Source organism: Kitasatospora sp. NPDC088548 (assembly GCF_044753005.1).
Classification (GTDB): Bacteria; Actinomycetota; Actinomycetes; order Streptomycetales; family Streptomycetaceae; genus Kitasatospora.
The window spans coordinates 192,957-242,494 of the sequence record NZ_JBIVMI010000008.1 but is presented as its reverse complement, the minus strand read 5'-3'; the positions used below and the strand labels follow the sequence as shown (position 1 = coordinate 242,494).

General features: G+C 71.4%; 46 protein-coding genes and 3 pseudogenes (1 of these 49 only partly in view). 23 read left to right on the top strand and 26 right to left on the bottom strand.

The window, feature by feature from the left end; translation table 11 throughout:
- Nucleotides 1–235: 235 nt before the first annotated feature.
- A complete protein-coding gene (locus ACIP82_RS13740) occupies nt 236–1,099 on the top strand; it encodes a helix-turn-helix domain-containing protein (protein WP_400653557.1) in 864 nt (287 codons plus the stop codon).
- A complete protein-coding gene (locus ACIP82_RS13735) occupies nt 1,092–1,295 on the top strand; it encodes a DUF397 domain-containing protein (RefSeq protein WP_400653556.1) in 204 nt (67 codons plus the stop codon). Before ACIP82_RS13740 ends, ACIP82_RS13735 begins: the two co-directional genes overlap by 8 nt.
- Nucleotides 1,296–1,714: 419 nt before the next feature.
- Here the strand turns inward: ACIP82_RS13735 and ACIP82_RS13730 are convergent, their stop codons facing one another.
- Entirely contained in the window at nt 1,715–2,272 is a 558-nt protein-coding gene (locus tag ACIP82_RS13730) for a hypothetical protein (RefSeq protein ID WP_400653555.1), read from the bottom strand.
- Between ACIP82_RS13730 and ACIP82_RS13725 the strand changes: the two genes are divergently transcribed.
- Nucleotides 2,214–2,903 (top strand): hypothetical protein, encoded by a 690-nt coding sequence (locus ACIP82_RS13725; protein WP_400653560.1) that lies wholly within the window; start codon nt 2,214–2,216, stop codon nt 2,901–2,903. The two genes, ACIP82_RS13730 and ACIP82_RS13725, sit on opposite strands and share 59 nt — an antisense overlap.
- Before the next feature lie 321 nt (nt 2,904–3,224).
- Here the strand turns inward: ACIP82_RS13725 and ACIP82_RS13720 are convergent, their stop codons facing one another.
- The 3 genes from ACIP82_RS13720 to ACIP82_RS13710 form a co-directional block, all read right to left on the bottom strand.
- On the bottom strand, nt 3,225–3,800 hold the full coding sequence (locus ACIP82_RS13720; protein WP_400653554.1) for an HD family hydrolase: 576 nt from the start codon (nt 3,798–3,800) through the stop codon (nt 3,225–3,227).
- Entirely contained in the window at nt 3,797–4,912 is a 1,116-nt protein-coding gene (locus ACIP82_RS13715; protein WP_400653553.1) for a helix-turn-helix domain-containing protein, read from the bottom strand. The genes ACIP82_RS13720 and ACIP82_RS13715 overlap by 4 nt, the downstream gene beginning before the upstream one ends.
- A gap of 346 nt (nt 4,913–5,258) precedes the next feature.
- Nucleotides 5,259–5,549, bottom strand: coding sequence for a hypothetical protein (locus ACIP82_RS13710; protein ID WP_400653551.1), 291 nt, complete (start codon nt 5,547–5,549; stop codon nt 5,259–5,261).
- Between ACIP82_RS13710 and ACIP82_RS13705 the strand changes: the two genes are divergently transcribed.
- The 4 genes from ACIP82_RS13705 (at nt 5,548) to ACIP82_RS13690 (ending at nt 9,693) form a co-directional block, all read left to right on the top strand.
- Nucleotides 5,548–6,687, top strand: a complete 1,140-nt coding sequence (locus tag ACIP82_RS13705) for a sugar-transfer associated ATP-grasp domain-containing protein (RefSeq protein WP_400653550.1) — start codon at nt 5,548–5,550, stop codon at nt 6,685–6,687. The genes ACIP82_RS13710 and ACIP82_RS13705 overlap by 2 nt on opposite strands.
- Before the next feature lie 2 nt (nt 6,688–6,689).
- Nucleotides 6,690–7,592 (top strand): hypothetical protein, encoded by a 903-nt coding sequence (locus tag ACIP82_RS13700; protein WP_363614613.1) that lies wholly within the window; start codon nt 6,690–6,692, stop codon nt 7,590–7,592.
- A 125-nt stretch (nt 7,593–7,717) separates the two neighbouring features.
- A complete protein-coding gene (gene cysS, locus ACIP82_RS13695; RefSeq protein WP_363614615.1) occupies nt 7,718–9,103 on the top strand; it encodes a cysteine--tRNA ligase in 1,386 nt (461 codons plus the stop codon).
- On the top strand, nt 9,100–9,693 hold the full coding sequence (locus tag ACIP82_RS13690; protein WP_363614616.1) for a 2OG-Fe(II) oxygenase: 594 nt from the start codon (nt 9,100–9,102) through the stop codon (nt 9,691–9,693). The genes cysS and ACIP82_RS13690 overlap by 4 nt, the downstream gene beginning before the upstream one ends.
- A gap of 23 nt (nt 9,694–9,716) precedes the next feature.
- Here the strand turns inward: ACIP82_RS13690 and ACIP82_RS13685 are convergent.
- The 7 genes and pseudogenes from ACIP82_RS13685 to ACIP82_RS13655 form a co-directional block, all read right to left on the bottom strand.
- Nucleotides 9,717–9,956, bottom strand: a pseudogene (locus tag ACIP82_RS13685) (transposase); the annotation flags it as partial.
- 42 nt (nt 9,957–9,998) lie between these two features.
- The gene (locus ACIP82_RS13680) at nt 9,999–11,282 is read right to left on the bottom strand and encodes a hypothetical protein (protein WP_400653547.1); all 1,284 of its coding nucleotides are present in this window, start codon (nt 11,280–11,282) and stop codon (nt 9,999–10,001) included.
- A gap of 379 nt (nt 11,283–11,661) precedes the next feature.
- Nucleotides 11,662–12,174 (bottom strand): DUF6879 family protein, encoded by a 513-nt coding sequence (locus ACIP82_RS13675; RefSeq protein WP_400653545.1) that lies wholly within the window; start codon nt 12,172–12,174, stop codon nt 11,662–11,664.
- Nucleotides 12,158–12,367 (bottom strand): hypothetical protein, encoded by a 210-nt coding sequence (locus ACIP82_RS13670; protein WP_363614622.1) that lies wholly within the window; start codon nt 12,365–12,367, stop codon nt 12,158–12,160. The genes ACIP82_RS13675 and ACIP82_RS13670 overlap by 17 nt, the downstream gene beginning before the upstream one ends.
- A gap of 529 nt (nt 12,368–12,896) precedes the next feature.
- Nucleotides 12,897–13,431 (bottom strand): annotated as a pseudogene (locus ACIP82_RS13665) (NUDIX domain-containing protein).
- 147 nt (nt 13,432–13,578) lie between these two features.
- Entirely contained in the window at nt 13,579–14,139 is a 561-nt protein-coding gene (locus tag ACIP82_RS13660; protein ID WP_400653542.1) for a helix-turn-helix domain-containing protein, read from the bottom strand.
- Nucleotides 14,140–14,195: 56 nt separating this feature from the next.
- A complete protein-coding gene (locus ACIP82_RS13655; protein WP_400653540.1) occupies nt 14,196–14,969 on the bottom strand; it encodes an aminotransferase class IV family protein in 774 nt (257 codons plus the stop codon).
- On the opposite strand from ACIP82_RS13655, the pseudogene ACIP82_RS13650 reads away from it, so the two are divergent.
- The 3 genes and pseudogenes from ACIP82_RS13650 to ACIP82_RS13640 form a co-directional block, all read left to right on the top strand.
- A pseudogene (locus tag ACIP82_RS13650) lies at nt 14,968–15,351 on the top strand (hypothetical protein); the annotation flags it as partial. The gene ACIP82_RS13655 and the pseudogene ACIP82_RS13650 overlap by 2 nt on opposite strands.
- 168 nt (nt 15,352–15,519) lie before the next feature.
- Complete coding sequence (locus tag ACIP82_RS13645; RefSeq protein ID WP_363604185.1) at nt 15,520–15,789, top strand: hypothetical protein; 270 nt, start codon at nt 15,520–15,522, stop codon at nt 15,787–15,789.
- Between the two features lie 302 nt (nt 15,790–16,091).
- Nucleotides 16,092–16,751, top strand: a complete 660-nt coding sequence (locus tag ACIP82_RS13640) for an HAD family hydrolase (protein WP_400653538.1) — start codon at nt 16,092–16,094, stop codon at nt 16,749–16,751.
- 481 nt (nt 16,752–17,232) lie between these two features.
- On the opposite strand, the gene ACIP82_RS13635 is transcribed toward ACIP82_RS13640, so the two are convergent.
- Complete coding sequence (locus ACIP82_RS13635) at nt 17,233–17,706, bottom strand: NUDIX domain-containing protein (protein ID WP_400653536.1); 474 nt, start codon at nt 17,704–17,706, stop codon at nt 17,233–17,235.
- A gap of 316 nt (nt 17,707–18,022) precedes the next feature.
- On the opposite strand from ACIP82_RS13635, the gene ACIP82_RS13630 reads away from it, so the two are divergent.
- Together ACIP82_RS13630 and ACIP82_RS13625 are read left to right on the top strand one after the other, a co-directional pair.
- A complete protein-coding gene (locus ACIP82_RS13630) occupies nt 18,023–18,472 on the top strand; it encodes a hypothetical protein (RefSeq protein ID WP_363604172.1) in 450 nt (149 codons plus the stop codon).
- Between the two features lie 116 nt (nt 18,473–18,588).
- Nucleotides 18,589–18,957 (top strand): hypothetical protein, encoded by a 369-nt coding sequence (locus tag ACIP82_RS13625; RefSeq protein ID WP_363604171.1) that lies wholly within the window; start codon nt 18,589–18,591, stop codon nt 18,955–18,957.
- 244 nt (nt 18,958–19,201) lie between these two features.
- Here ACIP82_RS13625 and ACIP82_RS13620 read toward each other — a convergent pair whose 3' ends face one another.
- The 3 genes from ACIP82_RS13620 to ACIP82_RS13610 all read right to left on the bottom strand — a co-directional run bounded on the left by ACIP82_RS13620 (nt 19,202) and on the right by ACIP82_RS13610 (nt 23,265).
- Nucleotides 19,202–20,821 (bottom strand): protein kinase domain-containing protein, encoded by a 1,620-nt coding sequence (locus ACIP82_RS13620; RefSeq protein ID WP_363604170.1) that lies wholly within the window; start codon nt 20,819–20,821, stop codon nt 19,202–19,204.
- A 399-nt stretch (nt 20,822–21,220) separates the two neighbouring features.
- Nucleotides 21,221–22,426, bottom strand: a complete 1,206-nt coding sequence (locus ACIP82_RS13615) for a hypothetical protein (RefSeq protein WP_400653534.1) — start codon at nt 22,424–22,426, stop codon at nt 21,221–21,223.
- Nucleotides 22,423–23,265 carry an RNA polymerase sigma factor gene (locus ACIP82_RS13610; protein ID WP_363604206.1) on the bottom strand — a complete coding sequence of 281 codons (843 nt, stop codon included), beginning with the start codon at nt 23,263–23,265 and terminating at the stop codon, nt 22,423–22,425. Before ACIP82_RS13610 ends, ACIP82_RS13615 begins: the two co-directional genes overlap by 4 nt.
- A 392-nt stretch (nt 23,266–23,657) precedes the next feature.
- Here ACIP82_RS13610 and ACIP82_RS13605 point away from each other — a divergent pair, with 392 nt between their 5' ends.
- From ACIP82_RS13605 to ACIP82_RS13595, 3 genes are all read left to right on the top strand, one after another.
- Nucleotides 23,658–24,341, top strand: coding sequence for a DUF4304 domain-containing protein (locus ACIP82_RS13605; RefSeq protein ID WP_400653533.1), 684 nt, complete (start codon nt 23,658–23,660; stop codon nt 24,339–24,341).
- 161 nt (nt 24,342–24,502) lie between these two features.
- Nucleotides 24,503–25,264, top strand: a complete 762-nt coding sequence (locus tag ACIP82_RS13600) for a VC0807 family protein (protein WP_400653531.1) — start codon at nt 24,503–24,505, stop codon at nt 25,262–25,264.
- Between the two features lie 113 nt (nt 25,265–25,377).
- The gene (locus ACIP82_RS13595) at nt 25,378–26,118 is read left to right on the top strand and encodes a tyrosine-protein phosphatase (RefSeq protein ID WP_400653530.1); all 741 of its coding nucleotides are present in this window, start codon (nt 25,378–25,380) and stop codon (nt 26,116–26,118) included.
- 21 nt (nt 26,119–26,139) lie between these two features.
- Here the strand turns inward: ACIP82_RS13595 and ACIP82_RS13590 are convergent, their stop codons facing one another.
- Complete coding sequence (locus ACIP82_RS13590) at nt 26,140–26,712, bottom strand: GNAT family N-acetyltransferase (protein ID WP_363604163.1); 573 nt, start codon at nt 26,710–26,712, stop codon at nt 26,140–26,142.
- A 30-nt stretch (nt 26,713–26,742) separates the two neighbouring features.
- On the opposite strand from ACIP82_RS13590, the gene ACIP82_RS13585 reads away from it, so the two are divergent.
- The 3 genes from ACIP82_RS13585 (at nt 26,743) to ACIP82_RS13575 (ending at nt 28,790) form a co-directional block, all read left to right on the top strand.
- Entirely contained in the window at nt 26,743–27,189 is a 447-nt protein-coding gene (locus ACIP82_RS13585) for a GNAT family N-acetyltransferase (RefSeq protein ID WP_400653527.1), read from the top strand.
- Nucleotides 27,190–27,252: 63 nt separating this feature from the next.
- Nucleotides 27,253–27,960, top strand: a complete 708-nt coding sequence (locus ACIP82_RS13580; protein ID WP_400653525.1) for a class I SAM-dependent DNA methyltransferase — start codon at nt 27,253–27,255, stop codon at nt 27,958–27,960.
- A gap of 80 nt (nt 27,961–28,040) precedes the next feature.
- Entirely contained in the window at nt 28,041–28,790 is a 750-nt protein-coding gene (locus tag ACIP82_RS13575) for a Clp protease N-terminal domain-containing protein (RefSeq protein ID WP_363604159.1), read from the top strand.
- A gap of 78 nt (nt 28,791–28,868) precedes the next feature.
- Here the strand turns inward: ACIP82_RS13575 and ACIP82_RS13570 are convergent, their stop codons facing one another.
- The 5 genes from ACIP82_RS13570 to ACIP82_RS13550 form a co-directional block, all read right to left on the bottom strand.
- Complete coding sequence (locus tag ACIP82_RS13570) at nt 28,869–29,345, bottom strand: NUDIX domain-containing protein (protein WP_400653523.1); 477 nt, start codon at nt 29,343–29,345, stop codon at nt 28,869–28,871.
- A gap of 99 nt (nt 29,346–29,444) precedes the next feature.
- A complete protein-coding gene (locus tag ACIP82_RS13565; protein ID WP_363604156.1) occupies nt 29,445–29,876 on the bottom strand; it encodes an SRPBCC domain-containing protein in 432 nt (143 codons plus the stop codon).
- A gap of 69 nt (nt 29,877–29,945) precedes the next feature.
- Entirely contained in the window at nt 29,946–30,959 is a 1,014-nt protein-coding gene (locus ACIP82_RS13560; RefSeq protein WP_400653520.1) for a sigma-70 family RNA polymerase sigma factor, read from the bottom strand.
- 147 nt (nt 30,960–31,106) lie between these two features.
- Entirely contained in the window at nt 31,107–31,379 is a 273-nt protein-coding gene (locus ACIP82_RS13555; RefSeq protein WP_363604154.1) for a hypothetical protein, read from the bottom strand.
- A gap of 127 nt (nt 31,380–31,506) precedes the next feature.
- Complete coding sequence (locus ACIP82_RS13550; protein WP_363604152.1) at nt 31,507–31,773, bottom strand: UBP-type zinc finger domain-containing protein; 267 nt, start codon at nt 31,771–31,773, stop codon at nt 31,507–31,509.
- A 248-nt stretch (nt 31,774–32,021) separates the two neighbouring features.
- Here ACIP82_RS13550 and ACIP82_RS13545 point away from each other — a divergent pair, with 248 nt between their 5' ends.
- Entirely contained in the window at nt 32,022–32,783 is a 762-nt protein-coding gene (locus tag ACIP82_RS13545; RefSeq protein ID WP_400653518.1) for an SDR family oxidoreductase, read from the top strand.
- Nucleotides 32,784–32,866: 83 nt separating this feature from the next.
- On the top strand, nt 32,867–35,410 hold the full coding sequence (locus ACIP82_RS13540) for a lysylphosphatidylglycerol synthase domain-containing protein (protein ID WP_400653516.1): 2,544 nt from the start codon (nt 32,867–32,869) through the stop codon (nt 35,408–35,410).
- A 60-nt stretch (nt 35,411–35,470) separates the two neighbouring features.
- On the opposite strand, the gene ACIP82_RS13535 is transcribed toward ACIP82_RS13540, so the two are convergent.
- Nucleotides 35,471–35,665, bottom strand: coding sequence for a hypothetical protein (locus tag ACIP82_RS13535; RefSeq protein WP_363604148.1), 195 nt, complete (start codon nt 35,663–35,665; stop codon nt 35,471–35,473).
- A 198-nt stretch (nt 35,666–35,863) separates the two neighbouring features.
- Here ACIP82_RS13535 and ACIP82_RS13530 point away from each other — a divergent pair, with 198 nt between their 5' ends.
- The 3 genes from ACIP82_RS13530 (at nt 35,864) to ACIP82_RS13520 (ending at nt 37,678) form a co-directional block, all read left to right on the top strand.
- Nucleotides 35,864–36,331 carry a carboxymuconolactone decarboxylase family protein gene (locus tag ACIP82_RS13530; RefSeq protein ID WP_400653513.1) on the top strand — a complete coding sequence of 156 codons (468 nt, stop codon included), beginning with the start codon at nt 35,864–35,866 and terminating at the stop codon, nt 36,329–36,331.
- A gap of 124 nt (nt 36,332–36,455) precedes the next feature.
- The gene (locus ACIP82_RS13525) at nt 36,456–37,097 is read left to right on the top strand and encodes a methyltransferase (RefSeq protein WP_363604146.1); all 642 of its coding nucleotides are present in this window, start codon (nt 36,456–36,458) and stop codon (nt 37,095–37,097) included.
- Nucleotides 37,094–37,678, top strand: a complete 585-nt coding sequence (locus ACIP82_RS13520) for a TrmH family RNA methyltransferase (RefSeq protein ID WP_363604145.1) — start codon at nt 37,094–37,096, stop codon at nt 37,676–37,678. The genes ACIP82_RS13525 and ACIP82_RS13520 overlap by 4 nt, the downstream gene beginning before the upstream one ends.
- A 68-nt stretch (nt 37,679–37,746) precedes the next feature.
- On the opposite strand, the gene ACIP82_RS13515 is transcribed toward ACIP82_RS13520, so the two are convergent.
- The 4 genes from ACIP82_RS13515 to ACIP82_RS13500 form a co-directional block, all read right to left on the bottom strand.
- Complete coding sequence (locus tag ACIP82_RS13515; protein ID WP_363604143.1) at nt 37,747–38,805, bottom strand: NADP-dependent oxidoreductase; 1,059 nt, start codon at nt 38,803–38,805, stop codon at nt 37,747–37,749.
- On the bottom strand, nt 38,802–40,559 hold the full coding sequence (locus ACIP82_RS13510) for a phytoene desaturase family protein (protein ID WP_400653511.1): 1,758 nt from the start codon (nt 40,557–40,559) through the stop codon (nt 38,802–38,804). Before ACIP82_RS13510 ends, ACIP82_RS13515 begins: the two co-directional genes overlap by 4 nt.
- Before the next feature lie 76 nt (nt 40,560–40,635).
- Complete coding sequence (locus ACIP82_RS13505; protein WP_363604141.1) at nt 40,636–41,826, bottom strand: cytochrome P450; 1,191 nt, start codon at nt 41,824–41,826, stop codon at nt 40,636–40,638.
- A gap of 109 nt (nt 41,827–41,935) precedes the next feature.
- On the bottom strand, nt 41,936–49,538 hold the 3' portion of the coding sequence (locus ACIP82_RS13500; RefSeq protein WP_400653510.1) for an amino acid adenylation domain-containing protein. It continues 2,033 nt past the right edge of the window; 7,603 of the gene's 9,636 nt are visible here — the last part of the coding sequence; its start codon lies beyond the right edge, outside the window; the stop codon is at nt 41,936–41,938.

The following is a 49,538-nucleotide window of genomic DNA, read 5'->3' as shown; positions in this document are numbered from 1 at the left end:
GACTGGTGACGCCACGCATGGCTGCTCTGCGGTGCGGGGGCAGCAGGCGCCTACTGCCCGGGAAACAGGCGTTACTGACGATCCGTCGGACCGACTGTGAGATAGACCATAATGCACCATCGCCTGAGTTTTTAGGTCCGCAGCAGAAAGTTCCCCCTTCCGTGTGACCGAGCCCAGATGGACCTACGTGCTGCCAGCCCGGCACACTGACCCCAACACCGACAGAGAGGACGTCATGGCTCTTCGCCCCAACCCGACTCTCCGTCAACGTCGACTCGGCACCGAGCTGCGACGGATGCGGGAACAAGCCGACCTCGGGGGAAGCCAGCTCGCCCGCATGCTCGGCATCAGCCCCGGTCAGATGACGCAGATGGAGACGGCGAAGATCGGTGTCAGCCCCGAACGCCTACGCACGGTCGCTTCGGCCTGCAACTGTGCCAACGGGCCGCTCATCGATGCCCTCGCCCGCGTGGCCGCAGAGCGTGGAAAGGGTTGGTGGGAGGAGTATCGCGGCATCTTGACGACTGACTTTCTTGAGGTGGCAGAGCTTGAAGCCCACGCCACCCGGCTGACGTTCTGCAACACCACGTACATGCCCGGCCTGTTCCAGACCAGCGCCTACGCAGCTGCCGTGTTCGCTCGGATCTTCCCACCCCTGTCCCCGCAAGAAGTCGACACCAGGACAGCCTTTCGAATCAGGCGACAGGAGATCGTCCGCTCCGGTTCTACACCGGTACGAGCATTCATCCACGAGGCCGCGCTGCGGATGCAATTCGGCGGACCCACGGTGCTCGTGAATCAGCTTGGCGCTCTCCTTGGCGACTCCGAGCGGCCCGGAATCTCCGTTCGAGCTGTGCCATTCGCTGTTGACACCTTCCCCGGCGCTGGCGAGAACCTCTGCTTCGCCGAGGGCTCAGTCCCCGAACTGGATACCATCGAGATGGACGTATCCCAGGGCGCACTCTTCTTTGACTCCCCGGCGGACCTGGCCAAGCATCGGGCCATCTTCTCGCGCCTGGACTCCACCGCGCTCTCCGGAGAAGAATCGCGCGAGTTCATCCGATCCATCATGAAAGAAATGGAAGCCGCGAATGCCTAACCCAGAGTGGCAGAAGTCGAGCTTCAGCGCCTCAAGCAACGAGTGCGTCGAGGTGCGTACCGTCGACGGGCTGGTCGAGCTCCGCGAGTCCGACACCGGCGACATCATCGTCCGCACCACCCCCGCCAAGTTCGCCACGTTCCTCCAAGGCGCCAAGGCCGGCGAGTTCGACCACCACGCCAACCACATCGCCTGACCCCACAACCACCAGCCGCCCCTCGCTCACCCGAGCGAGGGGCGGCCGCAGAACAGGTCAGCACAGCCCGCCGATCCAGGCCCGAAACGGCAGGGCTGGAACCTAAGGTGTGCTGTCTCGGGACGCAGCGCGACCGCGTCCCGCTTGAACTCCCCCGAGCACCTCGCAGCACCCATGAGGACATCCTGTTCACGGACCCGAAGATCCGCTTCTCAGAAGTGTCCACAAACAGGGGTAAAGCCCCACGTTCACCGACCCCCGGCTCTGCGCGGCCATCGCGGACCGGCTGACCTTCCGGTTCACCCTGATCGAGACCGGCATCGAGTCCTACCGCCTGGCCGCCACCGAAGCCGAGCACCAGCCGAGCCGCTGACCAGCCGAGCCGGGAGCGGAGGACCGGCGGTCGAGGTGACGCGATGTCACGGCTGCCCGCCGAGCCCGAGCTTCTTCACCCCGAACGGGGAGAAGATCATGTGGGCAGCCCAGCCGTGGTGGATGAGAGCGATCTGGGAAGGCACCGGCGTCACCGGATAGATGGCCTTGCCCCGCGACCAGTTCGCGAGCAGGCCCTCGGTAGTGTCGACCGCGGAGACGACCATCGTCACCTGGAGCTTCCCGTCGCCCCACGTGTTCCAAAGGGCCCACCCCTCGGGCCGGGCCTCGACTCCGAGGCGGGCGCACGCCTGCTCATAGGTCTCCCCCATGCCATCCGGCATCGCCCCGGGCCGCAGAATCACCACGCCCGCGAGTTTCAGCTCGGGGCGTTCCGCCTCATCGTCGAGGCAGCCGTCCCCGGGGAAATGGTAGTGGCGAAGCTCCCGGGCCAGCGCGTTCACCGCCCGCTGCAAGCGCGTCGCGTCCTCTGCTTCGGGCTGATACGAGAGCCAGCCCTCGGCCGAGGCGGCGCCCGCGACCACGCTGGCGAGCCGTTCTATCTCTCGCAGGTGGTCGAGTTCGGAGAGTTCAGGTCGTGTCACGGCTGCCAGTCTCGCAGCGGCGCACGGCCGGGGCATCCCAGTTTCCACGCGCCTCGGAGACGAAACCGGGCCCTCGCCGGCCGGGCCTGTCAGGGGCCGAGAAATCCGCGAGGCCCTGCGGACGCCCCCCGGCACGGACGACGCCCGGACGCGGGTCCTGGCCCGGTGGGTCGGCATCGGTCTGGTGAGCCTGGGCGACTACCACGACGCACACGCGTTCCTGTGCCAGGCGCTCGACCTGGCCACAGCCAGTGGCAACATCCGGGCCGTCATCGCCACCGAACTCAACCTCGGCGACGCCTACCGCTACGCCGGTGAAGCAGAGACCGCTGACGTGCTCTACCGCAAGGCCCTGGACACTGCCCGGAGCCGGCACCCGGAACTCGTCGACTTCGCCCTCCAGCACTTCGGCAAACACCTCATGGAACAAGGCGACCTTGTACCTGCGCGCGCCCACCTGCGGGAAGCGTGGCGGCTGCGGATCGCCAAGGGTGACACCGGGCTGATCGAATCCACCCAGGCCGCACTCGACCGCGTCGAGCTACTGATCGGACAGGCAGCCACCGGCACGGCCGCTCCGGCGACTGGTGACGCAGAAGCGACACAGTGGAGCAAGCGATGGACCTCATGACTCCGATCCCGCACCACGGCCCGAACCCCGGCCCGGTGGGCTGAGCTTGACGTTTAACCTCGCAGGTCACCCGACCTGCTGATCTGCGGTTCTTCCTGAGACAGCGGAGACGGCCGTTCTCCACACTTCGAGATGTCGAGTCACGAAGCACGAGAGAACGGCCGCTGCCTATGAGTCTCCCTGTCGACGCGCCCGCAGGCCAGGTATTGGCTCTCCGGCTCGAAGAACAGACAGCGGGCCACACGTCACGATGTCGGAAAGACAGTCAAACGCGCCGAGACGATCAAGGAACACCAAGCCCGACGAGCATAAATTCCAAGCTCAGGCGAGGTAGGTCCTCTGCCACTCCAACGAGGTCATGGTGAGTGCCGCCTCAGCCAGCGTCCGGGCGGACTCGGTCTTGAGGCTGCCGAGGCTGCTGTCGATCCAGGGCTGCACGTTCTGGTACCCCTGCTCGCGGTACTCGACAGCTTGGATCAGGCATTCGAGCTTGTCGGCGTCGTGGGCCACGGTCACTTCGAGGCTCTCGGCGTTCTCGTACTCCTCGACGATCGCCTGGACGCCAGCGAGGACGGCCGGGTGCGCCGCACTGACCTGATCCTCGGTCACCTTCTCGTTGGACGAGGCAGTGAGGTAGCGCCGGCCGATGTGGGGAATGTCCCCGATCCGCGTCTCCTGGGTGTCGTGGAACGTGCAGAGCAGCGCCACCTTGGCCGGGTCGGCACCTTCCATCATCGCCAGCACGGCACCGACGACCGCCGTACGGAAGCTGTGCTCGGCGATGGTCTCCGGGTCCTTGACCCCGGCGATCCACCAACCGGACCGCTTGGCCCGCTTGAGCATCCCCATCTCCATCAGGAAGCTCGCCGTGCCCTGCGACTGCTTGTCGTCCGTCATCGCCGTCCTTCGGTGCGTTGGATCAGTTGCGTACTACCGAACCCGCCTATGCGCAGACCGTAGTGCACGGCCTCCAGCTCGCGGCGGGACTGCGTGGAAAGACTGCCCCCATCCAGGAGGAGCCGAACCCGCGTGCCCAGGTCCTCAGTCACATGCGGGTCGACGTCAAGCAGACCGCGCCTGGCGATCAGCAGCGACCAGATCGAGTGCACGTACAGGTCCGTGTACTCGGCTGCCCGATCGAGCCGGACGGCGAGCTGCCGTAACAGCCCAGACGCATCCCAAGCCGGCCGGCCGCGTTCTGCCATGAAGTTGTCGTCCGTTTGGGGACGGCCGTCCAGACCCAGCCAGTGGGCCCAGTAGTTGAGGTTCGCAGCCTCGGCATCATCGTTGTCGGTCAGGGACCGGGCGATGAAGTCCTGCAGCAGCTCCGGATCGCCCTGCCTGGCGAGAGCAGCAGCGACCGATCGCGCCTCCGCCCAACGGGGTGACCAGCCGGACACCGAGGCAGTCAGCCGGCCTCGGCGCCGGATCCCGTCGAACCACTCTGTGGCGTCCCAGTCACGGTCGTAGGAGGACAGGTAGAACACCTGCCGCCGCAGCAGGGCGGCATCCTCGGCATCCCGGTCGGCCAAGTCGGCGCTCTGGCGCAGGGTGTTGAAGAACCGCACACGGTCCGCCGCGCCGAGGAGAGGGGCAACGGCAACCGGGCCGCGACGCGCCGCCGGGATGTTCAGCTGGGCGGCCACCACTCCCGGGAGAACGCCGCTGACGGCCCAGCCGATCATGTGCGTGGTGTCCCGCGTCAAGACCCAGCCCGCGAGGGGGTGTTCTTCGACCGAGCCGGCACCGGTGCCGCTGCCCAGAATCTCGCCGAGGATGAAGTCGGCGTCCATCGCGAGGCTCAGCGCATCGACCAGCGCGGGCGGCGCCCCCAGGCGAATGAGCTTGCGCCGCATCGCAACGAGGTTGCCGGCCCTCGTTGCCGACAGCGGGCGACGCCCCGACTCCCAGCCCTGCAAGGTGCTCTTGTCGACGCCGAGGTCGGTGGCCAGCTCCTCCTGGGTGCGGGGGATCTGCTCACGTATGACCTTGAACAGGAAGCCGGCCACCAGGCCGTCCGGTCCGCGTTCAGGCGAACTGCGACTGCCAGTCAGTGTTTCTCCACGCCGCGATGACGTACGAGCAGGCATTCCCTGCGCCCCCTGGCCTCGATCGTCCGGGTAACTCGTACCGGCAGTCCGTCGAACCTCCGCGTCACTACCCGTAGTTTCATCGCTACGGCATCGCACGCGATGGGGGAAGCCTAGTTCCTGCACAGCTCCTCTGGTCTCGATCCGCGAGATGCCCACCGCTCCGAAGGAAATGAAGCCGGAACCTCCGGCTCCTGGGGCCTTCGGAGCGGCCACCAGCCGGCGGTCCCGCCCCGTGAAAACCCCCGCCGGGGCGGGGCCGCCTTCAAGCCACCGAGGGGAGCCGAGGGCACCAGCCATGGACGCAGCCGTTAACCAGCACCGGGGTCGCCATCGTGGCGAGCACCGCGACCCCGTAGGAACAGCGCTCACCGCTCTGTGGGGCCTGGGACACATCGTCGCGCTCACGCTGCTCGGGATCGCCGCGCAGCATCAGCTCGGCACCGGGCACGAGACTGCGGCGCCGCCAGCGCGCTCCCTCCCCGACCACGAACCGGCCGTTTGAGGCGCGGCCAGCCCTCACCAGACCTCGCACGAGCGGAAGGAACGACGACATGAGGTTCAACCTGCGCGCCAACATGCTCGACGAGTTCTTCCGGGCCCGGATCGGCCCGAAGGTGACGGCCCCGCTGTGGGTCGCCCACCAACTGGAGAACACCGCAAACGTCTACTTGCCGACGTACCGGCAGACGGCCGACCGCAAGCCGATCTCCCGGATCGGCTTCGAGCTGGCAGCCCTCACCGCCCAGTGGCGCTGCCTGCCGTTCCACTACTTCCGGTACGAGCTCTACCGGACCGGAGTAGACCTCGCCTCGGCAGCGGCGTACGTGCCCGACACCGTCTTCTACAGCCGCCTGCTGCCCGCCGTGAACCGATCCGCCCTGCTCCTGGATGACAAGATCGCGTGCAAACGCATCCTCGGCGACGCGGGCGTCCCCCAGCCGCTACTCCTGATGACCGGCGAGCAGGGATCCTGGTTCGACCGGGTTGGGCGACCGGTGCCAGCCGACTCACCTGCTGCGGTGGACGCTGCCCTCGGCGGCATCGCCGAGGTGGTGATCAAGCCGGCCAGGCACACCAGCGGTGGCGCCGGCGTCCTCGTTCTCGACAACGAGGGCGGCGAACTCCTCCAGCAGGACGGCACGCCGTTCTCACTGGCCGCATACGGCGCAAGGTGGGGAGGGTGGCTGATCGAAGCGTTCGTCCGCCAGCACGACGAGCTCGCCGCGTTCAACCCCTACTCGCTCAACACCTTCCGGGTCATCACCCACCTCCACCCGGCGGACGGCCCACGGGTCCTGTACTGCCTGCTCAAGAGCAGCGCAGACACGGACGCCGTCGACAACGCCTGCAACGGCGGCCTGTACGTGCGGGTCGACACCGCCACCGGCATGCTCGACGACACCGCGCACACCACTTCGCTCACCCGCTACACCCACCACCCCGTCTCCGGCCTCGCCTTCGCCGGCCAGAAGATCAGCACCATCCGCCAGGTCGTCGAGGCCGCCGAGCGGGCCGCAGTCCACTTCCCCCGCACACCCGTCGTCGGCTGGGACATCGCCGTGGATCACGACGCCGAGGCGCTCATCATCGAGGGCAACAGCAGCCCGAGCCTGATGAACCTCCAGCGCACCCACGGCGGCCTGTCCCACACCCTTGGAAGGTCCTTGATCACCGACCACAGGAGGTCGTGAACGTGCGCCGCACACCGAACACCGCCCTCGAACTCGCCCGCGAGGCGATGTCCCCGCTGCTGACCCAATGGACGGCCAAGCCGGAAGTCCAGGCCCTGTACATCCTGTCGTCCAGCGCGGACTGCCCCGACAACCCGACGTGCTTCGACGAGGAGTCCGACTTCGATGTCGCCGTCGTCCTTGACGTCCCCTTGCGGGCTGCCGAGTGGCGCCCCCACCTCGCGGACACCTGTCAGCTGATCGCCGACCGCATCCCCGCATGGGTGCCCAGGTTCCTCTTCCGCCTCCCCGTCCCCTGGGGCTCCATGGAGGTCAACGTCCACCAGCTGATCTACCAGTACGAGTGCGACCCCAGGACCACCTGGCCCGGCGAGAAGTGCGACACCTACCTGCACAAGAGCCAGGTCCTCCACGACCGCGGCGGCTCGTTCCAGGAACTCATCCACCACAAAGCCCAGGCCGCCCGCACCCAGCTCGACCTGGAGCGCGAACGGCTCGCCAACCGGATCACCTGGGACGTGCGGGAGATGTCCCTGCGCCAGTCCCGCCGCCTCGGCCCCGAGGCCGGTCACTACCTGCTCAACCTCGCGGTGGACGAGGTGATCGACTGCATCTACGCCACCGCCGGCCAGTTCATCCCGAACAGGAAGTGGAAACTGACGCAGCTCGTCAGCCGCGGGTTCATCACCGTCGACCAGGCGGAGATCCTACGGGACGCGATCCGCTGCAACCCCAGCTGCCGGACCGACCTGGAGCGCCGAGTCGAGGCTCTGGAGAAGTTCTGCGCGAGCATCGACGGCTTCGTCACCGACGGTCCCGAGGCCCAACAGATCCGCAGCCACTACCAGCGCCGGCTGCAGCTGCGGGGATCGCGATGTGCGGACCCGGACGGAACGGCCTGGTAGCCGCTGCGCGATAGGCTTCGAGGCCCTGTCGAGACCGGACCGACGGCCAACCAAATCTGATTATCGGAAAGGCCGTTAGGCCGGTTTCGACGAACGACGGAGCACCGACCCGGGAGAGGTCCGAGATGGCGATCAGGCTGTACAACACGCTGACCAAGCGCAAAGAGGAATTCGTCACCATGACGCCCGGCGTGGTCAAGATGTTCGTCTGCGGCCCGACCGTTTACGGGCTCAGCCACATCGGCCACGCGAAGACGTACACCCAGTTCGACCTCGTCGCCCGCTACCTCAAGAAGCGCGGCTACCAGGTCACCTACGCCCAGAACCTCACCGACGTCGACGACAAGATCATCCGCAGGGCCGGCGAGCTGGGCATGGACCCCCGCGACCTCGCCGCCGAGTACGAGAAGCACTACCTCGACGACATGGCCGACCTGCACAACACCAACGTCGACGTCTTCGGCCGCGCCCACGACCACATCGACGAGATCGTCGCCCAGGTCCAGCAGCTCATCGAGCACGGCCACGCCTACCAACTCGACGACGGCTGGTACTACGACCTGACCACCTTCCCCGGCTACGGCAAGCTCTCCGGTCGAACCGAGGTCAAGGCCGAGGACTCACTCGCCCGCGTGGACGAGAACGACCGGAAGCACAACCCCGGCGACTTTGCCCTCTGGAAGGCCCGCAAGCCCGGCGAGCCCTACTGGTCTACCGCCCTCGGCGAAGGCCGGCCCGGCTGGCACATCGAGGACACCGCCATCACCGAAGCCCTCTTCGGCCCCCAGTACGACCTCCACGGCGGCGCCGTGGACCTCATCTTCCCGCACCATGAAGCCGAGATCGCCCAGATGGAAGCCGCCTCCGGACTCGACCCCCTCGCCCGCTACTGGATGCACACCGGCCTGCTGCGCGTCGACGGCGCGAAGATGTCCAAGAGCACCGGCAACTTCCTGACCATCCGCGACATCCTCAAGACTGCGGACTTCCGCACCCTGCGGTACGCCTTTCTCAGCCAGCACTACCGCTCCTCGATGGAGCTGAACGACACCACGCTCGAACAGGCCCGGGCCGCCCGCCGCCGGGTGGAGAACTTCGCCCGCCTGATCGACCGTTCGCACAACGAGAGCCCCGCGAGCACCGCCCTGGCGCGAGAGGCCCGCGACGCGGCCTTCGAGCGACTGGACGACGACATCGACACCCCTGGTGCGCTCGCCGTCCTCTTCGACTACATCCGCGAGCAGAACCGGCGCGAGGAGCCTCCGGGCGCCACCGCTCTGGCCCTGCTCCAGGAACTCGACGAACTCTTCGACGCCTTCGACCTCGACGAGCGCACCACGGCCGACGCCGAGATCGAGGCCCTGCTCGCCCGCCGGCGCGAACTGCGTCAGGCCCGCAACTTCGAGGAGGCCGACGAGATCCGCAAGACCCTGCAGCAACGGGGGATCGTCATCGAAGACACCCCCGACACAACCCGATGGTGGTTCACACAAGAGGTGACATCCGTATGACCTCAGCATCCTGGAACACGCTCGGCCCGCTCATCGTCGACAACGCCCTGCCCGCCGTCCTGTGCGAGGAACTGCTCCGGCACTTCGAGCACAGCACCCAGCGTCCCCGCAGCTACCAGGGCGTCATCGACGAGACCCTCCGCAAGTGCAAGTACGTCGAGGTCCCCGAACGCCTCGCCAACCTCGTCATGGCCGCCGTTTCGCCGCACATCGATGCCTTCTTCGGCGTCGACACCTACCCCGTCCCCGGCCAGCCGACCGTGATCTACCGGTACGGGCCCGGAGTCGGCTTCGTCACGCACCACGACGAGGTCACCGAGACGGAACTCGAACGGGCCGCCACCAACGGCCAGCCCGTCATCGGCGGCGACCTCACCACCGTGCTGTTTCTCAGCGGACCCGACGAGTACGGCGGCGGGGCCCTCTACTTTGAGGAGCCCCCGCTTGACCTCCGCCCCGCCAAGGGAGCACTCGTCGCCTTCCCAGCCACCCGCGACTTCATGCACGGCGTCCGCCCCATAACCGGCGGCGCCCGGTACTCCCTACTGACCCGCAGACTTGTGAAGGGCACAGCGCGGTTCGCGGGCTGAGAAAGTGTTGGGTAATCGGGTGATCACTCGTTCTTGAGGCCGTCGGTGAGGCGGCGGGCTGCTTCGGTCTCGATCGGGCCGCGTGGTTCGATCTCCTCGCCGGCGAGGCGGGCGGCCATGAGTCGGATCATGGCGACCTTGATCATCGCCCCGGCGTGTGCGGTCTTGCGCTCGTAGTCCCGTGCCAACCGTCTGCACCGTCCCAGCCAGGAGAATGTCCGCTCGACCACCCACCTGCGGGGCAACACCTGGAAGCCTTTCACATCCGCGTTGTGCGGCACCGCGACGATTTTCAGGCTCTCGTGTCAGCTGTCCTCTCCCAGGTAGCTCAGGGCTTGGCGGAAGTCATCGAGAGCGGCCTCGAACTCGCCGGTGGCGGTGTGGAAAGTCGATCGGTCTATCAGGATCTCGGCCAGCGTTCGGGTTCCGTCTGCCGGATCGTGCTGACACAGCCGGCGGGCCAGCTCCACTCCGTCATCGAACAAGGGGCGTACTCGCTCCGCGAACAGGTGGGTGCGGTGCTCCCAGTAGACAGCAGAACGGACGGTGAGGACCCGATGTACCCGGACCAGTTCGGCCAGATATTGGTCCGGATCTCGGGTGGCTCGTGAGACAAGGGCGCCCACCTCTTCACGCAGAGTGATACGGCTGTCGAAGTAGTGCCGCTTGGCATCGGGGGACCACTGCATGGGCGCCGCCCCCGAAGGCGGACACGGTCCACCGGACGTCAACCGCTCACTGTCGGCACCGGAAAAGGGCAGCAGAACCGCCCAGTAGGACGCCTGATAGCCACTCCAGGACTTGCGCTCACCGGTGGCGGCCAACTCCGTTAGCAAGGCGAGTGCCTCTTGCCGTACGGTGGCCGCCTGCTCACCGCGGCCGCAAGTGTCGAGCATCTGTGCATACCCGATCAGCGAGTAGAGATGGCAGGCCATCGGGCCGCGGTCGTTCGAGGCCTCGACCGCTTGCATTCCAACAAGTTTCTCGAACGCGCCGATTGCTTCGCCGGACCGGCCGGCGTCATCGAGAGCGGCTATCCACTCCAGGAGTGACCAGGCGAGACCCCCGTCGCCGGGCCCGTGAGGCAGGATCGCCTCGACCAACTCAGTCAGGGCATCGGCAGCCTCGACATAGCGGCCATCCTCGGAGAGACCGGCCGCCCAGCCACGCAGCCCCTTGACCTCGGGGTCTCGGGATAGTTCGGCCTGCGCACGGCCGATGGCGAGCATCTCGGCGCGCATGGCGAGCCCTTCGGCACGGCGGCCCAGGGTGTACAGCTCTCTCTGGCACGTGTCGAGTGCCCCGTACAGAAGATCCGCACGAGCAGGTTCGACCGGATCGATGGCCCGCGCCGCAGCCACCGCCTCCTCACACAGAGCGAGACAGGCTGGATGCCGCTCGCCCGAGCCGGAGTTGTAGCTCAGGCGTTGCAGGGCCAGGACCAGGCGGGGCAGATAAGCAACGGGGCTGACCTGGGCGAGCACCCGGTAGGCATCAACTTCCTCGTGTGGAGTGCGGCGCCCCGACGCTAGCAGCATGACCTGCGCCCGCACGATGTCGTCCTGATCGATTTTCCCCGAGTGGTTCATAACGGAGATTCTGGGCGTCTCGGAGAGGCCCGAACAAGCCTGGTGACATGTGCCATTCGCCCTACGCAAAAACCTTCTGACCTGTCATGATGAGTGTGTCATCGCCTTTCCGGGGTTCGGCGAACTGCGGGTGCCGATACGCATCTCGCGGTAGGTCACGGTTCCGGGCAGTTGGAGTGGCGCCACGATCCGCGCAGCGACCACCGGGTGAAGCAGTGCCTTCACCTCCCTGCGGACAGCCCCGCGCCAGACGAGTTCCGTACGCTGCAACGAGATCCGGTCCGTCTCGGTGATGGTGAGAGGCCGGCTCGCTTGCAAAGCTCTTTCAATGTCGCAGCCAGTTCTTGCTTGGCTTGGCCCAGCTGCTCGGGATGGAGCGTCACGACCCGGCATACTCCAGAAACGGGACGGACTCCGAAATGGCGATTCGCTGGTACTCGATGAACCGATCAGGTGCGCCGTCGAACAGCTCGCGACTGATCTGCGTCCCGTCCGCCCTGTAGCTCATGAGAACGACTTTGGACTTGTCGAACATCCAGAAGTCTTGTGCGCTTGACAGCGGGTTTTCCCGGTCGGTCACATCGAGGATGCGAATATCCTCACCGGCCTTGACGTGATGTCGATAGTAATACTCGAACTCGAACCGAAGATAGTCGGAAAGGGGCTGCGTCACAATATGAACGCGCCCGACTCTCCTTCCTTCGCTCTCCCATTGCCGCACTTCGTCCATCCACCCCGACTGATAGCCGTCGGGGGACTTCTCTCCTGACAGGAAGCGATCGAGTTTCTCCGCTTCCTGCGGCATGGCGTAGGTGGGGAGTGTCTCCAACCTCCACGCCTCGAACCGCATGGAGTCGAAGCACTGTTCCCAAGCGTCACCAGCCAAGAGCACGGAATGCCTCCCGCAGTACGCTCTCGGGGATCTCGACCAGGCCTTCGCCCTCGGACGGAGTGAAAACGCCGGACAGGTCGCCCTGAACCACGAACGAGCCCGTCTCCGTCCGGTAGACGTTGGGGCAGTCCTTCTCCCCGCACTCCCCGCTGCCACTGCCGGTGAGCCGGGTAAGCGATGTACGTGCCGACATGTCAGACCCCCTCGTTTCAGAACAGGTTGACCAACCAACGGCCACGCTAGGGGGGCGGGGAGCCTGGGCGTCCATGCGTAGACGGGACTATGCGCGTCATTGACTAATGATCATGACATTGGCCCGTGGTGCGCGGCCGGTTCGCTCCACATCCGGCCGATCGCTTGCCGTATCGACCCGACTGCCGCAGAGACGCGGCACGCCAGGTGCCTCCGGAAACAGGGTTTGCGCTCACAGCAGTCGGCCTGGGCGACCACGAACGTGCTGGTACGCAAGGACGCGTCAGCCTGGAGGCCGACGGCCACCGCAAGGGTGGCCGTCGGCACAGACAGCGAGGCATAGAACCCGAGACGCTCACCGAAGCCTGCGAAGTGGGCGCTGAGCTCGTCGGCGCCTGCCAGAACCGGGCCATCGCGCCCCGCGAGAGCTGACTGACCCTGCTACGGAGTTCCGCCACCTACTCAGGCCCTACCGGGGCAACGCCTCGGTAGCGACGTTGGCCGACCGAATCACCAGCGCGGCCAGCTGATCAAAGACCGGCCTCGTCCAGCAGCAGGTAGAGCACGCCCACGAGCGTGCCACTGCTGACGATCTCGCGACGGTCGATCATGCCGCGCAGTTCGGACAGGTGAATCCACTCGATCCGGTCGGACTCGTTGCGCTCGGTCGGCGGTCCCACGTACTCGACGGCATCGGCCCGGAAGACGAAGTGTTCGGAGTCGGTGATCCCGTTCGCCGGCTGGGCGTAGATCAGCGGCTTGACGTCACCGACCTTCCAGCCGGTCTCCTCCAACGCCTCACGGGCCGCCGCCTCCGCCGGGGTCTCATCCGGCTCGACCAGCCCCATCGGGAGTTCCCAGGCCCAGGTGTCGGTGATGAAGCGGTGCCGCCACATCATGAGCACCTGCTTCTCGCTGTTCACGACGGCAGCCACGGCCAGGTGCCGCAGCTTGACCACGTGATACTCCCAGCGGCGCCCGTCAGGCTGCTCGACGTCGGTCAGCCACAGGTTCACCCATGGGTTCTCGTAGATCGGAACGTTCCCCATGGATCTTCCACTGCATCGCTGCGGCCCCTCTCGACGGACCTTCAGCATGTCAGATGCGGCAGCCCGGGCAAGCAGGTTCCAACAAGTTTGCGTCACACTGACGAATAGTGGCATCTTGCTCGCAGCAGTTGAGCCAAAGCGCTGCCAGGCCATCACAGACTGCTTATGCGATCGCTCGATGCTGCGGAGGCGCTTGCCCGCGCCTTGCCGTCAAAGACACTGGCGCCTGATCTCCCGCCGCGATCCGAAAGGTCTCGAAAGCTAGGGCTGGTTGTTTCCCCTGCGCGCAGATCGCTCCAGGTCGTTTTCCAGCGGGTTGGGCTGGCTTTGGTCGGCTCGACCAGCCGGATGGCGGGGGCCTGGGGCCGGCGAGGTGCACCCCGGTTTCGACAAGGGCCATTCGCTTGCCGTCGCCGGGGTGCGTGATCTGGTGCTGCCGAGGCAGCGCGTGTTCGGCCTCCGCGCGCTGGTCGGAAAGGACGGCGTCCGAGGTGCCGGCCAACCGTACGAAGCGTTCGTGGACTTCGGGGCCGGACGCGGCCAGGGAGGTCTCCAGGGCCGCCTGGTTAACCAGCCGGGGCGTGATACCGGTGCCCCTCGCCTCCCACTTCGACACCATGCGATCACTGATGCCGAGGTGAGCCGCGAACGCCTCGATGCTCATCCGCTTCGCCTTCCGAAGCGCCTTGGCCTCGACGCCGGCCCATACCTCTACGGTCGCCAACGCGGCCCTCCACCCCACAGCCATTTGCGCCCAGCACTCCCCGTCGTCGGGGGGAACTAAAGTAGATCGACTGGGATTTCCGTGTACTCCTTACGGAGTTGTTCGATCACGGGGTGTGTTTCCGGGAAGGTGGCGCCGTCGACCGCGCCGATTGCCCGGACGCCGATGCCGATGTTGGTGGCGAAGACGGCGTCGAAGTCGGCGAGGTCGCCCAGCCGAACGGTCGCGGTCGACGACGGGTGAACCTGACGCAGCAGCTCCATCGTGGTGCCGACCAGGCACTCGGCGCCCGGCCAGATGACCTGATCTCCCTTGACGAAGCCGACGTTCCAGGTGCCGCCTTCGGAGATCACGGACTCGGCGTCCGTGAAGAGCGCGTCGTCGAAGCCCGCCCGTTGGGCGTTGCGGCGGTGGCGGAGCGAGCCGAACAAACCGACGCTCTTCACAGCCGGCATGTCGCGGGTGTACACCACGGACTGGACACGTATCGCGGGAAGCGGCAGCGCCCCGGCCGGACGAGTCGTCACCAGGAGCTGGGGGTGGGCGTCGCTCCCGACGTGACCGAGGTCGAGAGCAGGATCGAAGACCGTCACCCTGACCACACAGGCCCCCGAGGGCGGCGCGGCACGTCGGACAAATTCCCGGACACGGTCGAGGTCGAGGTCCACGTCGAAGACGGCGCGACAGTCACGGGCCAGACGCGCCATGTGGAGGGAGAGGCCGCGTACGTGACCGTCTTCCACACGGATCGAGGTGAAGTGCCCGTAGTTCGTCAGGGCAAGGGCCTGGAGATGGTCCAGGCTGATCGGGCTACCGTTCAGTTCCGCCATGGCGCCAAGCATGGCATCGGCCCTGGAGAGCGGCGCCCGGTTCCGGCTGGTGGGGCACCTAAGTTCGGTGAAAGTCCAGTGCCGGGGCAGTGTCAGGACGTACCGGAGCAGTCACCATCAGCGCCAGCCTAGTCACAGAAAGTTGGCTTCCCGGCCGGACAGTTCAAGGTCTGCATCCCTCGAACGGGGTGGGCGCGACCCGCGCGGCGAGCCTTCACCCCAAGCAGCTCCCGACCTGGGAGGACCCCCTGTGTCACAAACACGCTCCGGTTTCAGCCAGTTGGCGCTGGCCGACACTCTGAACGCCGTCGCATGGGCCCGGCGGCACGCCGTTGACGTGCTCCGCCGTTGGCGAGTCCCGCCCGACACCATCCAGACAGCCCGACTCATCGTGTCCGAGCTGATGACCAACGCCATACGGCACACGCACACCGACGAGGAGGTCTCGCCGTACTCGCCGCTGTCACCGGTGCGAAAGGTCACCCTGACCCTCTGACTCGAACGCGGACGCCTGTACATCCTCGATCACGACAGCGACGGTCGCCCGCCCGTGTTCAGGGTGGTGGGGGAGGACGCGGAGAGCGGCCGCGGGGTCTTCCTGGTCGAGGCGCTGAGCGAGCGGTGGGGCTACTACTACCCTCCCGGGCACGCCGGCAAGGTCGTCTGGTCCGAACTGCTGGCTGTCGCGCGAGACCCCAGGTTCAAGGGCGACGACACCGGGAGTGGTTACCGCGCCAACGGCGAGGCTGCGGCCGGGCGATCCTACGAGGACACGCCGTTGGTGGTGGCACGCGCACTGGTGGCACTCCGTGAACTCTGACCTGAGGAACGCCCACGCCCAGTGGGCCTACAGGTGAGTGGTCGGCGCCGAGACCCCCCGTAGCGACGGCCACTCCGAGCGCCCCGCGTCCCCATCGTGAACTCGAACCCCCGCGATTCGTGTGAGGCAGCGGGGGCGCTCACCCCCCTCCGACCAGCACGTTCGAAGATGGCGAAGTCTCAATGACCGTACGGTCGGCAGCATGAAGGAGCAACGTGCGACACAGAGCGCAGCGGGAAGGGGCGCTCGACCCGCCCCTAGCCCCGAGAGCTGCCCGTCGCGCATTGGCTAACCTGCGGAGCATGATTCGTGCGGTGGTATTCGACGTGGGCGAATGTCTTGTTGACGAGACCCGGGAGTACGGGACGTGGGCGGACTGGCTGGGGGTGTCACGGCACACCTTCGCGGCGATGTTCGGGGCGGTCATCGCGCAGGAGCGCGACTACCGTGAGACGTTCCAGGAGTTCCGGCCCGGGTTCGACCTGACTGAGGAGCGAGAGAAGCGCGCGGCTGCTGGCAAGCCGGAGTGGTTCGGCGAGGATGACCTCTACTCGGACGTTCGGCCCACCCTTGCTGCCCTGCGTGAAGCAGGGCTGTGGGTTGGCATCGCCGGGAACCAGACCGTGCGGGCCGGCGGCCTGCTGCGAGGGCTGGACCTTCCTTCCGACATGATCGCCACCAGCGACGATTGGGGGGCGTCAAAGCCGGACGTGAGGTTCTTCGAGCGTGTCATCGAGGCGACGCCTGCTGAGCCTGGCGAGATTCTGTACGTCGGTGACCGGCTCGACAACGACATCCGGCCTGCTGTGCAGGCGGGCCTCCTGACTGCTCTCATCCGGCGCGGCCCCTGGGGCACGATCCAGCAGCGCGATCCGGACGCGGATGCGATTACGACGATGCGCATCGATTCGCTGACGGAACTGCCGGAAAAGATCATCAAGTTCAACGCTGAAGTGCGCTGACCGTCGTGCCCCAGTCCTAGAGGCGATCATCGAGGTTCCGGATGCACTGCTCGTTCTGCCAGGGAGCGAGCGTGCGCCGGACCTCGCGGATGCGATCCATACCTGTGGCGTACCAGGTGATGGCCAACTGGTCGAGGTGACCTTCCCCCGCCGAGCGGGAGGTGGCGATTACCTGGTCGGGACGGGTTCGGGTGGTTGGACAGCCACTGGTTCGGCCGTCGCCTGGTCGGCGTAGTGCCTCGCCTCGTACTCGTCGGGGCTGAGCCAGCCGAGACGCTTCTGGATGCGGCTGGTGGGGCGCCGAAGTTCGGTGGAAGTTCGGTGCCGGGGCAGTGTCAGGACGTACCGGAGCAGTCACCATCAGCGCCGGCCCCGGGGATCTCGACCAGGCCTTCGCCCTCGGGCGGGGTGAAGACGCCGGCGCGCAAGGACGCGTCAACCCTGGAGGCCGCCGCCCACCGGGTTCTCTCACGTTGTGGTCCTACTGGTAAGCCACTCCGTGCTCCAGGTAGACGGTCTCGGAACGTGTCCTGGCTCCGCAGGCGGCGTGAACTCGGCGGGCCAGACGAGGGATGAGGACGGAGTCGATCTGGTCGCCGGCGTGGAAAGCGTGCTCGCTGATCTCGACCTGGTCGACCGTGATGCGGTCAAGTTCGTCAACCGGGAGAACGCCTCCATCGAACACGAGGAGGAGCTTGTCGCCCTCGGCGGGATGGGGCGCCCAGTCGACGACGAGGAGCCGGCCGATCGGCGGGGTGATGCCGAGTTCTTCCTCGACCTCCCGGGCCGCGCCTTCGCTCGGGGTCTCGCCCGCGCGCAGGTAGCCGCCCGGAATCTCCCAGCCGGGCTTGTAGGTCGGTTTGACGAGGAGCACGCGGCCGTCCTCGTCGAAGAACAGCACACCGGCGGCGGTACGCGGCCGGGCTACGACCTCATGAGGCGGGGAGTCACTCATGGTGACGACTCTAGTCACCCGGCCTCCGTCACCCGACGATCCGAAGCCGCTGTGCGACACCGGCCGGCAAAGAGCTTGGCCTTCACCGCAGTTGCCGAACCCAGGTGGTCACCGGGTGACGCGCGGCCGGACCCGGGGCCGACCGCGTCGAGGAGCCGCTCCACGCCCGGCGATCCGGGTGGCGTGGGCCCGTTACGCAGACGATGGTCGGCCGTGACGCGACCGGTCGGGGACCGCGACACGGCCCTCCTAGCGTCGCTGTCAACGCACCGGCCGCACCGGCCGGGCCGCGTCAGTGACAGAGGAGAGACACCGCATGAACAAGAACCGCACCCACCGCTCGTCCGCCCGCCGTGTTCTGACGGTCTGTGCCCTGACCGGGGCCGCGCTGCTGACCGCCGTCACCGGCGGGAACGCCTGGGCCGACGGGGTCAAGACCCCCGCCCCGGCCGCCCCGAGCATCGCCGGGTCCCCCGCCCCGGGCGCTGCGGTCCCGAGCGTGGGCTCCGGCGCCACGCCGGCCCGTACCGGGCAGCCCGCGCCGGCCACCCCGGTGGTGGGCGGGACCCCCACCGCCACGCCCGCCGCCGGTGGCACCGGGCCCCAGGTCCGGGAGGTGCCCGCGGGCGCCGCCCAGGCCGGTGACGGATCGGGCTCGGCCTCCACCTCCGGCCCGCTGCTGGTCGGCGGCGGCACCGTCGCCGCCCTCGGCGCCGGTGCGCTGGGCTTCGCCCTGCTGCGCCGCCGTTCCGGTGCGCGCGGCTGACACCGGCGATCCGAGGGATCTTTAGGCCGGAAAGCCGCTACCCGAAACCGGTCGTCACCCCATAGGAATGGCTTCCCGGCCTGCCTGGCCGTCCGCGATCGAAGGAGCCACCACCCATGACTCGCCTTCGCACCACGCTCATGGCCGCCGCCGGCGCCGCGGCGATGTTCGCCCTGGCCGCCGCGCCTGCCCACGCCGCCCCCGGTGACGTCACCACCTCCTGCGCGAGCGTTGTCACCCCGGCCGGCTTCGTCGACGTCGGCTGGGGCTACAGCAGCAACTGCGGCACGCAGAGCTTCAGCCCGAACATCAAGCAGATCAAGCAGCTCACCGGGCTGCCCGTCGGCACCGTGGTCCAGGCGTGCGCCTCCACCTACCAGCCTGCGGGCTGGGTCCAGACCGGTTCGTACTACAGCAGCAGCTGCGTCTACTCGTCCAACCCCAGCCTCAACAACAACGCGTGGCAGTTGAAGCGCGTCTCCTGATCCGGTGTCTCCGGGTGGCAGAGGTCTGGCCACCGCACGGGATTACGGTCCAGCCCCGGCCCGGAACAGCTCCAGGAGTGGGGAGTCGGACCCACCGACTTCCCGCTCCACAACGGGCACCCGGGGCCGGACCGGAAGCAATCGCGTCCCCAAGGGGCCCGACCGTACGGCTCGGGTCCCAGGAGTCGTTGCAACACCCCGGTTCAGGGGACGCGCAGGACGGGCCAGGCCTCGGGTCCCCGCGTCAGTCGAACTGGTCGTACTGATCGAACTGGTCGTTGCCGCCCGAGGCGTGCAGGGTGGCGAGCAGGACGCCGAGGCGGGAGTTCCAGTTCAGGTACGTCGGGCCGTCGATGGCGTGCTTCTTGGCCAGGTCCCGGACGATCTTCTGCGCGTTCTTCAGCTCCTTGGCCGCGTCGTCCGGCTTGCTCTCGATGAGGCGGGCGCTCGCGTCGTCGAGGGTCCGGAGGAGCTCGACCTGGCGGTCGCGGTCCTTGGTCACCTGGGTCTGGGCGACGGACTGGCGCAGGGCGTTGATCTGGACGGCCGAGGACTGGCTGTTGGCCGGCATCGTCGCGCTCGGCGTCGGCGTCGGTGTCCGGGGCGGGAGCGTCGTGGGGGTGGTGGGCGGCGGGGTCGTCACGGTGGGCGTGGGCGTGGGTGTGGGCGTGGGAGGCGGAGTGGTGACGGACGTCGCGACCGGGTGCGCCACCTTGTTGCCGGTGGTGTCGTTCGCGGGCCCGTCGAAGGCGGTGAGAGCGAGGACGGAGGCCCCGGCGACACCGGCCAGGCCGAGGGCGCCCAGCAGCAGGGGCTTGCGGCGGCTCTCCCGCACGGGCGGCCCGGCCGGGACGGGCGCGCCCGGCGCGACGGCCGGGGGCTGTGCCGGAACGGCCGCCATCACCGAGGTGGCGGCCTGCTGGGGCGGCAGGAAGGTGGTGTGCTGCTGGTCGGAGAAGCCGGCGGGTACCGGCGGCAGCACCTGGGTGTGCTGAGCGGCGGCAGCGGCGGCCAGCAGTTCTCCGGTCGGGTCGCCGACGGCCAACCCGGGTATGGTCGCCAGCAGTTCGGCCCGCGCCAGCGCGGCGTGCGCCGGCCGGTCGGCCGGGTTCTTGGCGAGCAGCCGCAGCACCGCGCCGTCCACCGCCGACGGCAGCCCGGGGCGCAGCGCGGACGGCGGCAGCGGCTGCTCGCTGACGTGCTTGAAGGCGATCGCCACCGGTGTCTCCGCCATGAACGGCGGTGCGCCGGTGAGCATTTCGGTCAGCACGCAGCCCACCGCGTACAGGTCGGTGCGGCCGTCCAGCTGGGAGGCCGTGGCCTGCTCGGGCGAGAGGTACGCCGCCGTGCCGAGCACGGTGGCCGTCTGGGTGAGGTTGCTGGAGGACCCGGCGCGGGCGATGCCGAAGTCCACGACCTTCACGCCGCCGTCGTGCGTGATCATGATGTTGCCGGGTTTGATGTCCCGGTGCACCAGCCCGGCGCCGTGCGCGACCGTCAGCGCCTCGCAGACCGCCGCCGCGATCCCGACCGCCCGCTCGACCGGCATCCCGCCCGGCTGCTGCGCCAGCAGCGCGGCGAGCGAGTAGCCGTGGACCAGTTCCATGACGATGTACGGCGAGCCCTGGTCCACGCCCGAGTCGAAGACCATGACGATCCTCGGGTGCACCAGCATCGCCGCGTGCTGCGCCTCGCGGCTGAAGCGCTCGGCGAAGCGCGGGTCGTCGGCGAGGCCCCCGTTGAGGACCTTGACGGCCACCTGACGGCCCAGCACGTGATCCACCCCGCGCCAGACGGTGGCCATGCCGCCGACGCCGAGTATCTCGACGAGTTCGTAACGCCCGTTCAGCGCCCGTCCGATCACTGGAACCGCTCCCCTCACGTGCCCTGCCCAAGGTCCTGGAGCGCCTCGTGCACCTGTGCACGATAGCCGCCCCGCCGAAACGGACCGCCGGGCGGTGAGGCGGCCGAGGGACCGGGCAGCGATCCCCCGGCCGCCGGCACGGGGTGGTGCGGGTGCGGCCCGCCCGGCTGTGAGCGGGCCGCACCGGCAGGGTCCGGTCCGGGCCGGCGGCGCGTCCGGGGTGCGCCTGCCGATCCGGTCCGGGGCCGACCGGGTGGGCGGCGGGCCCGGGGGGCCGACCGGGTGGGCGGGATCCGCGGGTGGAGAGGGTGGTGCGGGCACTGCGGTGGTGCGGTGGTGCGGTCCGGGTGGGCGGCGAGCCCGGGGGGATTCGCTCGCCGCCCACCCGGAGTTTCGGGGTTACCTCCGGGGTGAGGGATCGTCGGATCGGGGGTGGGGGTCGGAGAGGGGCGGCATCGCCGGCAGCGGGGTTTCCCGGTCCTTGCTTCCGTTGCCTGAGCCGTTGCCAGAGCCGTCGTTGCCTGGGCCGTTGCCGGAACCGCCGTTGCCAGAGCCGCCGTTGCCGGAGCCGTTGCCGGAACCGCCGTTACCGGAGCCGCCGTTCCGGCCGTTGGCCGCGTCGTCCTTCCCGTTCCCCTGTCCACTGCCCTTGTCAATGTCGTTACCGTGGCCGTCACCGCGGCCGTTGCGGTCGTCCTCGCCGCCCCGGCCGTTGCCGTTGCCGTTGCTGTTGCCATTGCTGTTGCCATTGCCGTTGCCGCGCGGCGGTGAGCCGGCGCCCTGGTGGCCGTCGCCGCGCTCGCGCCCGAGCGCCGCCCCGCAGTAGTCCTCCACCCGGTCCGGGCCGCCGGCCGCCTCGACCAGCGCGCCGAACTGCGGGTCGGCGACCAGTTGGCGCGGGCGCTCGCCCTTGCCCACCCGGTCGGCGAACCCCCGGCAGAGGTCAGTCAGCGCGGCCTGGGCCGACAGTCCCCGGGTCTCCGCCGAGGCGGAGGGGGACGGCGAGCCAGCCGACGGCTGCGCCTCGGACGACGGTCCCACGGCCTTCGCCCCACCGCCGGACGACCCGGCGGTGGGCGGCCACGACGCCCCGTCCCCCGGACCGGGCTCGGCGGCGGTGACGGCGGACGCACCGGCGTCGCCCGGTGCGAGCAGCGCGCGGTCCGGCTGGCGGGAGCCACCCCCCAGGGGGGACGGCAGGTTGCCGGTGCCGGCCGCGACCGCGACACCGCCGAGCACGGTGGCGCCGAGCACGACGGCAGCGGCCTTCGTACTGAAGGCCCTGGCCAGCGCGGCGGTCGCCATCGATCGTCTCCGGACGGGTGCGGGTACAGCGGGTACAGCAGCGGATCCGGCGGATCCGGCGGGTACGGGCGCGAGACGGGCCTCCCGGAACGCGGCCAGAGCCGCCTCCTCACCGGCCAGTTCGTCCGCCGTCGCCGGGGCGGCGGCAGCGGCGAGCACCTGGGCAACCCCCGTACGCCCGGTACCGCCGTCCTGTCCGGTGAGCGAGGCGCCCTGCCCGGCCGACGGGCCGCCCACGGCACCGCCGAGCAGGTGCTCAGCAGCATCACGGTCGATCCGACGGGATCGGTTGGTGCTCATCTCATGTCCTTCAGCGTCGCGGCCCGGTGTTCTGTCACACCCTGCGGAGGAATTTTTTTCGCGGCCTGCGCGGCCTGCCCCGCCCCGCCCGACCGCCCGGCACCGGACCGCCCGGCACCCGGCTGGACGACCCGGGGCCCCGACGGCGCGGCGGGGATCCCCACCCCCGCCGCGAACGACTGCTCCAGCAGCTTGGCGAGCCGTCGCAGCCCCCGGTGCGCGGCCATCCGTACGCTGCCGGCCCGCTTGCCCAGCACCCGGGCGGCGCTCTCCGCGTCCAGTTCCATCACCACCCGCAGCAGCACCGCCTCGGCCTGGTCCGGTGGCAGCCGGGAGATCAGCGCCAGCGCGTCCGCGGTGCCGACGGCCGCGAGCGCCGCGCCCGCGGTGTCGTCCCCGGCGGCCAGCTCGGCCAGGTGGTCGAACGGCAGGTCCGCGACCGGACGGCGGCGCCGGGCGCGCAGATGGTCCAGCGCGCGGTTGCGGGCGACGGTGGCGGCCCAGCCGCGGAAGCCGTCCCCGTCACCAGAGAAGGTCCGCAGGTCGCGGGCGATCTGCAGCCAGGCCTCGGAGGCGATGTCCTCGGCGTCCTGGGCGTCCTCCGGGCGGCCCCCGACGAGCACCCGCAGGTAGCGCAGCAGGCCCGGCTGGACGGTCCGGAACAGCAGCCGGAACGCCTCCTCGTCCCCCTCCTGCGCGGCCCGGACGGCCGCCGACAGGTCGACGACCGCGGCCGGGGAGGCCCCGGGAGGCGGGCCCGATGGAGGTACTGGGCCGGACGGGCCGACCGGGCTGCCGGTGCCCGCTCCGGGGCGTTCTGCACTCTGCACCCGCCACATCATGCGCCATCCGGGCGGGCGGGCCGACCTGTCGGGGCGGCTCACCGGACCGGCGTATCGTCCGGCATCCGGAATGCCCCGTACCGGTATTCGGAACGCAGGAGCGGCCGGACCAAGGACCGGCGGGCGCCGGGCAGAAGGTCCCGTCAGCTACTGCCGTTCGCCCGCAGACCCGACTTCCGCCCCCCGCCTACGTTGTCAGTAGGCGAAGCAGTGCACCGGCCCCACCGGCCGAGCCTGATCGGCCGCCCGCCGTCACCCCCCGCCCAGCACGAGGCGCGGCGCCCGTCCGGACGCCGCTCTCCGCACCTCGGACCCGACGGCCCCTGCCCCGACACGACCTCCGGCATGCCCCCGCACGCCGCGTCACGACCCGACCAGGAACGACCGCGATGACGACCGCCCACGAGCTCCACGCACGGGGCCTGCGCGAGCACCTCGCTCCCGCCCTGCGCGGCCTGGGCTTCACCGGGTGGCGCCGGACGTTCAGCCTCCCCGACGAGACCCACTGGGCGCTGCTCGGCGTGGTCGAGAGCCACACCGCCGACCGGGTGCGCTACACCTTCGACCTCGGCGTGATCCGCAAGGCGGACTGGACCGCCGCCTTCCCCGGCCCGCGCCCCGACCCCCGCGCCGTCTACGGCATCGAGACCTGGCGCGCCCGGATCGGCGAGGTGCTGCCGGTCGGCGAGGACGTCTGGTGGGAGGTGCTGCCCGGCCCGCGCTGGCAGGTCGCGCTGGACGACTCGGTCGCCGCCGTCCGCCACTACGGCCTGCCCGAACTGCTGCGCCGGGTCGAGCGGGACCGCGGCGGCGCCGGCGAGACCTATCTGTCCCCCGCCGAGCTGGAGCAGGTCAACGGCGTGCTGCTGGCCGCCTCGGTGGCCCGGATCCAGCGCGCCGAACTGTCCGGCCGGGTGCTCGTCCTCACCGGCGCCTGGACCAGAGCGGACGCGGTCGCCCTGGCCGTCCTGCGGGGCGTCGCGGACGGGTTCCTCTCGGCGCGGGACGAACGGTTCCGCGCGGTGCGCTGCCTGGACACCCTCGGCCGGGAGCTGTGGACCTTCCCGGAGTGAATCCCCAGGTCGGAGACGTTGTCATGACGCACACCGTGACAACTGTCATGCGGATCCCGCAACGGACGACACTGCCCTGACGGAGGGTCGGCTCGGAAGACTGGAGGCACGACGCGGGCACCGGCCCGCAGGCCGAGCACCAGTCCGGGGAGGACCCCACCGTGAGCCAGACCCTCAGCGCCCCCGCTCTCACCAGCACCGCCGTCGCCGCTCCGACCACGACGACGACCACCACCACCGCCACCGCCACCACCACCGCCACCGCGCCGAACCCGGTGGCCGCCGCCCTCCGCCCGCTCGCCCTCGACGTGGCCGCCCCGTTGGCCGGCTACTACCTGCTGCACTCGGCCTTCGGGATGAGCGAGTTCGCCGCCCTCGCCTGGAGCGGCGTGATCCCGGCCGCCCGCACCGTCTTCGGGCTGCTCCGCGAGCGACGGCTCAACCTGTGGGCCTCGATGATGCTGGGCGTCAACCTCGCCGGCCTGGCGCTCACCACCGTCACCGGCGACGCCCGGCTGATGATCGCCAAGGACGGCGCGCTCAGCGGCACCCTCGCGCTGGCCGTCCTGGTCTCCGCGCTGATCGGCCGGCCGCTGATGTCCCCGATGCTGATGCCCTTCGTGACCAGGGGCGACCGCGGCCGCGCCGACGCCTGGGAGCGGCTGGCGGGTGGCCGGGCGGCCCGCTCGCGCTCGTTCCGCCGCTACGAGCGGCTGTTCTCCGGGATCTGGGGCACCGCCCTGCTGACCGAGTGCGCGGCCCGGGTGGTCGGCGCCTTCACCCTGCCGGTCTCGACCATGGCCTGGCTCTCCACCGTGTTCCTGATCGGCGCGATCGCGGCCGGTTCGGTGCTCGGTCAGTCCGCCGCCGAACCGCTGGCGAAGCTGGTGCAGGCCGAGGCCGCGGAGCCGACCACCCGCTGAACCTGCCCGCCCGGCCACCCGCACCGCCCGCCGCGCACGGAACCATCCGGGCGCCCCCGGAGTCCTCTTATAACGAGGGGGTAACGGACCCCCGGTCTGAAACGGGGAGCCTGATGAGCCGGACGCACGCGCTGACCACCGCCACCGAGGACCGCACCCTGGTCTGGGACGGTTGCCTCAACGTCCGCGACCTCGGCGGCCTCCCCACCACCTCCGGCGCCCGCACCGCCCGCCGCGCCGTCGTCCGGGCCGACAACCTCGACCGCCTCACCGCCGAGGGCTGGGACACCCTCCTCGACCACGGCGTCCGCACCGTCGTCGACCTGCGCAACGTCGAGGAGTACAAGCCGCTCCTCCCGCTCCCCGCGGGCGTCGAGCTGGTCCGCGTCCCGCTGGACGACCTCGCCGGCCCCGCCTGGTGGAAGACGTACGGGCACCTGGACGGCACCCCGCTCGCGCTGCGCCCCTACCTGGACCACTGCCCGCGCGCCGCCGCCGAACTGATCACCACCATCGCCGGCGCCCGGCCCGGCGGCCTGGTCGTCCACTGCGGCGCCGGCCGCGACCGCACCGGCCTGGCCGCCCTGCTGCTGCTCGCCCTCGCGGGCGTCGAGCCGTCCGAGATCGTCGCCGACTACCTGCTCAGCGCGCCGAACGTCCGCCCGCTGTACGGGATGCTCGGCCTGCCGGACCAGTACCGCCGGATCGACGCCGTGCTCACCGAGGCCGGTACCACCGCCGAGGCCGCCCTGTACGCGGCCCTCGAAGGCTTCGAACCGGCCGGCTACCTGCTCGCCGCCGGCGTCGACCCGTCCGATCTCACCGCCGTCCGCACCCGCCTGCTCGACTCGTAGCGCCCTACTCGTCGTAGCGCACTACCAGAGCCGGTCGATCTCCCCCGGGTGGAGGGCGATCCGGCTGCCGGGGAAGTCCGCGCGGTGCCGGACGGCGTGCCCGCTGAAGAACCCCGCCATCGTCACCTTGTCGAAGCCGGCGCCGTCGCTGGGGAACGGCTCCTCGGGCGTGCCGCCGACCAGCACCGTGCCCGGCAGCGGCTCCCAGCCGGCGCTCTCGTAGAACCCCTGGAGCCCGCGGTCGCAGGTGAACAGCGCGAGGTCCGCGCCGCTCTCCCGGACGGCGGCGCGGGCCGCCGACACCAGATGCCGCCCGTGGCCCCGGCCGCGCCGCGCCCGGTCGGTGACCACCCCGCTCAGCCCGCTCGCGGCGTACGTCCGTCCGGCGTGGGCCAGTTGCTTGGAGAGCACGTCGAGCGCGGCCACCACCCGGTCGCCGTCCAGCAGCAGCATCGACAGCGGCCGCAGCGCCGGGTCGTGCACCGGGACGGTCGACGGCGCCGGCGGTCCGGGCCAGGCCTGGTCCTGCAACTCGGCGACCTGGAGCTTGAGTTCGCCGGGCACCTCGGCCTCCGGCAGTGCGAGTACGCGCATGCTCCCCCCTCGTCTGCCAGACTCCCGGACGTGATCTTCCGGACCGCCACCCGTCAGGACCTGCCCGCCATCATCGCGCTGCTCGGCGACGAGGAGCGGGTGATCGACCCGGCCACCGTGCAGGTCGACGAAGCCTACGCCCGTGCGTTCGCCGCCGTGGAGGCGGACGCCCGCAACGAGATGCTCGTCCTCGACGAGGGCGACGGCACCGTGCTCGGCTACCTCCAGCTCACCCGCGTCCCCGGCCTCGGCCGGCACGGCCAGGAGCGCGCGCTGATCGAGGCCGTCCGGGTGCGGGCCGACCGCCGGGGCGCCGGGCTCGGGCGCGAGCTGCTGACCAGGGCCGTCGCGCGGGCCCGCGAGCACGGCTGCACCCTCGTCCAGCTCACCAGCGACAAGCGCCGCACCGAGGCCCACCGGTTCTACGCCTCGCTCGGCTTCGCGCGCAGCCACGACGGCTTCAAACTGACGCTCTGAGGCCCGGATTCGCCGGATTTAATCGCTCGCCCGCCGCCCGGGGCGGCGGCGATACTGCACCGCATGGCGGACTTCTCCGACTTCGACACTCGCGACTACCCGATGGTGGACGTCCGCACCGGCTACGCGCGGTGGGTGGAAACGTACGAACGGACGGTCGAGGACGCGATGGACCTCGCGGTGCTCGACCGGCTCACCGCGCCCGCCTGGGCGGAGGTCGGCCGCGCCGCCGACCTCGGCTGCGGCACCGGCCGGACGGGCGCCTGGCTGCGCGGGAAGGCCGCGGCGGGCCTGGTCCTGGACGGCGTGGACCTGACGCCCGAAATGCTGGCGGTCGCCCGGGAGAAGGCCGTGCACGACAGCCTCGCCGAGGCGGACGTGGCCGACACCGGCCTGCCGGGCGGCGGGTACGACCTGGTGATCTCCTCGCTGATCGACGAACACCTGGCCGACCTCGGCCCGTTCTACCGCGAGGCGTGGCGGCTGGCCCGCCCGGGCGGCCGGTGCGTACTGGTCGGCCTGCACCCGTACTTCATCATGGCGGCCGGCATGCCCACCCACTTCACCAGCGCCGCCGGGGAGTCCATCGCCATCACCACCCATGTCCACCTGGTCAGCGACCACCTCACCGCCGGGCTGGCGGCCGGCTGGACGCTGGTGGAGATGGCCGAGGCGGTCGTGGACGACGCGTGGATCGCCCTGAAGCCCAAGTGGGAGAAGTACCGCAGCCACCCGGTCTCGGCGGCGTACGTCTGGGAGAAGAGGGCCTGAGACGGGGGCTGCCGAACTCAACTCGCCATAGCGTCAACCGATGGTTGACGATCCGGGATCGACAACCTACGGTTGACGCTATGGAGAATCCCGTTGTTCCCAAGACCACTCCGCTGCGCCTCGACGACCTGATCGACGCGATCAAGAAGGTCCACAGCGACGCGCTCGACCAGCTCTCCGACGCGGTCATCGCCGCGGACCACCTCGGCGACCTCGCCGACCACCTCATCGGCCACTTCGTCGACCAGGCCCGCCGCTCCGGCGCCTCCTGGACCGACATCGGCCACAGCATGGGCGTCAGCAAGCAGGCCGCCCAGAAGCGCTTCGTCCCCAAGGACCCGGGCGCCCCCGCCGACCTCGACCCCAACCAGGGCTTCAGCCGGTTCACCGACCGGGCGCGGAACGTCGTGATGGCCTCGCAGGAGGAGGCCAGGGCGGCCGGCAACGCCGAGATCGGCGCCGAGCACCTGCTGCTCGGCCTGCTCGCCGAGCCGAAGGGCCTGGCCGTGAAGGCGCTCGCCGCCCAGGGCGTCACCCCGGAGGCCGTCCGGACCGCGGCGACCGCCGCGCTGCCGGCCGCCGCCGGGGAGGTGCCCCCGCTGATCCCGTACAACGGGCAGGGCAAGAAGGCGCTGGAGCTGACCTTCCGGGAGGCCCTGAAGCTCGGGCACAACTACGTCGGCACCGAGCACATCCTGCTGGCGCTGCTGGAGCTGGAGAACGGCGCGGGCGTGCTGGCCGACCTGAACGTCGACAAGCACGAGGCCGAGACCTTCACGGCGGAGGCCATCGCGGCCTTCGTCGCGGCACAGGCCACCGGACAGCAGTGACCGGCGGATCCGGCCCCGGCGGCGGCGTCCGCCCGGGGCCGGAAGCCGCGGGCCGGACACCGCGCCGGAAGCCGCGGGTCAGAAGCCGGACACCTGCGTGGTGACGATCCGCACCCGCCCGTCGGCGGCCGCCTCGATCGCCGCCCGCAGGCGCAACGACCGCGCGGGACCGAGGAGTTCGATCGCCTCCTGGTCCGTGACCCAGCGGTGGTCGTCGAGTTCACCGGCCGGGACGGTCACGGGGGTGCCGTCCGGGACGGTGCCGAAGTCGAACAGGAAGTGCTGGGCCGGGTGGTCGAGTTCGGCCGACGCGTGGGTCCAGGAGATGGCCAGCAGGTCGCCGGCCTCCCCGACGAGGCCGGTCTCCTCGGTCAGTTCCCGCGCGGCGCACTCGGCCGGCCCCTCCCCCAGGTCGATCGTCCCGCCCGGGAACTGCCAGTGCTCCCGGTAGCCGGCCTTCACGATCAGGATCCGCCCGGACTCGTCCCGCAGCACGCACCCCGCGGCGGCGTAGATCCGCGGCAGGGACGCCAGCCACTCTTCACGGGACTTCAAGGGCTCAGCCGACACAGCGGGCCTCCTACGGCGCGGGGGGAATTCCGCGCCCCACTCTGCCACCCCCGCCCGCCAGGACGGGCGGGGGTGGACAGGCCCCTAGGCGGACAGGTGCTCGACCAGCCGGTCGAAGCTGGAGTTGAGGCCGGCCTCCGCCTCCGGGCCGCAGTACATCTGCGGCACGGCGGTCTGGTGCAGCACCACCTCGGTACGGCCCTCGCCGAGGTCCCGGAAGGTCAGGGTGGAGCGCATCCCGGTGCTCCCCTCGGCGATGGCGATCAGCTCGCCCGCCCGGATCTCGGTGATCTCGCTCGTCATCGGGTACCGCTCCCCGGTCGCGTCCATGACCATGGTGCTGTCGTAGCGCCCGCCGACCCTCGGCTCGATGGTCACGGTGTCCAGCGGGACGTGCGTACCGACCGGCCCCCAGAAGCGGACGAACTGCTCGGGCTCGGTGTACGCGCGGAAGACGGCGTCCGGGGTGCCGGGCAGCTCGCGGGTGATGGTCAGTTCGCCGAGGTTCTCGGTCATGGTGTGCTCCTGGTGTTCATGGTGCGGTGGGTCGCTTTCACAGGGGTGGACCGGGGGCGCGCACGAAACTCATCGCCCCTCGGGAAAGTTTTTTCGAGAAGTTTCCCCGGAGCCGGTGAGCCGGGGCGGGAGCCCGAAGAGCGGGAAGAGCGTGTCGGTGTCGAGGAAGTTGGTGAGACCGGTGATCCGCCCCTCCGACACCTCCGGCACGATCAGCGACCACGGCTCGTGACCGCCCGCCGGGCCCGGCCGGTACTGCCCGAACGCCGGGCCGCCGTTGGCCGTCACCGGGACGAGCCGCGAGCCCCGGCAGCCGTGGCCCGGACCGAGCATCCACGCCCGGAGCTCGGCGTGGCCCCGCAGCCACAGCGCGTACGGCGGCATGTTGAGCGTGACGTCCTCGTGCAGCAGCGCGGCCAGCCCGTCCATGTCGTACCGCTCGAAGGCGGTGACGTAGCGGGCGAGCAGCGCGCGGTGGTCGTCGTCCAGGTCCGGGGCCGGGCGGGCCGCGGCGCCGTCCGCGGCGAGCACCGCGCGGGCACGCTGCAACGCGCTGTTGACGGAGGCCACGGTGACGCCGAGCAGTTCGGCGACCTCGGCGGCCCGCCAGCCCAGCACCTCACGCAGGATCAGCACCGCCCGCTGCCGGGGCGCGAGCCGCTGCAGCACGGCGACGAACGCCAGCCGCACCGAATCCCGCTGGGCGGCCACCTCGGCCGGGTCCCCCGTCTCGGGCAGGATCCGGCCGTCCGGCGCGGGCCCGATCCAGGTCACCTCGGGCAGCTGGGCGTCGGTCGCGGTGGCGACGGTGGAGGGACCGGCCAGGTCCATCGGGCGGGCGCGGTTCCGGCGGCCGTTCAGCGCGTCCAGGCAGACGTTGGTGGCGATCCGGTACAGCCAGGAGCGCAGCGCGGCCCGGCCCTCGAAGCCCTGGTGGCCGCGCCAGGCGCGGACCATCGTCTCCTGCACCGCGTCCTCGGCCTCGAAGAGCGAACCGAGCATCCGGTAGCAGTAGCCGGTCAGCTCCGTCCGGAACCGCTCCAGCCGGAGCTCGACCGGCTCCTCCGTCATCAGGTCGGTCATCGCACGCCCCCCAGGTCCGCCGCACCACCGGTGATCGGCCCGAACGTACCGCGGCACACTGACAATCACCCCGGGGAACACCGCTGAGCGCGCGTCAGGGGCGGGAACCCGCGGACGGCCCCCGCCCCTGACGCAGGACGTCCTCGCTCAGTGCGCGGAGTGCTTCTCGGCCCCGCGGTGGCGGTGGCCCTTGAGTTCGGCGTGCATCGCGGGGGCGGCGTGCGGGGCCGCCGCGCCGGCCTCGCGTCCGCCGTGCCGGAAGGCACCGCCACCGCCGTCCGCGCCGGTGTCGAGGCGCGGGGCGCTGGTGCGCAGCTGCGGTACGAGCGGCTTGGGGGTCATCGCCATCCCCCGGCGTTCCAGCAGTTCCTGGGTGCCCCGGCGCAGTTTGCCGCTGCTGCTCGGGGTGTGCCTGGTCATCGTCGGCCTCCCGTCGGCGGTCGCCCGCCACCCGGGTGGTGGCCGGGGCGACCACACGGGCGTTATGTCCGCATTTCGATCGGGTTACACCTGAACGGAGCAAGGGCCGCCGCCCGGGCGGGGCCGCTCAGCCCATCAGCTCGTGGACGAAGCACCAGCGCCAGTCCTCCCCCGGCTCGTAGGAGCGGATCACCGGGTGGGAGGTGTCGTGGAAGTGCGCGGTGGCGTGCCGCTGCGGCGAGAAGTCGCAGCAGCCGATGTGGCCGCAGTCCAGACAGAGCCGGAGGTGCACCCAGTCCCGCCGGCCCTGGGCGAGGCACTCGGCACAACCGTCCACGGGCGGGATCGGCGCGATGTCCAGGGGGGCCGCGGTGAGGTCTTCGCAGGCGCTCATGAACGCAGGGTAGTGACGGCGGGCCCGGCCCGCGCTCCAAGACACGCCCCGGGCCGCTCGCTCGGCGGCGGCCGGGGCGCCGGAGGCCGTCCGGCCCGGCGCGGCCGGGTGGTACCGGCCTTCCCAGGATCCGCCGGCCCAGGACCGGCTTTCCCCGGAACGACACGGCCTGGGCGGGCCGTCCGGGCGCGAGCAGAGTGATCCCCGTCAGCCCCGCCGGAACGATCCGCAGACCCCTGGAGCACCCGATGAGCCACCCCGCACTCGCCACCCGTACCGCCGTCGTCACCGGCGCCGCCAGCGGGATGGGCGCGGCCACCGCCCGGCTGCTCGCCGCGAACGGCGCCCGGGTCGCGCTGCTGGCCCGCCGCACCGAGCGGCTGGACGCGCTCGCCGCCGAGATCACCGCCGCCGGCGGGCAGGCGCTCGCCGTCACCGCCGATGTCACCGACCAGACCTCGGTGGACGCCGCCGCCAAGGCCGTCCACGACGCGTACGGGCCGGTCGACCTGGTGGTCAACAACGCCGGGGTGATGCTGCCCAACCCACTCACCGACGGCCGGATCGACGAGTGGACCCGCATGATCGACACCAACCTGACCGGCGCGCTGCGGATCGTCCGCGCCTTCACCGCCGACCTCGTCGCGGCCGCCGCCGAGGGCCGCACCGCCGACCTGGTCAACGTCTCCTCGATCGCCTCGCACGTCTCCTTCCCCGACTACGCCGTCTACGGGGCCACCAAGGCCGCCGTCACCCAGCTGTCCGCCGCCCTGCGCACCGAGCTGAGCCCGCGCGACGTCCGGGTCAGCGCCGTCGAACCCGGGCTGACCGACACCGAGCTGGCCGGGCACATCGACAACCCGGTCCTGCGCGAGCAGCTCGGCGGGCTGTTCACGATGGTTCCGGCGCTGACCGCCGACGACATCGCCGACCTGATCGTCTACACCGTCAGCCGCCCCCGGCACGTCAACCTGCGCCACCTGGTCGCCCTGCCGACCCGCCAGGCCTGACGGCCGGACGGGGACGACGGGCGGGGAACCCGGCCACCGGGTTCCCCGGCGGCTCCGAACGCGGCCGTGGGAGCATGCCACCCGTGGCGATCGTGACGGGGAGAACAGACAGCGACACCGGTGGTATCCGTACCGCCGGAACCGCCGGGGCGGCCGACCCCGGGGGCCCGCCCGCCCCCGGCATACCCGGTGGCGGCCGGGGCCCCGGGGAAGTGGCGCCCGGCACCGGCCGGATCCGGCAGCCGGCGGCCCTGATCCGGCTGCTGGTCGGCCTCGGCGCGATCGTGCTGACCCTGCTGCTCGCCGACTACGCCCGGGCCACCACCGGCGGTATCGCCGCCGACGTCGCCCAGGCGGCCCGGCTGGTGCCCCGGCCGCTGGCCAGATTCGCCGGCGGGCTGTCCACCGCCGCCGTCCTGCTGGTCCCGGCCTCCTCCGCGATCCGCCGACTGCTCGGCCCGGACCGGCGCCGCGCCCTCCAGCAGGTCGCCGACGGGCTGCTGGCCGCCGTCCTCGCGTTCGGCCTCACCCTCGCCCTGGACCTGTGGGCCGACGGCCTCGCCCCCGTCTCGCTGCTCGCCGCGCTCACCCAGGACCTGCCCGGCGGCGTCCTCGGCCACACCGACCCGGTGTACGGCTACCTCGCCCCCGTGCTCGCCTTCATGGCCGCCTCCGGCGCCCGCGAACGGCGGCTGCCGTGGACCGTCCTCGCCGTCTCCGGCCTCGCCGGGCTGGCCGGCGGGTACGCCACCCCGACCGCCCTGCTGCTCGGCCTGCTGATCGGCTGGACGGTCGCCCACGGCACCCTCTACGCCGTCGGCACCCCCGACCCCCGGCCCCGGCCCTCGCAGATCCTGCACAGCCTGCGCGGAGCGGGCCTGCGCCCGGTCGCCGCCCGCCCGGACGGCCCCGACCGCTACCTGGTCCGCCAGGAGGCCGGCCGCCCCGACCTCGACGTCCAGGTGCTCGACCGGCAGGCCGTCACCGCCGCCCTCGTCCGGCGCACCTGGCGCCGCCTGCGGCTGCGCACCGCCCCGCACCCCCGGGCCCTGCGCTCGCTGCGCACCGGGCTGGAGCACGAGGCCCTGATCTCGTACGCGGCCCTCGCGGCCGGCGTCCGCACCCGCCGGATCGCCGCCACCGTCGGGCTCGGCCGGGACACCGCCCTGGTCGCCTACGAGCACCTGGCCGGCCGCACCCTGGACCGGCTCGCCGACGACGAGCTCACCGACGAACTGCTCACCGACGCCTGGACCCAGCTCGCGCTGCTCCAGCGGCGGGAGATCTCGCACCGGTCGCTGGTCCCCTCCTCGGTCCTGGTCGACGAGGCGGGCGCGGTGCACCTGGTGGACCTCGCGGACGGCGACATCGCGGCGAGCGAACTGGTGCTCCACTGCGACCTCGTCCAGCTGCTCACCACCTTCGCACTGCGGACCGGCGCCGAGCGGGCCGTACGCACCGCCGTGGCGGTGCTCGGTCCGGACGCCGTCGGCGCGGCGCTGCCCCTGCTGCAGCCGATCGCCCTGGCCCGTACCACCCGGGACGCCCTCAAGCGGGCCTCCGCCGCCGCCCGGGCCGGTCGCAACGCCGCCACCGCCACCCCCGCCCCGCAGCCCGTCGAACTGCTGGACGAGATCCGGGCCGAGGTGCTGCGCACCCAGCCGCAGGCGCCGGTACGGCCGGTCAGGCTGGAGCGGCTGCGGCCCCGCACCCTGCTGGCGGTGGTCGGCGGGGTGGTGGCCGGGTGGCTGCTGCTGCCCCAGCTGTTCGCGAGCGAGCAGAACCCGATCTCCGCCGTGGCCGACGCCGACCCGGCCTGGCTCGCGCTGGCCCTGGCGGCCGCGGTGGCGAGCCACTTCACGGCCGCACTGGGGTTCATCGGCTTCGTGCCGGAGCGGCTGGTCTTCCGCAACGCCGTGTTCGCCCAGGTCGCCGGGGCCTTTGTGAAGCTGGTCTCGCCGGGCGGGGTCGGCGGGGTCGCGCTCAACACGCGCTTCCTCCAGCGGGCCGGGATCCCGACCGCGCAGGCGCTCTCCAGCGTCGGCGTGGGGCAGCTCTTCGGACTGGTGCTGCACCTGCTCCAGCTGGGCGCCTTCGTCTATCTGATGGACCTGGAGCCGGGCGGCTCCGAACTGGACGCGCTGCCGATCGTGGTGGGCGGGCTCGCCGCGGCGGCCGTCCTGCTGGCCGCGGTCTCGGCCGTACCGCCGACCCGCCGCTGGCTGGCCACCCGGCTGCGGCCGCTGACCTCCGAGGTGCTGCCCCGGCTGCTGGAGCTGCTGCGCAGCCCCGGGCGGCTGGCGGTCGGCGTCGCCGGTCAGCTGCTGGTGTCGATCTGCCTGGTCACCTGCCTCTACTGCTGCACCCGGGCGGTCGGGCGGGAGCCGGCCTTCGCCTCGGTCGCGGTGGTGTTCCTGGTCGGCAACGCGGTCGGCAACGTGGCGCCGACCCCGGGCGGGGCCGGCGCCGTGGACGGTGCGCTGGTCGGAATGCTGGAGCAGACCGCCGCGATGGAGGAGGGCGGCGCGCTGGCCGCCGTCGCGCTCTTCCGGCTGCTGACCCTCGTGCTGCCGGTGCTGCCGGGCTGGGCGGCGTTCGCCTGGCTCCAGCGGCGCGGGGCGCTCTGACCCCGGGGACACTCCGGCCTCAGGGGCACTCCGGCCCCGGGGCGCTCACACCGCCGGCCGCTACGACCGGTACTCGTCCTCGTCCAGCTCGACGATCCGGCTCTGCTCGGCGGCGTCCGCGACCTCGGTGGCCGGATCGGCGCCCAGGGCGCGGCGCTCGACCAGCTCGTCGTACTCGTCGCCCTCGGCGGCCTCGTCCTCCGGCTCCACGGCCTCGGCGACCTCGTCCAGGTAGTCCTCGTGATTCTGCGGCATGGTGTCCGTCCTCACTGCTCGGAGGCTCCCACGGGCCCGTTGGAGGTACTGGAAGTATCCGCCGTCGGTGGCACGGACGCGATGTGCGGCCCGGCGCTCGGCGTGTTGTCCGAGCCCTCCCGCGCCCCGGAATTGACCCATGGATCCCGTCGGGAAATGCACCATGGACGGGGTGCACCGGCCTCCTAGGGTCGAAGCATGACGACGAACGAGACCACCACCGCCACCGCCCGCCTCGACTACGCCCGGACCGCCCCCAAGGCCTTCCGCGCGATGATCGCCCTGGACGCCGCCGCCCGCGAGGGCCTGGACCCGGCCCTGGTCGAGCTGGTGCAGATCCGCTCCTCCCAGCTGAACGGCTGCGCCTACTGCCTGGACATGCACGTCAAGGACGCCCGCAGGGCCGGCGAGAACGACGAGCGGATCTACCTGCTGCCGGTCTGGCACGAGGCCCCGGCCGGCGTGTACAGCGAGCGCGAGCGGGCCGCCCTGGCGCTCGCCGAGGAGATCACCCGGATCAGCGGCGGCGTCTCCGACGAGGTGTACGGGCGGGCCGCCGCGCACTTCGAGGAGAAGGAGCTCGCCCAGCTGATCTCGCTCTGCTTCACCATCAACGCCTGGAACCGGATCAACGTGACCACCCGCAAGACCCCGGGTACCCGGTAGCACCCCCGCCCAGCTGCGCGGATGCCGGGCCGCAGGCCACCGGGGGTACGATCAGTGCCGTACCAGCAGGGCTTACCCACACCCACCCGGTGGCCCCGAGGCCCTTACGAACGACGGGGAAATCATGTCCGGCTCGCACTACTTCACCGGTGCACCCGAGGTCGCCAGCGAGCGCCGGCCGATCACGGTCACCCTGCCGGACCTCACCCTGGAACTGACCACCGACACCGGGGTGTTCTCCCGCTCCCGGCTGGACCCGGGCACCCGGATCCTGCTGGAGCACGCCCCGCAGCCCCGGGTGCGCGGCCCGATCCTGGACGTCGGCTGCGGCTACGGCCCGATCGCGCTGACCTGGGCGAGCCGGCGCAAGCGGCTGCCGGTCTGGGCGGTGGACGTCAACACCCGTGCGCTGGAGCTGGTCAGGCTCAACGCGGACGCCCTGAAGCTGGGCAATGTGCAGGCCGCGCTGCCGGAGGACGTCCCCGAGGACCTGCGGTTCGCGGCGATCTACTCCAACCCGCCGATCCGGATCGGCAAGGCGGCGCTGCGCCGGCTGCTGCACCAGTGGCTCGGCCGGCTGACCCCGGACGGCTCGGCGTTCCTGGTCGTCCAGCGCAACCTGGGCTCGGACTCGCTGATGCAGTGGCTGAACGACCAGGGATACCCGACCACCCGCGTCACGTCGGTCAACGGGTTCCGGATTCTTGAAGCGCGGCCCCGCCCGGAGGGCGCGGGCCCCGAGAGTGGACGAGGTACGACGTCGTGAAGCAGCTCCGCGGGACCGACCTGAAGCGACTGCACCGCCAGTGGCGGCGCAGCAGCGGGTTCAGGCTGGCGATGATCCTGGAGAACCTGCAGTCGCCGTTCAACGTCGGCTCGATCGTCCGGACCGCCGCCGCGATGGGCGCCGAGAAGCTGTATCTGACGGGCGACACCCCGTCGGTGCGCTCCTCGGGCGCGCAGAAGGCCGCGATGGGCACCGACAAGTACCTCAAGGTCGAGCACTTCCCCACCGTCGCCGAGGCGGTGGCCGCGGCCAGGGCGGACGGCTTCAAGGTCGTCGGCCTGGAGCTGGCGGACGAGGCGGTGCCGCTGTTCGCCGCCGAGCTGACCCCGGCGGTCGCCTTCGTGCTGGGCCACGAGGACCGCGGCATCACCCCGGACGCGCTGGCGCTCTGCGACTCGGTGGTGTTCGTCCCGCAGCTGGGCCGGGTCGGCTCGCTGAACGTCTCGGCGGCCGCGACGGTCGCCTGCTACGAGGCGCGCCGCCAGGGCTACGCGATCACCGGCACCCCGGACGGCAGCGACCCCGACGGCGGCGACCTGGGCGGCCTCGACGAGGACTGACCCGGGGCCGGGCGCCCCGGGTGAAACCCGGGCGGGAGAGGGCCCCGCGCCCTCCCCCGCCCGGGGGTTCACACCTCGACCAGCACCTTGCCCCGGTTGGCCTCCCGGTTCGTGTAGAGGCTCCGGTAGGCCTTCGGGATCTGGTCGAAGCCCTTGTGGACGGTCTGGTGGTAGCGGATCTCCCCGTTCCGGACCAGCCCGCCGAGGTCCTCGTGCATCTCGGCCAGCTTCGGCTCGGTGAACCACTCCTGGGCGAAGATCCCGCGGATGGTGGTGCGCGGGAACATGATGTACGGCAGCAGCCGGGGCCCGGTCAGCTCACCGTTCACCGTGGTCGCCCACTGCCAGCAGACGGCGACCCGGCTGTCCACGTTGAGCATGGTGAACACCGCGTCGGTGACCGTCCCGCCCAGGTTGTCGAAGTAGCGGTCGACGCCGTCGGGCGCGGCCGACAGCAGCGCCGCGCGGACCTTCTCGGCGTCGTCCGCCTGGTCGTAGAGCACCACGTCGTCGAAGCCGAGCGACTTCAGGTACTCGGCCTTGCCCGGCGAGGCGGTGGTGCCGACCACCCGGCCGGCGCCGGAGCGCCTGGCCAGCTGGCCCACCAGCGTGCCGACCGAACCGGAGGCACCGCTGATCACCACGGTGTCGCCGGGCCGGACGTCCAGGAACGTGGTGAGCGTGCCCCAGGCCGTCATGCCGGGCGCGCCCATGATGCCGAGCGCGGTGGAGAGCGGCAGCCGCTCGTCGTAAAGGGCCGGGTCGAGCCGGCGGTAGGCCGGGAAGACCATCGGGAAGATGCCGGTCTGCCACAGCTCCTCGGCGCCGTTGTGGACGACGTGGCTGCGCCAGCCGCCGAACCCCTGGACGAGCTCCCCGACCTCGAAGGCGGCCTCCGGACCGGCCTCCAGCACCTCCATGATCGAGTCCGCGCCCATGTGGTGGCCGATCGGCGTCTCCAGCGCGAGCCCGTTCTGGTACGGGTCGACGGAGACGTACCGCGTCCGGAACAGCATCTCGTCCGGCCGGAGGTCGATGTCGGCCTCCTCGACCACCTTCCGGTAGATCCGGTCGACGTCGGGCACGCCGTCGAGGTGCTCGCGGACCACCCACTTCTCGATCTTCATGCCAGGGCCCCTGTCGATACGGCGTCGGAGGAATCGGTACTGGACGGGATCTTCTCGACCGGCCCGGCCTGGTGCGGCGGCCGGCCGACGGGGAGGATCAGATGGGTGGGCAGCGGTGCGCTGTCGTCGATCTCGGCGGTGAACTCCCGCCCGTCGTCCCGGCAGACGAACTGCATCACGTGCCGGCCGGCGGCGGCGGCCCGGATCAGACCGCCGATGGTGGCCCAGACCCCGGAGAGGTAGAAGTCCGAGAGCCCCGGCAGCACCGGGCCGTTCTTCTTGATCTCCTCCTCGACGGTCTCGCTGCCCTCGACGAACGGGTTCCAGCCCGGGAAGGTGCCGTCGTAGACGCCGGTGTAGCGGACCTGGGTGAGCGGGGTCGAGACGTCCGCGACCGCGACGGCGGCCTTGAAGCCGGGGAAGCGCTCGTCCAGGAAGGAGACGATGCCGTTGCGGACCTTGCGCTTGGCCGCCATGTACTCCCGGCCGTGCTTGACCGGCAGGGTGTGCAGCTCCTCGCCGCGCCGCACCCGGGAGGACTGCTCCGGCCCGTCGTGCAGCGCCCGCCAGGGAGCGATGTCGGAGAAGTAGGTGGCGAACACCACGGTGCTCTCCCGGGGCGCCAGCTCCGGGTAGTGCCGGGTGCGGAACTGCACGTTCATGCTCGGGCAGCGGATTCCGGTGAGCTCGCCCGTCTGCTGCTCCGTCAGCAGGTAGGTGGTGCACGGGTCCCCCTCCGGGAAGGGCTTGCGCAGCCCCAGGAAGAGCGAGACGTAGCCGGGCGACAGCTGGCCCGGCTCGTCGATCAGCGAGGTGTAGAGCCGCCGGTAGGTGTCGTTCAGATAGCGGCCCTTGAGCAGCTTCATCACCGTGGTGTGGCCGTCGGCCGCGGAGACCACGATGTCGGAGCGGAACACCCGGCCGTCGCTGAGCCGGACGCCCACCGCCCGGTCGTCCTCGACCAGGATCTCCTCGACCTTGGCGTTGTAGGTGATCTCGCCGCCGAGCTTCCGGTAGCGCTGCTCGATCGAGCGCGCCAGGCCGAGCGAGCCGCCCTCGGGCACCCCGGCGGCCTGGTTGGCGTGCGAGGCCAGCTGGAAGTAGAACGGCAGCACCGGGAAGGCCGGGTGCCTCTCGTAGAGGATGAAGTTGAACGCCTCGCGCAGCAGCGGCTCGCGGAAGCGCTGCGAGTAGTCCGTCATCAGGACGGTGATCGACTTGCGGATGGTGTTGAAGTACGGGAGGAACGAGGCCAGCATCCGCCAGCGCTCGATCCGGCCCATCAGCCCGACCGGCTTGAGGAACGGGTAGACCGCCAGCGCCCTGCGGAAGGTCCGGATGCCGTTGCAGAACTCCCGGATCGGGGCGGCGTCGGCCGGCGAGATACCCAGCAGATGGGCCTCCAGCCGGTCCGGATCGGAGTAGAAGTACACCGCCCGGCCGTCCCGGCCGCGGACGATGTTGAACACGTCGAAGTGCCGCATCTCCTTGCCCTGGAGAGCGCCGAGCTCCAGCCAGATCTGGTACATCTCATTGCCCGGGCCGTTGCCGAGCAGCCAGCTGATGCACCAGTCGAAGGTGAAGTCGCTGCGGTCCCAGCCGGTGCAGGACCCGCCGGGGATCTCGTGCATCTCGAAGATCTGGGTGCGGTACCCGTTCATCCGGGCGTAGCAGCCGGTGGAGAGCCCGCCGAGGCCGCCACCGATGATGATCATCGTCTCTCTGGTCCGTCTGTTCTCTGTGCCCTTGGGCATTCCGAGGCCTCCTCGTCGTCCTTGCCCCTGCTCGGTGGCGGTCACCGGGGGTTGGTGGTCACCAGACTCACCGGGCTCACCAGGCGACCGGGAGCGCCTGCAGCCCGTTCACCATCGCGTCCGCTTTCCAGCGCAGTTCGTCCTCGGGGACGGCCAGCCGCAGGCCGGGCAGCCGCCGCAGCACCGTCTCGATCGCCACCTGGAGCTCCAGCCGGGCCAGATGGGCGCCGATGCAGTAGTGCACGCCGTGGCCGAAGCCGATGTGCGGGTTGCCGGGGCGGTCCAGGACGAGCCGCTCCGGCTCCTCGAAGACCTCCGGGTCGCGGTTGGCGGCGGCGGTGGCGATCATCACCGCGTCGCCGGCCCTGATCGTCACCCCGCCCAGCTCGACGTCGGCGGTGGCGTACCGGGGCAGGCTGAAGCCGGTGAGCAGCGGCACATAGCGCATCAGCTCCTCGACGGCCTTCGGGATCAGCTCCGGCTGCTCCCGGAGGCGCCGCAACTCCTCCGGGTTGACCAGGAGCTGGTAGAAGAAGTTGCCGATCTGGTTGGTGGTGCTGACGAAGCCGGCGATCAGCAGGTCGCAGGCGATCGAGAGCAGTTCCTCCTCGCTGATCAGGCCCTGCTCGCGGCAGGCCCGGACCAGCACGGTGAGCAGGTCCTCGCCGGGCTCCCGGCCGCGCAGGTCCAGCACGCCGGCCATGTACTCGATGAACGCCTGGCCCTCGGCCGCGAGCACCTCGCCGGGTGTGACGGCGGAGAGCACGGTCTCGGCCCAGTCCCAGAGCATCCGGTGGTCCTTGGCCGGGATGCCGAGCACCTCGCAGATGATGGTGGTCGGCATCGGGATCGCGAAGTCCTCCACCAGGTCGGCCGGCTGACCGGCGGCGAGCATGCCGTCGATCAGCTCCCCGGCCAGCTCCCGGGCCCGGGCACGCAGCCGTTCGACCCGGCGGGCGCTGAACTCCCGGGCCACCAGCGAGCGCAGCCGGGTGTGCTCGGGCGGCTCGGTGGAGAACAGGCCTGCGCCGCTGCGGGCGACCGGGCGCATCCGCGGCTGGTCCTGGCCCATCGCCTCGGCGAGGCTGAAACGCGGGTCCGCCAGGACGGTCCGCACGTCCTCGTAGCGGGTGACCAGCCAGGCGCCGTCGCCGTACGGCAGGCTGATCCTGGCGAGCGGCTGGTCGCGCAACTCGGCGTAGCGGGGGTGCAGTTCGAGACCGAGCGGCTCGAACGGGTAGGACAGCGGCTGGTGCTGCCTGGGCATGAGGTGGTCCACCTCTCGTGTGGGACTGCCAGGACTGCCGGAACTTCCGGAACTGCCGGGGATTTCGGGACGGCCGGGGCTTTCGGGACGGCCGGGGGCGCGGGTGGTCTCAGGAGGCATGGACGGCGGCTCCGGTGAGGATGTCGCGGGCCAGACCGGCGTTGCGGCCGATGAACTCGCGGTCCAGCATCTCGGCATGGGCGCCGAAGCCCTTGAACACGGCCGTCCCGGTCGTCGAGCTGCCGTGCCAGGCGCCGCGCTCCCCCGCCGCGTACAGGGCCACCTTCTCGTCGTCGGAGATCACGCTGACCGGCGCGGTGATCACCCCGAGGTTGGGCGTCCGGCTGCAGAACCGCAGGTAGTCCTGGGCCTGTTCGCGGGTTTCCTGGGCGACGATGTCCGAGCCGGTGTGCCGCTGGAGGTGCTCGGCCAGCTCCCGCTCGAAGGCCTGGACGTGCTCGTCACCGAGGGTGAAGGACTCCGGGATCCGGTGCGAGTCCATGATCACCACATTGGGGACGGCCCGGCCGCGCAGCTCCAGCTCCTTGGCCACCTCGAAGGCGAGGTTCCCGCCGAGCGAGTAGCCGAGCAGGGCGCAGGGGCCGTCCGGCTGGACGGCCTCGACCAGGTCGGCGTAGCGGGCGACCTTGTCGTCGCCGGCCACGTAGTTGAAGGCGACCATCCGGTACTCCGGCAGGTGCGCCGCGAACTGGCGGTAGACCAGGCCGTGTCCGCCGGCCGGCGGGAAGCAGAAGAGGGTCTGCTGCTGCTCCTGGTTGAACCAGAGGTAGGGCTGGGCGCCCTCGATCCGGCCGGTGATGATGTGCTCCACCGTCCTGGCCATCCCGTGCAGGGTGGTGACCTTGAAGAGCTGGCTGACCGGGATGCTGATGTTGAACTCGCTCTGCAGGCCGTGGATCAGCTCGATCAGCTTGATCGAGCTGCCGCCGGACTCGAAGAAGTCGTGCTGGAGGCCGACCTCCTCGATCCCGAGCAACGCCCGCCAGTGCTCGGCCATCCGGACCTCGTAGAGGGTGACCGGAGGCTCGGCCGCCTCGGCGCCCGCGTCGGCCCGCGGCGCGGGCAGCGCGGCGACGTCCACCTTGCCGTTGGCGGTGAGCGGCAGGGCGGGCAGCTCGGTGAAGTGGGCGGGGATCATGAAGGTCGGCAGGTAGCCGGCCAGGTGGCGGCGGAGCTCGCGGCGGTCCAGCGTCCGCCCGGGGGCGGGCACGCAGTAGGCGCAGAGCACGTTCTCGCCGCCCGGGTCGGGCCGGACGGTGACCACCGCCTCGGCCAGCTCGGGCCACTCGGCGAGCTGGGTCTCGATCTCGCCCAGCTCGATCCGGTGGCCGCGCACCTTGATCTGCGAGTCGGCCCGGCCGAGCAGGTGCACTCCGCCCTCGGTGTCCCAGCGGGCGAGGTCCCCGGTGCGGTAGAGCCGGACCGGCTCGGTGCCGTCGGCGCCGCCGAGCGGCAGGGTGACGAAGCGGCGGGCGGTCTGCTCCTCGTCGCCGACGTAGCCGAGCGCCACACCGGAGCCGCCGATCCACAGCTCCCCGGGGACCCCGGGCGGGACCGGGCGGCCCTGCTCGTCCAGGAGGTAGAAGGCGCTGTTGGGGAACGGCCGGCCGATCGGGACCATCCGGCTGGGCTCCAGGGTGTCGGCCGGGCCCTCGAACCAGGCGCTGTCGATGGTGGCCTCGGTCAGGCCGTAGGAGTTGACCAGCCTGGTCCGCGGACCGCAGAGCGCCCGCAGCCGCTCGTACTCCTCCACCTTCCAGACGTCCGAGCCGACCACCAGCAGCCGCATGAAGTCCAGCCGCCGGCCGGCCCGCTCGCAGTGGCTGATCAGGGTGCGCACCACGGCCGGGACGAACTCGCCGGCGTCCACCCGCTCGGCGCGCATCACCTCGTACAGCCGGGCGGTGTTGAACAGCAGCTCCCGGCCGACCAGCACCAGGGTGCCCCCCGAGCAGAGCGCCCGGACGACGTCCCCGGTGAAGACGTCGAAGGAGAGGCTGGCCATCTGGAGGTGGACCCGGGCGTCGGTGTCCAGCCGGTACTCGGCGCGCCAGGCCTGGTAGGCCGAGGCCAGGTTGCGGTGGCCGACCCGGACGGCCTTGGGGCGGCCGGTGGAGCCGGAGGTGTAGATGACGTAGGCCGGGGCGTCGAGGTCCGCCGGCTGGTCGGTGGAGTCCGGGGCCGGCCCGTCCGGTTCGGCCGGCCCGTCCGGTTCGGCCGTCCGCTCCGGTTCGGCCGTCCCGACCACCCGGGCGGGCAGCCCGCCGAACCGCTCGGTGTCGCCGACCACCAGGGCGGCGCCCGCGTGCTCGACCATGTAGGCCAGCCGGTCGGCCGGGTGGCCCGGGTCGAGCGGCAGATAGGCGGCGCCGGTACGGAGCACGGCCAGCAGGGCGACGATCTGCTCCGGCGACTTGTCCAGGCAGAGCGCCACCACCGAGCCCGGGCCCGCACCCAGCGCGCGCAGCCGGGCGGCGGCCCGCCGGGAGCGCTCGGCCAGCTCGCCGTAGGTCAGCCGGGCGGTCGGGCCGGACTCGGCGGGGGCGGCCACCGCGAGGGCGCCGGGGTCGGCCGCGGCCGCCCGCAGGATCAGCTCGTGCACCGGCTCGTCGTGGGCGACCTGCCGGTCGGCGCCGCTCCACTGCCGCAGCACCACCGCGCGCTCCGCGCTGCCGAGCAGCTCCAGCCCGGTGGCCGGCTCCCCGGCGCCCGCCCGGGTCAGCCCGTCCAGCAGGTTGACGTAGTGCCCGGCGAGGCGGGCCATCGTCGCGGGCAGGAAGAGGTCGGTGTTGTACTTGAAGACGCAGTGGAAGCGGCGCTCCGCCTCGTCCTCGTAGGCGGACAGGGTGAGGTCGAACTGCCCCTCCTCCTCGGGTAGTTCGATGTACTCCAGGCGGTAGCCGTACTTCTCGGTGGCGACCTTGTGGGTGAGCAGGATGAACATCGCCTGGAAGACCGCCGAGCGGCTCGGGTCGTGCTGCAGACCGAGCTTCTCCACCAGCAGGACGAACGGGTACTCCTGGTTGTCCAGCCCGCCCAGCACGGTGGTGCGCACCTGGGCCAGCAGCTCGGCAACCGTCGGCGAACCGGCCAGACTCGCGTGCAGCGGCAGCGGGTTGACGAAGTAGCCGTAGACGCCGGCGAACTCCTCGTCGGTACGGCCCGTCACCGGGCTGCCGACGATGATGTCCTCCTGGCCCGAGTAGGCGTGCAGCAGCAGGTAGTAGGCGCTGAGCAGCACCATGAAGACGGTGACGTTGTGCTCCCGGGCCAGCGCGTGCACCCGGGCGCTGAGCTCCTCGTCCAGGACGAAGAACTCGGAGGCGCCGTTGTGGGTCTGGACGGCCGGGCGCGGCCTGTCGGTGGGCAGGCTGAGGATCGGCACCTCCGCGGGCAGGTGCGAGCGCCAGTAGTCGAGCATCCTCGGCGCCTCGCGGCCGGCCAGGAACGCGTTCTGCCGGTTGAGGAAGTCCAGGTAGCGGGCGGCGACCGGGGGCAGTTGGGGCGCCCGGCCCTGTCGCAGCCCCTCGTAGACGGCGAGCAGCTCCTCGATGAAGGTGAAGGTGGAGATCGCGTCCGAGATGATGTGGTGAACGGCCTTCATGATCACCCAGCGCTCCGGCCCGCGTTTGAACAGCCGGAACCGCACCAGCGGATCGCGCTCCAGGTCGTACGGCTTGCGGTACTCCCGCACGATCATCGCGTGGATGTCGTCCCACTCCAGGCCCTGCACGTCGAACACGCCGAAGTCCGGCTCGACGGCGGCGGAGACCCGCTGGACGGCCTGGCCGCCGTCGAGCACGAAGTTGGCCCGCAGGCTGGGGTGGCGCTCGACCAGCGTCCGGAAGGCGGTGGCCATCAGCTCCGGCTCCAGCTCCACCCGGACCTCGACCGCCCCGCCGATGTTGTAGGCGAAGCCGTCCGGGTTGAGCTGCTTGAGGAACCAGAGCGCCTTCTGGTTCTGCGTCAGCGGGTGGTTCGACTCGTCCTCGTACCGGACCACCTCACCGCCGGCACCGCCGGTGCCGTCGTCCTCCAGCAGCTCGGCCAGCCCCTCGTAGAGCTGGGCGACCAGCTCCCGCACCGGCGCGTTGCCGAGCAGCGCCACCACCGGCAGGGCGGTGCCGAGTTCGGTGTTGAGCCGGGCCCTCAGCTCCATCGCGAGCAGCGAGTCCAGGCCGAGGCCGCTCAGGCCGGTGGCGGGCTCGATCTGTTCGGCGGGCACCCGGAGCACGGCGGCGGCGAGCGCGGCGAACCGCTCGGTGAGCAGCGCCCGGCGCTCCTCCTCGCCGGCCGCCCGCAGCTCCTCCAGCAGGCTGCTCCGCGGGGCCGGGGCGGCCTCGCGGGCGGCGGCGGCCAGCTCGGCGACCAGCGGCGGCGGGGCCGGGTACCAGGAGAGGAAGGTCGGCCAGTCGACCACGGTGGCGACCAGCAGCTGGGCGCGGTCCTGGCCGAGCACCCGCTCCAGCACCGCCATCCCGGCCTCGGGGGCGAGCGAGCTCATGCCCCGGCTGTTGCGGTAGTGGTCGATCAGGCCGAGTTCCTCGATCATGCCGGTGGCCCACGGCCCCCAGTCCAGACTGAGCGCGGGCAGGCCGAGGGCCCTGCGGTGGTGTGCGAGCGCGTCGAGGAAGGCGTTCCCGGCGGCGTAGTTGGTCTGGCCCGCGGTGGTCAGCAGCGAGGCGATCGAGGCGAACAGCACGAAGTGGTCGAGTGGTTCGTCCGCCAGCTGCCGGTGCAGCGCGAAGGCCCCGAGCACCTTGGGGCCGTGCACGGCGTCGAACACCTCGCGGTCCAGCTCCGGCACCAGGGTGTCGCGGACCTGCCCGGCCAGGTGGAAGACGCCCCGGATCGGCGGCGAGGCCAGCGCCCGGTACCCGGCCAGCCAGGCGGCGAGCGCGCGCTCGTCGGTGACGTCCAGCGCCACCGGGACGGGCTGGGCACCGAGCGCCTCCAGCTCCCGCAGGAAGGCGACACCGCGCCCGGCGGGGCTCTGCGGGTCGAGGTCGCGCCACTGCTCGCGCGGCGGCAGCGGGCTGCGGCCGGCCAGGATCAGCCGGCGGGCGCCGCGCCGGACCAGCGTGCGGCAGAGCAGCCGGCCGAGCGCGCCGAAGGCGCCCGTCACCAGGTAGCTGCCGTCCGGGCGCAGGCTGGGCGGCAGCGGCCCGGTCAGCCCCTCGGCCGGGCGCAGCCGGCTGGTCAGCCGGCGGCCGGCGCGCAGCGCGATCTCGTCCTCGTCGGCGCGGGCGAACTCGCGCAGCAGCGCGGCCGCCTCGTCGGCCGGCGCCGCGACCGGGCCGAGGTCGATCAGCTTGCCCGGGTGGCCGGGCAGCTCCTGGTGGCGCAGCACCCGGCCGATGCCCCAGGCGGGGGCGCCCAGCGGTTCGACCGGCTCGCCGGGGGTGGTGGCCTGGGCGGCCCGGGTGACGATGTGCAGCCTGCTGCCGGGCAGTTCGGCGGGCAGCAGGGCGGCGAGCGTGATCAGGCTGTACGCGCCCGCGGCGGTGTGGCCGGCCACGGTGGCGTGGTCGGCGTCGGCCAGGACCGGCCGGTCGAGGTTCCATAGGTGGACGACGGCGGCCGGATCGGGGGCGCCGCCGGCCCGCCGGTCGGCCAGCAGCCGGCCGAGGTCCGCGGCGGAGCCCGGCTCGACGGTGGACTCGTGCCCGTCGGCCGAGCGGTGGTAGCCGGTGCCCGCGCGGACCAGGTGGCAGCTGCCGCCGCGCGCGGTGATCCGGGCGGCCAGCTCGTCCGCGACACCCCCGGCGTCGGCGAACAGCAGCCAGTGGTCGGGGTGTTCGGCGAGCAGGTCGGCGTGGTCGGGCTCGTCCGCGAGCGGTGTCCAGGCCGGTTCGGCGAGCCAGCCGTCGATGGTGGCGAGGCCGACGGCGGTGGAGGCCTTCTCCACGTCGGCGGCCCGGAAGCCGCCGACCCCGCCGAGCGGGGCGCCGTTCCCGTCGTAGACGGCGATGTCGCCGACGATTTCGTCCCCGCTGTCGCGGGTGACGGTGGCGTGCACCCAGAGCGGCTGTTCGCCGACCGCGTCGAGGCGGACCTCCTCGATCGAGAGCGGCAGCTTGATGCCGGTGCCCGCCGGGCCGGCGGTGAGCAGCTGCGGCGTCAGCAGGGTCTGGAAGAAGGCGTCCATCAGCACCGGGTGCACATGGTGGCCGCCGCCCTGCCCGGCGATCGCGGCCGTCGGGCGGACCAGCGCCAGCGCCTCCCCGGGGCCGATCCAGACCTCGGCGATGCCCCGGAACGCCGGGCCGTAGTGGTAGCCGAGGGCGGCCAGCCCGGTGTAGCAGTCGGGGCCGGCCAGCCGGCGGGCGGCCCGGGCGCGGACCAGGTCGGCGTCCAGCCGGTGGGCCGGGCGGCGGCGCTGGCCGGGGCGGATCGTTCCGGCGGCGTGCACGGTGCGCTCCGGCCCGTCCCCGGTGAGGGTGCTGACGGTGAAGCCGCCGTGCTCGGCGGAGACGGTCAGCTGGACGGCGCGGCTCTCGTCGTCGGGCAGGAAGAGCGCCTTGCGCAGCTCGATGCCGGCCAGGGCGGCGTCGGTGCCGCCGGTCAGCGCGCGAACCGCCTGGACGGCCATCTCCAGATAGCCGGCGGCGGGAAAGAGCACATTGCCCTGGATCCGGTGGTCCTCCAGGTAGGGCAGTGCCTCGGCGTCGAGCCGGGCCTCCCAGGCCGGTTCGGCACTGGCCAGGCGGCGACCGAGCAGCGGGTGGTCCAGCAGACCCCGGCGGACCTGCTCGACCGACCGGGGCTCGACCCAGTGGCGGTCCCGCCTGAACGGGTAGCGCGGCAGCGGCACCGGCCGGCCGGCGGGCTGCAGGACGGACCAGTCCACCTCGACGCCGAGGTTGTGCAGGGTGGCCAGCGAGGCGGTGAAGCAGGCCCGTTCGTCCTCCTCCCTGCGGATCGAGGGCAGGGTGCGGACCGCCGGCCGGTCGGCGTCGCCGGGGCGGGCCTCCACGGTCTCCTGGATCGCGCGGCCGAGCACGGGGTGCGGCCCGATCTCCAGGAAGAGGCTGTACCCGTCGTCGGCGAGCCGCTCCACGGCCTGCTGGAAGCGGACGCTGTCGCGGACGTTGCGCCACCAGTAGGCGGCGTCCAGCTCGGTGCCGTGCGCGGTGCCCTCCCGGCCGGTGAGGTAGAGCGGCACCTGGGCGGGACGGGCCTTGAGGTCGGCGAGCGCGTCGAGCAGTTCGTCCTTGATCGGGTCCATCTTGGCGCTGTGATAGGGCACTTCGACGGTCAGCGGACGGGCGAAGACCTGCTCCGCGGTGAGCGCGGCGGCCAGCTCGGCCAGCGCGGACTCGTCCCCGGCGAGGGTGAGCGAGGTCGGGCTGTTGATCGCGGCCACCGAGACGGCGCCGCCGTACGGGCGCAGCCGGCGGACCGCCTCGGCCTCCGAGAGGGCGACGGCGAGCATGCCGCCGGTGCCGGCCAGCCGCTGCTGGAGCCGGCTGCGGTGCACCACGACCTTGACCGCGTCGGCCAGGTCGTAGACACCGGCCTGGTGGAAGGCGGCGACCTCGCCGGTGCTGTGGCCGACGATGGCGTCCGGGCGGACGCCCCGGCTGCGCCAGAGGGCGGCGAGACCGGTCTGCAGGGCGAAGTTGGCGGGCTGGGCGAGCCAGGTCTCGGCCATCCGGGAGCCGGCCTCGTCGGTGGCGAGCTCGTCGAGC

What these genes read in the sequence shown, in the direction of transcription:
- ACIP82_RS13550 (WP_363604152.1), bottom strand. Translation starts at nt 31,773, where the DNA reads ATGAGCGCCTGCGAAGACCTCACCGCGGCCCCCCTGGACATCGCGCCG.
- ACIP82_RS13710 (WP_400653551.1), bottom strand. Translation starts at nt 5,549, where the DNA reads ATGTCGTCGTTCCTTCCGCTCGTGCGAGGTCTGGTGAGGGCTGGCCGC.
- ACIP82_RS13705 (WP_400653550.1), top strand. Translation starts at nt 5,548, where the DNA reads ATGAGGTTCAACCTGCGCGCCAACATGCTCGACGAGTTCTTCCGGGCC.
- ACIP82_RS13735 (WP_400653556.1), top strand. Translation starts at nt 1,092, where the DNA reads ATGCCTAACCCAGAGTGGCAGAAGTCGAGCTTCAGCGCCTCAAGCAAC.
- ACIP82_RS13530 (WP_400653513.1), top strand. Translation starts at nt 35,864, where the DNA reads ATGACGACGAACGAGACCACCACCGCCACCGCCCGCCTCGACTACGCC.
- ACIP82_RS13510 (WP_400653511.1), bottom strand. Translation starts at nt 40,559, where the DNA reads ATGCCCAAGGGCACAGAGAACAGACGGACCAGAGAGACGATGATCATC.
- ACIP82_RS13625 (WP_363604171.1), top strand. Translation starts at nt 18,589, where the DNA reads ATGACTCGCCTTCGCACCACGCTCATGGCCGCCGCCGGCGCCGCGGCG.
- ACIP82_RS13565 (WP_363604156.1), bottom strand. Translation starts at nt 29,876, where the DNA reads ATGACCGAGAACCTCGGCGAACTGACCATCACCCGCGAGCTGCCCGGC.
- ACIP82_RS13525 (WP_363604146.1), top strand. Translation starts at nt 36,456, where the DNA reads ATGTCCGGCTCGCACTACTTCACCGGTGCACCCGAGGTCGCCAGCGAG.
- ACIP82_RS13590 (WP_363604163.1), bottom strand. Translation starts at nt 26,712, where the DNA reads ATGCGCGTACTCGCACTGCCGGAGGCCGAGGTGCCCGGCGAACTCAAG.
- ACIP82_RS13615 (WP_400653534.1), bottom strand. Translation starts at nt 22,426, where the DNA reads ATGAGCACCAACCGATCCCGTCGGATCGACCGTGATGCTGCTGAGCAC.
- ACIP82_RS13690 (WP_363614616.1), top strand. Translation starts at nt 9,100, where the DNA reads ATGACCTCAGCATCCTGGAACACGCTCGGCCCGCTCATCGTCGACAAC.
- ACIP82_RS13595 (WP_400653530.1), top strand. Translation starts at nt 25,378, where the DNA reads ATGAGCCGGACGCACGCGCTGACCACCGCCACCGAGGACCGCACCCTG.
- ACIP82_RS13630 (WP_363604172.1), top strand. Translation starts at nt 18,023, where the DNA reads ATGAACAAGAACCGCACCCACCGCTCGTCCGCCCGCCGTGTTCTGACG.
- ACIP82_RS13560 (WP_400653520.1), bottom strand. Translation starts at nt 30,959, where the DNA reads ATGACCGACCTGATGACGGAGGAGCCGGTCGAGCTCCGGCTGGAGCGG.
- ACIP82_RS13505 (WP_363604141.1), bottom strand. Translation starts at nt 41,826, where the DNA reads ATGCCCAGGCAGCACCAGCCGCTGTCCTACCCGTTCGAGCCGCTCGGT.
- ACIP82_RS13555 (WP_363604154.1), bottom strand. Translation starts at nt 31,379, where the DNA reads ATGACCAGGCACACCCCGAGCAGCAGCGGCAAACTGCGCCGGGGCACC.
- ACIP82_RS13610 (WP_363604206.1), bottom strand. Translation starts at nt 23,265, where the DNA reads ATGTGGCGGGTGCAGAGTGCAGAACGCCCCGGAGCGGGCACCGGCAGC.
- ACIP82_RS13515 (WP_363604143.1), bottom strand. Translation starts at nt 38,805, where the DNA reads ATGAAGATCGAGAAGTGGGTGGTCCGCGAGCACCTCGACGGCGTGCCC.
- ACIP82_RS13580 (WP_400653525.1), top strand. Translation starts at nt 27,253, where the DNA reads ATGGCGGACTTCTCCGACTTCGACACTCGCGACTACCCGATGGTGGAC.
- ACIP82_RS13720 (WP_400653554.1), bottom strand. Translation starts at nt 3,800, where the DNA reads ATGACGGACGACAAGCAGTCGCAGGGCACGGCGAGCTTCCTGATGGAG.
- ACIP82_RS13740 (WP_400653557.1), top strand. Translation starts at nt 236, where the DNA reads ATGGCTCTTCGCCCCAACCCGACTCTCCGTCAACGTCGACTCGGCACC.
- ACIP82_RS13545 (WP_400653518.1), top strand. Translation starts at nt 32,022, where the DNA reads ATGAGCCACCCCGCACTCGCCACCCGTACCGCCGTCGTCACCGGCGCC.
- ACIP82_RS13655 (WP_400653540.1), bottom strand. Translation starts at nt 14,969, where the DNA reads ATGGCGGAACTGAACGGTAGCCCGATCAGCCTGGACCATCTCCAGGCC.
- ACIP82_RS13680 (WP_400653547.1), bottom strand. Translation starts at nt 11,282, where the DNA reads ATGAACCACTCGGGGAAAATCGATCAGGACGACATCGTGCGGGCGCAG.
- ACIP82_RS13605 (WP_400653533.1), top strand. Translation starts at nt 23,658, where the DNA reads ATGACGACCGCCCACGAGCTCCACGCACGGGGCCTGCGCGAGCACCTC.
- ACIP82_RS13635 (WP_400653536.1), bottom strand. Translation starts at nt 17,706, where the DNA reads ATGAGTGACTCCCCGCCTCATGAGGTCGTAGCCCGGCCGCGTACCGCC.
- ACIP82_RS13535 (WP_363604148.1), bottom strand. Translation starts at nt 35,665, where the DNA reads ATGCCGCAGAATCACGAGGACTACCTGGACGAGGTCGCCGAGGCCGTG.
- ACIP82_RS13575 (WP_363604159.1), top strand. Translation starts at nt 28,041, where the DNA reads ATGGAGAATCCCGTTGTTCCCAAGACCACTCCGCTGCGCCTCGACGAC.
- ACIP82_RS13640 (WP_400653538.1), top strand. Translation starts at nt 16,092, where the DNA reads ATGATTCGTGCGGTGGTATTCGACGTGGGCGAATGTCTTGTTGACGAG.
- ACIP82_RS13670 (WP_363614622.1), bottom strand. Translation starts at nt 12,367, where the DNA reads ATGTCGGCACGTACATCGCTTACCCGGCTCACCGGCAGTGGCAGCGGG.
- cysS (WP_363614615.1), top strand. Translation starts at nt 7,718, where the DNA reads ATGGCGATCAGGCTGTACAACACGCTGACCAAGCGCAAAGAGGAATTC.